Raw genomic sequence first — 55,128 nt, forward strand, 5'->3', positions numbered from 1 at the left:
GGCGTCGGAGATGTGCGCGGCGCTCGACGGCTTCGCGGGCGGGAAGGCCCAGATGGACGTGTCCTTGCCGTTGTAGTAGTCCATGAAGGTCTGCCGGCAGCTCTCGCCGCCGTGGTCCTCCCACCACAGCCACTCCGCGTAGGTGGCGAAGCCCTCGTTGAGCCACATGTCCTGCCAGGACTTCGGGGTGACCGAGTCGCCGTACCACTGGTGGGCGAGTTCGTGCACGAGGGTGCCGGTGTCCGGGGCGCCGGGGAAGACGGGCCGGTTCTGGGTCTCCAGGGCATAGCCGGAGTCGTCGGGGCGGTCGACGATCGCGCCGGTGGAGGAGAAGGGGTACGGGCCGAAGTTGGTCTCTTCCCACCCGATGACGGCGGGGAGCTGCGCGAGCACCTTCTCGCTCGCCTTGGCCTGGGTGGGGTCGACGGCGGTGAGGACCGGCAGCCCGTGCGGGCCGGTGCCGCGGGTGAGGCGGAAGCGGCCGACGGCGACGGTGGCGAGGTAGGTCGCCATGGGCTGGGCGACGTGCCAGTGGAACGTCGTACGGCCGCCCCGGGTGGACTGCTGCGCCAGCTCGCCGTTGGACACGGCCTGCAGGCCCTCGGGAACGGTGACCGTGATGTCGTAGGACGCCTTGTCCCCGGGGTGGTCGTCGCTCGGGAACCAGGCCATGGAGCCGACGGGTTCGCCGAGGCCGAGGGCGCCGTCGGCGGTGGGCAGCCAGCCCTCCTTCGAGCCGTCGGGGTCGGTGAGGGTGTGCGGGACGCCCGAGTAGCGGACGGTGGTGCTGAAGGTCTCGCCCTTGCGGAGGTCGTCGTGCGGGCGGACGGTGAGTTCCTGCCCTGCCCGGTTGAAGCGGGCCTTCCTGCCTTCCACGGTGACCGAGTCGACGTGCAGCCCGGCGAGGTCCAGGTCGAAGGCGGACAGGTCCTGGGTGGCGCGGGCGGTGATGACGGCCGTGCCGGTGAGACGGCGGGTGGCGGGGGTGTAGTCGAGGGCGAGGTCGTAGTGCCCGACGTCGTAGCCGCCGTTGCCGGCCTTCGGGAAGTACGGGTCGTGTACGCCGGATCCGCCGGGGGTGCCGTGGACGCCGCCGTCGCAGGCGGCGGCGGTGAGGGCGAGGAGCACCGCGGCGGCCGGGACGAGGCGTACCGATCTGGGCATGCCAGTGATCCTAAGTGCCGCGGTTTCCGGTGATCGCCGGGTCTGGTCCTCGGGTCCGGGGCCGCCCCTGGGGCGTGACACCATCTCTTGCGTGCTCGACATCGGCTACGCCCTCTCCAACCGGTTCCCGGACCCCCCGCAGACCGACTACCGCCGCGCGGACGTCCACGCGCTGCGGCACGACCTGTTCTGCGGTGACGTGTATCTCGCGGACACCGAGACGGACCGGGAGCTGTCCACAGCCTGGGGATGGGTGCCGGTGCTGGACTTCGCGTGGGCACTGTGCGACATCGTGGAGCGGCTGGACCGGGATCCGATGGGTTCCCGCGCCGCCCGGCCGCAGCGGGCGGAGCTGGACTTCACCGAGTCCACCGACCGGATGCTGTTCGAGCGCCGCTTCGGCTGGGTGGACATCAGCGCCGACTGGGTGCGGGCCGAGGAGTCCCCGCTGACCTTCTCCCACGCCGAACTGCGCCGCGAGGCCCGCGACTTCCTGCACGATCTGATCGCCGACCTGACCGACCTCCACGAGGACCTGGCGGAGAACCCGGCGATCTGGACCCTCCAGGCCCGCTTCCCCAGGACGCCCTGAGCCGGCCCCCTACTCCACCCGGATCCCCATCTCCGCCGCCAGCACCGGTGCCAGATCCAGCAGTTGGGCGGTGCTGATCACCGACCCCGCCAGCCGGTCCAGGCCCCGGACGATCTCCAGCGGCGCGGCCCCGCGCAGATCCACGTCCTTCAGGGTCGCGCTGCCGAAGTCGGCCTCTCTCAGCGCGCAGTCGACGAACTCCACCCGCTCCAGGGTGGCGCCCGCGAAGTCCGGCTCCACCAGCACGCAGGACTCGAAGACGACGTCCTTCAGGCGGGCCTCGCGCAGGTTCAGATAGTCGATCTTGCCGCCGCGGACCACGACCCGCTCCAGGACCGCGCCGTGCAACTGGGCGCCGCCGAGGCGGGCGTCGATCAGCTCGACGTCCCGGAACGTGGACTCGGCGAGATGCGTGCCCACCCCGCGCAGCCCGCTGAGCACCGAGTCCAGCACTCTGGCCCGGCCCAGCGCCGTACCGTCCACCAGGCAGCCCGTCAGCGCGCAGTCCATGAAGCGGGCGCCCACGCCGTCCTGCCCCGTCAGGTCGGCGCCCTGGAACTCCAGCCCGTCATAGTCCCCGTCCGGCGCCAGCCCGTCGCCGGACCACGGCTCCAGCGGCGGCAGCCGCAGCTCCGGCCGGCGCGCGCCCTTCACCCCTGCCCGGCCCGCCGCACGGCCGTCCGTCGCTCTCCTCGCCATGCCCCCCATGCTGCACCCCGCCACTGACAATCCCTCTGACCTGCGCAGACGCGAGTGATGTCACATTCCGGCCGGGCGGAACGTCGTATGCGTGAAACGAGGTGACGAGCCGAGGGGGGAGAGTCCGTCCCATGCACCGCAGCACCGGTCCGCGCTTGACCTCAAGCGGACTTGAGGTCGGAGGGTGGGCGCGATGAGCCGGTCGTCCGCCAGGGGGTTCGCCATGCACGCCGTCCGTCTGTACGCCTTCGGGGCCGCCGAGAACCTGACCTACGAGCAGGTCGAGGACCCGGTCCCCGGTCCGGGCCAGGTGCGGATCGCGGTCGCCGCGGCCGGGGTGCACCTGCTCGACGCCGCGCTGCGGGCCGGCCACCGGGGCCCGCTGCCCGAGCCGCCCGCCCTGCCGACCGTGCCCGGCCGGGAGGTCGCCGGAGTGGTGGACGCGCTCGGCGACGGCGCCGACGAGCTGTGGCTCGGCAGGCGGGTCGTCGCCCACCTCGGCTTCGCGCCCGGAGGGTACGCCGAACGCGCCGTCGTCTCCGTCGACCGGGTCCACGAGATCCCGGCCAACCTGGACTTCGCGGCGGCCGTCGCCATGATCGGCACGGGCCGCACGGCGCTCGGGATCGTGGGGTCCGCCGAGCCCGGACCGGATGACGTGGTGGTCGTACCGGCCGCCGCGGGAGGCATCGGCACCCTGCTCGTGCAGTACGCCCGCAACGCCGGCGCCACCGTGATCGGGCTCGCGGGCGGCCCCGCCAAGACCGCCCTCGTGCGCGCGAACGGCGCCGACCTCGCCGTCGACTACACCGACGGCTCCTGGCCCGGGAAGGTCCGCGCCCACCTCGGGGGCAGGCCGGCCACGCTCGTCTACGACGGCGTCGGCGGCGAGGCGGCCCGGCAGGCCGTCGCCCTGCTCGGACCCGGCGGGCGGCACCTGGTCTTCGGCTGGTCCGCCGAAGGGATCGGCGAGGGCCGGGGGTACGCCGTCGAGGGCGTGTCCGAGTCCGTCCTCGGCCCGGAGATGCTCCGCAGGGCCGGCGGCCTGCGCGCGCTCGAACTGCGCGCGCTCGCCGAGGCCGCCCACGGCCGGCTGCGTCCGGCCGTCACCCGCTTCCCGCTCGCGGAGGCGGCCGCCGCACACCGCGCGCTCGAGAACCGCGGCACGACCGGAAAGGTGGTACTGGAACCGTGACAAACAAGGCGAACAATCCGATAACCGACCGAGGTGCACTACGCCCCGATTCATGGTCTTCTGGCCAGATGAGTACCGGCCGAACGGATGACGCCGGCATCCCCGCAGACGCCGCCGGACACACCCCCGAGGGAACGGATCCGCACCGCTGGTGGGCCCTGGTCGTCATCGCGCTCGCCCAGCTCATGGTCGTCCTCGACGCGACCATCGTGAACATCGCCCTCCCCTCCGCCCAGCACGCCCTGCACATGTCCGACGGCAACCGGCAGTGGGTGATCACCGCCTACACCCTCGCCTTCGGCGGCCTGCTGCTGCTCGGCGGCCGCATCGCCGACCTCGTCGGACGCAAACGCACCTTCGTCTTCGGGCTCGTCGGCTTCGCCGTCGCCTCCGCCCTCGGCGGCGCCGCCACCAGCTCCGGGATGCTCTTCGGCGCCCGCGCCCTCCAGGGCGTCTTCGCCGCCGTCCTCGCGCCGTCCGCGCTCTCCCTGCTCACCACGACCTTCACCGACCCGCGCGAACGCGGCAAGGCCTTCGGCATCTACGGCGCCCTCGCCGGCAGCGGCTCGGCGATCGGCTTCATCGTCGGCGGACTGCTCACCGAGTACCTGAACTGGCGCTGGTGCCTCTACGTCAACGTGCCCATCGCCGTCCTCGCCGTCGTAGGCGCCTTCGCCCTGCTCCACGACCGGCCCGGCCACCGCGAGGCCCGCCTCGACGTCCCCGGCACCGTACTCGGCTGCGGCGGCCTGGTCTCCCTCGTGTACGGCTTCAGCGAGGCCCAGCCACGCGGCTGGAGCGACCCGCTGGTGCTCGCCCTCTTCGCCGCCGGCATCGCCCTGCTCGCCGCGTTCGTGTGGTGGCAGAACCGCGCCCCGGGCCCCCTGCTGCCGCTGCACGTCCTCAAGGACCGCAACCGCGCAGGCTGCTTCCTGACGATGATGCTCGCCACGATCGGCATGTTCGGCCTGTTCCTGTTCATGACCTACTACCTGCAGGTCATCCTCGGCTACTCCCCGGTCAGGACCGGACTCGCCTATCTGCCGCTGACCGCAGCGATCATCACCGGCTCCACCCAGATCTCCGCCCGGCTGCTGCACCACGTGGCCCCGCGCATGCTCATGGCCCCCGGCATGGCCCTCGCCGCGGGCGGGATGCTGCTCCTGACCCGCATGACGGTCCACTCCGCCTACACCACCGAGATCCTGCCCGCCCTGCTCCTGATGGGCCTCGGCATGGGCCTGACCTTCATGCCCGTCTTCGCCACCGCCACCGCCGGCGTCGCCCCACGCGACTCCGGCGTGACCTCCGCGACCGTCAACACCTCCCAGCAGGTGGGCGGTTCCATCGGTACGGCGCTGCTCAACACCATCGCCACCACCAGCAGCACCGCCTACATCACCGCCCACCTGCACAGCCCCGCCCGGAAGGCCACCGTGATCCCGGCGGGCGTGGTGCACGGCTACACGGTCGCGATCGGCTGGGCGGCCGCCGTGATGCTGCTGGCCGGCCTGGTCGCCGCCGTCATGGTGACGGCCAGGGCGCCGAAGCACGGGACGGCCGCGAAACCGCCGGTCGCGGAGTCAGTGGGCTGAGCCCAGCGCCGCCAGCGCCCCGTCCGTCAGCCGGTACACCGTCCACTCGTCCTGCGGACGGGCCCCCAGCGCCTCGTAGAAACCGATCGCGGGCCGGTTCCAGTCCAGCACCGACCACTCCAGCCGGCCGTACCCGCGCTCCACGCAGATCCGCGCCAGCTCGGTCAGCAGCGCCCGCCCGTGCCCGCCACCGCGCGCGGCCGGGCGGACGTACAGGTCCTCCAGGTAGATGCCGTGCACACCGCGCCAGGTGGAGAAGTTCAGGAACCACAGCGCGAACCCGACCGGCTCACCGCTCGCGTCGTCCACCGCCATGTGCGCGAACGCCGCCGGCCGTGCGCCGAACAGCGCCTCGGCGAGCTGCTCCTCGCTCGCCCTCGCCTCCTCCAGCGCCTTCTCGTACTCGGCCAGCTCACGGATCATGGCGTGGATGGCGGGGATGTCGTCTGCGGTCGCGGCACGGATCATGCCGGGAGGCTAACCCGGCCCGCCCCGGCCCGTCAGTGCCGTCCCGCCACCCGGTCCGCCACCCTCGCCAGCCGGGACGACTCCGTGCCCGGCCGGAGCCGTTCCCGCTGGTCGGCCGCGCGATAGGTGGCGTACATGCCGTGCACGCCCAGCCAGCGGAAGGGTTCCGGCTCCCACCTGCGCACCTTGTGGTTCACCCAGGGCAGCTCGGTCAGCTCGGTCCGGCCGCCCTGGCCGGAGTCCCGCTGCACCAGGTCGCGCAGGGTACGGGCGGCCAGATTGGCGGTGGCGACACCGGAGCCGACATAGCCGCCGGCCCAGCCGAGCCCGGTGGAGCGGTCCAGGGTCACCGTGGCGCACCAGTCGCGCGGCACGCCCAGCACGCCCGACCAGGCGTGCGCCACCCTGACGCCGGCCAGGGAGGGGAAGAAACGGGTCAGGATCTCGTGCAGGGCCTCGATCGTCGCCGGCTGCGTGCGGCCGTCGTTGTCGGTACGGGACCCGAAGCGGTACGGCACACCCCGGCCGCCGAGCGCGATCCGGCCGTCGGCGGTGCGCTGCGCGTACATGTAGGCGTGCGCCATGTCGCCGAGGGTCTCCCGGCCCTCCCAGCCGATGGACGCCCACTGCTCCTCGGTCAGCGGCTCGGTGGCGATCATGGAGGAGTTCATGGGCAACCAGGTCCGCCGCTGCCCCTTCAGGGAGGCGGTGAAGCCCTCCGTGCAGCGCAGGACGTAGGGGGCGCGGACGGTGCCGTACGGGGTGACGGCGTGCTTGGGGCGGATCTCGGTCACCGGGGTCGCCTCGTGGATGGTGACGCCGGCGGCCTCCACGGCCGCCGCCAGGCCCTTGACCAGCTTGGCGGGGTGCAGACGGGCGCCGTGCGGGGTCCAGGTGGAGCCGACCGCGTCCGCGACCCGGACCCGCTCGGCGGTCTCCCGGGCGCCGTACAGCTCCCGGTCCTTCTCGCCGTACGACAGCTCGTGCTCGTGGAAGGCCTTCAGCCGGGCCAACTGGGCCGGGGTGGTGGCCACTTCGAGGACACCGCCGCGGTGCACGCCGGCGTCGATGCCCTCGGCCTCGGTGACCGCGACGACCTCGGCGACGGTGTCGTTCATCGCCTTCTGCAGCCGTACCGCGGCCTCGTGGCCGTGCAGCCGGGCGTAGCGGTCGCGGCCCGCGATGCCGTTGTAGAGCCAGCCGCCGTTGCGGCCGGAGGCGCCGTAGCCGCAGAACTTCTGCTCCAGCACGATGATGCGCAGGAAAGGCGCGGCCTTCTTCAGGTAATACGCCGTCCACAGGCCGGTGTAGCCACCGCCGACGATCACGACGTCGGCGGTCGCGTCCCCGGGCAGCGGCTCCCGCACCGCCGGAAGACCGTCGTCCGCGTACCAGAAGGAGATCCCGCCGTTGACGGCGCCGCTTGCCGAGCTGCTCATGGCCGGGACGTTAACCCCTGAGGGCGTCCACTGTCTCCTTCGGATTCCATGCTTTTCCGCGGCCCTTCGTCAGCGGATGACAGGCCAGCCCGATCAGCACGGAGACGAAGTGGCCCAGTTCGGTGAAGGTGCGGCCCTGGGCCAGAGGCAGCCCGAAGACGACGAGGACCACCAGCAGATACACATACCGCCAGGGCGCCGCGATCCGGTAGGTGAGCACGCCGACCACCCCGGCCAGCGCGTAACTCACCCCGATGTCCAGCGTGTTGACCGCCGAATGCGGGGCCATGCCGTCCCGGATCGCCTTCAGCAGGGCGCCCTCGCTGATCAGCGTGGCGAGGACGTGCGCACAGGCGCACACGCAGAGCCAGCGGGCGGTGCCGAGCCAGCGCTCGGCTGGCGCGTGGAACACCGTGTACAGCACGACGTACGGCAGCCAGCGCCCGCTGTCGATCCACATCGCACTGGAGATGAGCACCCGCACCGGATGGTGGGACAACTCGTGGATGTTGGTGGACCGCTGCCGCAGGAAGTGCTGCTCGAACTCCGGTGACATCTGGTGCAGCGCGACAGTCGTGACGAACAGCACCAGGAGCCACACATAGGTGCCCGGGGCACTGCGGATGTACGCCCATACGCCGCCGAGATCCCGGTCAACCCGCATGAGCCGACGCATCGGGAACCTCCGGGCGTGCACCAGCCTTCGGCCGGGGAGGGATGGGGATCCTGCGGAGCAGCGCAGGGAAAGCGGCATCGCCGTCAGGACGATTCACCGGCCGCCTCCGCAGTGGCGCGCTCGCCCTCCAAGCGGTAGACGATCTCCGAGTTGAGGGACCGGCGCGAGGACTTGGCCTGAGCGACCAGCCACGCATGAAGGCCTGCGGGCAGTCTGAGCGTGATACGCACTTCGTGATCCATGTCCGACATGGTAGTGCTAGCTTGGTGTCATGGTGACACCAAAGTCGATGGAGGGAACCGGATACGCCCGGTACACCTATCGGCTGCTTGTGTCGGCCACGGCCCACACCGCACTGATGGCGGAGTGGGACCGCTGCCGATGGGTCTGGAACGAGTGCTTGGCCCAGTCGAAGAAAGCCCGTGCCGAGGGCGTGGAGTGCGGCCCGGCACGGCTGGACAAGATGCTGACCGAGGCTCGTGCCAGAACCCCATGGCTGGCTGAGGGCTCGTCGGTGCCTCAGCAGCAGCTCATCCGGGACTTCGGCAAGTCCCGCGCCAAGGCGCTGAAGGACATCAGGGAACGCCTGCCTCAGCGGCAGCGGGCAGGGATGCCCAAGTGGAAGAAGAAGCGCGAGGCGCTGCCCACGCTGAACTACACAGAGCGCGGATTCCGCTTGAAGGACGATCGGCTGCACTTGGCAGGCGGGATCGAGCTGACTGTGGTGTGGTCGCGGCACCTGCCCGCAGAACCCTCCTCGGTGCGCGTGTACGAAGACTGCGCCGGGCACTGGTACTGCTCGTTCGTAGTCCCGGCCGAGACACAGCCGCTGCCCACCACGGGTGTGGTGCTCGGCGTGGACTGGGGCGTGAAGGAGATAGCCACCACCACCAGTGACGTCCACGACCTGCCCCACGCCGGGCACGGCCGCAAGGCTGCTGGGAAAGTGACCCGGTACGACCGGATGATGGCCCGCCGCAGGCCGAAGAAGGGCCAGGCCGCGTCCAGGGGCTACAGGGAGGCGAAGAGGCAGCGGGCGAAGACCTGCCAGAAGATCGCCCGGCAGCGGCAGGACACCGCCCGTAAGCGGGCCAAGAAGGTCGTTCGGGACCATGACGCCATCGCCGTCGAGGACTTCCGCCCGAAGTTCCTCGCCGGAACGACCATGGCCCGCAAGGCGGCGGACGCCGCCATCGGCGCCACCAAGAGAGCCTTGCTCGAAACGGCCCGCAAGCACGGGCGGAACGTACACCTTGTGCATCCCGCGTTCACCACCATGGACTGCGGACGCTGCGGAGCGAGAACCAAGCACGCACTTCCTCTTTCCGAACGCACATACACCTGCACCGCATGCGGATCCGTGTCCCCCAGGGACAAGAACTCCGCACGCGTGATGCTCGTCCGGGCTGGTCTGAACCCGGTTGGTGTCGAGGGCGTAAGACCTCCCGGAGCGCAGCTCCAGAAGGCGGCCTGAGCCAGAAATCCCTTCCCGCAGGGAGGGGAGCAGTCAAGCATGCCAGTATCGTCCGGTCCGTGATCGACATCCCCGGCGAGCTGGCCGAAGCCCAGGAGAGGTACAACGGCGCGGCGGGGCGGGCGTTCGTCGCGGCCCTGCCGGACCTCGCCGCCGCCTTCCTGGGCCGCTGGCGGCTGCGGCTCGACGGGCCGTCCATGAACGGGGTGAGCGCGCTCGTCCTGCCGGTCGTCCGCGCCGACGGCACGCCCGCCGTCCTCAAGCTGCAGCTGCCGGACGAGGAGAGCGAGGGGGAACCGGTCGCGCTGCGGGTCTGGGACGGCGACGGAGCGGTACGGCTCCTGGACCACGACCCGGCGACCGGCACCATGCTGCTGGAACGCCTGGACGAGACGCGGATGCTGTCCGCCCTGGCCGACACCCGCGAGGCGGTCGTCGTCATCGCGCGGCTCCTGGCCCACCTGACGTCCTTCCCGGCGCCGCCGGGGATGCGCCGGCTCGGTGACATCGCCGGGACCATGCTGGAGCGGACGCCGTGGGCGCTCCCGCGCATACCCGACCCGGCGACCCGCCGCCTGATCGCCGACTGCGCGGCCGCCGTCCGCGAGGTCGCCGGCGAACCCGGCGACCGGCTCCTGCACTGGGACCTGCACTACGAGAACGTGCTGGCCGCCGACCGCGCCGACTGGCTGGCCATCGACCCCAAGCCGCTCGCGGGCGACCCCGCGTTCGAACTGTGGCCGGCGCTGGACAACCGGTTCGAGGCGGCCGAGGTGCGCCGGCGGTTCGACGCGATGACCGAGGTCCTCGGCCTGGACCGGGACCGGGCGCTGGCGTGGACGCTGGGCCGGCTGCTGCAGAACGCCCTGTGGGACGTGAAGGACGGCCGGCCCGTCACGGAACGCGGGCTGGAAATCGCCCGCCGCCTCCGCACCGGATTCTGATCAAGCCCTTACCCCCTTCTCATTGTCCCTGGTCGGCGGCGTCGGCAGCATTCGTCTGTCATGGCGGACCTTCCTCGGTCACAGACCGGTCGGCCGGCCCGCCAACACCACCCATCAGAAGGACACTTCCTTGCTTCCAGGGAGACATCGGGCGGCGTCCGCCGCCCTGCTGTCCACCACGGCACTCCTCGCCACCGGCCTGTCCACCGGCTGGCTCACCGCGACCGCCCAGGCCGCGCCGCCGGCCCACGCGGCCGCCCACATCAAGCACCTGTGCGCCCGCGCCACCGCACCCGGCCGGATGGCGTGCCTCGCCGAGGCCCGCACCGACGTCGTCCAGCACCTGACCGTCGGCCCGGACGCCACCCCGGCCGGCTACGGCCCCTCGGACCTGCAGAACGCCTACAACCTGCCGTCCGCGAGCGCCGGTTCGGGCCGGACCGTCGCCGTCGTCGACGCCATGGACGACCCGAACGCCGAGTCCGACCTCGCCGCATACCGGTCCCAGTACGGCCTGCCCGCCTGCACCACCGCCAACGGCTGCTTCCACAAGGTGAACCAGACCGGCGGCACCGCCTACCCGAGCGCCGACCCGGGCTGGGCCGGGGAGATATCCCTCGACCTGGACATGGTCAGCGCCGTCTGCCCGCAGTGCCACATCACGCTCGTCGAGGCCTCCTCCACCAGCGTGGCCGACCTCGGCGCCGCCGAGAACGAAGCCGTCCGGCTCGGCGCGAAGTACGTCTCCAACTCCTTCGGCGGCCCCGAGGACCCCTCCGAGACCACCGCCGACGTCCAGTACTTCAACCACCCCGGCGTCGCCATCACGGTCAGCGCGGGCGACGGCGGGTACGGCGCGCAGTTCCCGGCCTCCTCCCCCTACGTCACCGCGGTCGGCGGCACCTCCCTCAGCCGCGCGGGCAACACGCGCGGCTGGAGCGAGTCGGTGTGGTCCAACGACCCGACCGACGGCACCGGGTCCGGCTGCTCCGCCGACGAGGCCAAGCCCACCTGGCAGACCGACTCCGGCTGCTCCCGCCGTACCGTCGCGGACGTCTCCGCGGTCGCCGACCCGAACACCGGCGTCGCCGTCTACGACACCTACGGCGCCTCCGGCTGGGACGTCTACGGCGGCACCAGCGCCTCCTCGCCGATCATCGCGGCCACCTACGCCCTCGCCGGCGCCCCGGCCGCGGGCAGCTACCCGTCCTCCTACCCCTACGGCCACGCGTCGGCACTGAACGACGTCACCACGGGCAGCGACGGCACCTGCTCCCCGGGCTACCTGTGCACCGCGGGCACCGGCTACGACGGCCCCACCGGCCTCGGCACCCCCGACGGCACCGCCGCCTTCACCGCCGGTGCGAACACCGTCAACTCGCTTCAGCCCGGCCGGAAGCTGACCTCCGGCCACCGGCTGAGCAGCGCGAACATCACCCTGACCATGGGCAGCGACGGCAACCTGGTCGCCTACCTCAAGACCAGCGGCACCAGCGGCAGCGGCCCGGCTATCTGGTCCAGCCACACCTCCGGGCACTCGGGCGCGTACGCGCTGATGCAGACCGACGGCAACCTCGTCGTCTACACCAGCGGCGGCACCGCCCTGTGGTCCACCCACACCAACGGCCACACCGGCGCGTACCTCCTGGTGCAGGACGACGGCAACCTGGTGGTGTACGGCGCCGGCGGCGGCCCGAGCACCGGCGGCTCGCTGTGGGCGGACGGCACCAACGCGCACTCGGCGACCATCGGCTCCGGACAGAAAATCCCGGGCGGCTGGTGGGCGCAGACCCAGTACACCCGCCTGGCGATGCAGCCCGACGGCAACCTCGTGATGTACCGCAAGCGCGACGGCAAGGCCATCTGGTCCACCGGCACCTCGGGCCACTCCGGCGCCTACGCGTCCATGCAGTCCGACGGCAACCTCGTGGTCTACACGAGCGGCGGCACGGCCCTGTGGTCGACGCACACCAACGGCCACACCGGCGCGTACGCCCTGCTGCAGAGCGACGGCAACTTCGTCGTCTACACGTCCTCCGGCGGCCCGGGCAAGGGCGGCGCCCTGTGGGCCAGCAACACCCGGTCCTACGTGCCCTGACCCGTACACCCCCGAACAGATACCGATGCCCCGGGCGCCCGCCCGGGGCATCGGCGTTCTCGCAGGCCGGCGCAGGCGCGGGCACTACAGGCGGACCACGATCAGCGCGATGTCGTCGTGCCCGCCGCTGCTGACGCCGAGACGGGAGAGCAGCACGTCGGCCAGGTGGTCCGGGCCGAGCCGCGCGTTGCCGGCGAGGGCGGCGGTGAGCCGGTCCAGCCCCGCGTCGATGTCCTCGTCACGGCGTTCGACGAGCCCGTCGGTGTACAGGACAAGCGTGTCGCCGGGCGCGTAGGCGACGGCGCCCTGCGGGCGCGTGACGTGCAGCGGACGGGCACCCAGCGGCGGGTCGGTGGCCTGGTCGAGCAGGACGAACGTGCCGTCGGGATGGACCAGCACGGGCGGCAGGTGACCGGCGCTGCTGTACGTGATGTTCCGGCCGCGCGGAGACACGACCGCCTTGACGGCCGTGGTGGCCAGGGCCCCCTCGACCGAGCGGGCGTACAGGCCCAGCACCTCCATGGCCCTGGCCGGCTCGCACAGGGCGCGTACGGCGGCGGACAGGGCGCTGCGCAGCATGCCCATGGCGGCGGCCGCCTCCAGGCCGTGACCGACCACGTCGCCCACCGCGACCGCGTAGGCGTCGTCGGGCAGGTCCACCACGTCGTACCAGTCGCCGCACACGTTGAGCCCCTTGGCCGCGGGCAGGTAGCGCACGGCGATGTTCGGGTGCTGGGCCAGGTCCGGCGACTGCATCATCGCCTCCTGGAGGGTGACGGCGACCTTCCGTTCCCGGGCGTGGGCCTGCCGCAGCTGCTCGTTCATGATCTGCAGCTCCCGGGCGCGCGCGTACAGCTCGGCCTCCATGGCCTCGCGCTCGTTCAGCGTGTGGCCCCGCCGGGTGCGGGCGGTGTGGGACAGCACGAAGTCGGTGACGTCCTCGACCCGGTGGATGATCCAGGCCACCTCACCGCCGGGCCCGAGCACCGGGGTGTTGACCGGGGACCACCAGCGCTCCTCGAACTCCCCGGGGCGGCCGGGCACGGGGATGTCGTACTTCTGCACCGCCATGGTGTCCGGCTCCTTCGAGCGCAGCACCCGGTGCAGCGAGGCGCTGAGATTCCGCACCCCGTCGGCGTGCGGATCATCCGGATTGTCCGGAAACGCGTCGAAGAGGTAGCGCCCGATCAGGTCCTGGGTCGTGCAGCCGGTCGCCCGGCAGTAGGCCGCGTTCACGTCGAGGATCTCGAGATCGGGGCCCAGGACCAGGTACGGGCTGGGAGTGGCGGCGAACAGCGCGTGGTAGTCGATCGGCGGCGTGGTCACAGACGCTCTCCCGTCCCTCCGGCGGTGCCCCCTCTCCGGTGTCCCACCAAGCGGGACTGATCACCACACGAGACACGCCGGCCCAGCCGCCCACGAAGACGGCCCCGGACGGGAAGTCCGGGGCCGTTGCCTGTGGAGCCCCCTGTCGGATTCGAACCGACGACCTTCGCTTTACAAGAGCGGCGCTCTGACCAGCTGAGCTAAGGAGGCGTGCACCGGGGTGCTCGTGCAGTGTACCCAGGTCCGCGGCGGGGCCCGCCGAGAATTTCCGCGAAGTTCACAGTCGTCCAGGTGCTGACAGATCGCGTGAACGCCAGGTACCGTCCTGACCCAGTTCACTCGTGTGGACTACACCAACCACCTTCCTACAACGGATCGTCCGGCACGTTCCTGCCGGTAGAAGGGGGCCCATTCACCATGGCCACAGTCACGTTCGACAAGGCGACCCGGATCTACCCGGGTTCCACGAAGCCCGCCGTCGACTCGCTCGACATCGCGATCGAGGACGGCGAGTTCCTCGTCCTGGTCGGCCCGTCGGGTTGCGGAAAGTCCACCTCGCTGCGGATGCTCGCGGGCCTGGAGGACGTCAACGCCGGCGCGATCCGCATCGGTGACCGCGACGTCACGCACCTGCCGCCCAAGGACCGGGACATCGCCATGGTGTTCCAGAACTACGCCCTCTACCCGCACATGACGGTCGCCGACAACATGGGCTTCGCGCTCAAGATCGCCGGCGTCAACAAGGCGGAGATCCGGCAGAAGGTCGAGGAGGCCGCGAAGATCCTCGACCTCACCGAGTACCTGGACCGCAAGCCGAAGGCGCTGTCGGGTGGTCAGCGGCAGCGTGTGGCCATGGGCCGCGCGATCGTGCGTGAGCCGCAGGTGTTCCTCATGGACGAGCCGCTGTCCAACCTGGACGCCAAGCTCCGCGTCTCCACCCGTACGCAGATCGCCTCGCTGCAGCGCCGTCTCGGCATCACCACCGTCTACGTCACCCACGACCAGGTCGAGGCCATGACGATGGGCGACCGGGTGGCCGTGCTCAAGGACGGCATCCTGCAGCAGGTCGACTCGCCGCGGAACATGTACGACAGGCCCGCGAACCTCTTCGTCGCCGGCTTCATCGGCTCCCCGGCGATGAACCTGGTCGAGGTCCCGATCACCGACGGCGGCGTGAAGTTCGGCAACAGCGTGGTGCCGGTCAACCGGGACGCGCTGAAGGCCGCCTCCGACAAGGGCGACCGCACGGTCACCGTCGGTGTCCGGCCCGAGCACTTCGACGTGGTCGAGCACAACGGCGGTGCGGCCGCGTCCCTCACGAAGGACAGCGCGGACGCGCCGGCCGGTCTCGCCGTGTCCGTGAACGTCGTCGAGGAGCTGGGCGCCGACGGCTACGTCTACGGCACCGCCGAGGTCGGCGGCGAGGTCAAGGACCTGGTCGTCCGGGTGAACGGCCGCCAGGTCCCGGAGAAGGGCTCCACGCTGCACGTCGTGCCGCGGCCGGGCGAGACCCACGTCTTCTCCACCTCCACCGGTGAGCGGCTGTCCGACTGACCGCGTTCACGCGACTGAGCTGCCGTTTCGCGGCGAGGTTGACGAAAAGGGGCCCCGCGGAGTGCCGCGGGGCCCCTTTCGTGCCGTACACGCAGGGGAAATACCCCGGCACAGCGATCAATTCGGGCGGGGGGCGTCAACCCCTTACCCAGAAATCAGCGCCTCTTCATCCCCCGAAGGGGTGACTAAATGTCGCCAAATCATTACCCCGCGCTACCCTCACACGCGTGAAGCACTCCACCACCCCTCAGACGCGACGCGGCCACCGGGGCGGCCCTGCCCGCCGGATCGGCCGCACTCTCGCCCTCGTCCTGCCCGTCGTCCTGGTGCTCTCCGGGACCCTCGCGGTCACCCGGGTCAACTGGACGGGCAGCCCCTCCAGCTCGGTGCTGGCCGCCTCCGACGTCTCCTCGGCGGAGGTCGCCACCAAGACGGTCTCCCGGGCCCCGCAGGACGTGCTCCGCGACCGCCTGATGAGCGAGTTGCAGGACAAGAACCCGGGCGTCGTCCTGACCCACCTCCAGCAGGCGGTCAACGGACACCCCTCGCTGGCCCGGCACTGCTCCGCCATCGCCCGCGCCCTGGGCCAGGCCGCCGTGCGCATCTACGGCGCCCCCCGCGCCCAGTCCTACGCCCGCCCGGTGTGCGACACGGCGTTCGCCTCGGGCGTGCTCGCGGCGCACAGCTGACGGCCGCCGACGGCGCTCCTTCGGGTAACGGCACCCCAAGGAGCGCGCCGTCGTCGGCCGGGCCTGGTAGGGCGCCGCGTACAGTGCGGTCATGACCCATCCCAACGCCGCGTCGCGTCCCACCCAGGCCGTGATCCTGGCCGGGGGCCAGGGCTCCCGGCTGCGTCCCTACACCGACGACCGGCCCAAGCCGATGGTCGAGATCCCCGGCACGGGCATCCCGATCATCGGCCACCAGCTGGCCTGGCTCGCCGAGGAAGGCGTGACCGACGTGGTGGTCTCCTGCGGCCACCTCGCCGAGGTCCTGCAGAAGTGGCTGGACTCCGCCGACCTGCCCGTCTCCGTCACCACCGTCGTGGAGACCGAGCCCCTCGGCCGCGGCGGCGGCCTCAAGTACGCCGCCGCGCATCTCCCCCGCCCCGACCGGCCGTGGTACGCCACCAACGGCGACATCTGGACCCGTTTCTCCCTGCGGGACATGGCCGACTTCCACACCGAGCGGGATGCCACGGCGACCCTGGCGCTCGCCCGGCCGCGCATTCCCTGGGGCGCGGTGAAGACCGACGGGTTCGGGCACATCACCGACTTCATCGAAGCCCCGCCGTCCACGTTCGAGATCAACGCGGGCGTGTACGTCTTCGCGCCGGAGTTCGCCTCGCTGCTGCCGGAGCGGGGGGACCACGAGCGGACCACGTTCCCCGGACTGGCCCGCGAGCGGAGGCTGTTCGGCTTCCCCATTCCGCAGGGGGCGTACTGGCGGGCCATCGACACCGCGAAGGACCTGACGGAGGCGGCGAAGGAGCTTGCCGCGCTGGGGCGGTAGCGGGGCGGGTGCGCCTTCGCCGCTCGGACGGTCGGGGCCGCGGTCCGGGCAGGAGCCTCAAGGGAACGAAAGGGCCCCGTACCTTCTCGGGTACGGGGCCCTTCGGTGTCCGGGAACCGCCGGCTAGCCGAGCAATCCGCCCACCAGGCCCGGCTGGCCCGAGGACGAGGAGCCGCCGGAGCCGCTCGTGCCGCCCGAGGACGAGCCGCCGCCGGACGTGCCGCCGGTGCTGGTCGGGCCGGCCGTCGTGCTGGGAGCGCCGCCCGTCGGGGAGGACTGACGGGGCGGGACCTGGCCCGTGGTGCCCTGGGTCTGGGTGGGCGTCGTGGTCGTACCGCCGGCGGTGTGCGTGGCGCCCGGGGTCGTCGCCGCGCCGGACGGGCTGGCGCCGGCCGTGGCGCCGCCCGTGGGCGAGGTGGAGGCCGCCGGGCTTTTGCTGTGCCGTGTGCCGGGGTCCTGCGGGAGCGGGGAGCCCGGCAGGTTGTTGCGGGGGGCCTCGCCGGGACCGGGGACGACGACGCGGCTGGAGTCGCGTACGGCGCCGCCGAGCAGCGAGCCGACGAGCAGGGTGACGCCGGCGGTGACGGCCGTGAGGAGCGCGCCGCGGCGCAGGACGTAGCGGCGCAGGTCCCAGATGTCGGCGCGGGGGCCGAGGCGGCGCCAGGCGCCGGCGGCGAGACGCCCGTCCACGGAGTAGACGGGGGCGCCCGCGATGATCAGCGGCGACCAGGCGGCGAGGTAGATGATGTCGGGCGCGTCGTACGCGGGGACCGTCTTCCAGCTGACGGTGACGATCAGGGCCGCGGACAGCAGCGCGCCGACGACCGCGGCCACGCGCTGCCAGCAGCCGAGGATGGTCAGCACGCCGACCACCACCTGGAGGAAGGCGATGACGAGGCCGGAGCCGACCGGGTGGTGCAGGGCGAACTGGCGCAGCGGCTCGGCGACGTCCCAGGGGTGCAGGGTGTTGAGCCACTTGACCATGGAGCCGCGTTTGCCGCCGTCGAAGTAGACGGGGTCGCACAGCTTGCCCATGCCGGCGTAGATGGAGATGAAGCCGAGGAAGATGCGGAGCGGGAGGAGGACGACGCCGAGGTTCATCCGGCGACCGGGGTAGTAGGCGTGCCGGGCCGGGTCGTCCGCGTGGCGGCGGGCGGGGCGCGGGGCGTCGGGGTCGGCGGCGTCCGCGTACGGGTCGTAGCCCTGGGGTTCGTCGTCCAGGTAGGGGGGTTCGTCGTAGGCGCCGCCGGCCGGGCGCATGGAGGGCAGCAGCCGCGTGCCGCCGGTGTCGTGGGGGGCGGTGCGCTGGTGGCCGACGACCGGGGACTCGACCGTCTGTTCCAGCTCGTCGTAGGTGCGGTCGTAGGTGTCGGCGTAGCCGGTGTCCACGCGCGGGATGACCTGGGTGGCGCCGGCCTCGGGCTCCTCGGTGTGGCGGACGCTGCTGCCCCGCACGGCCTGGAGGAGCCGGTGGGCGCCGGTGTCGTCGGGAGCGGACCTGCCGCTCCACACGACGGGGCGGCGGCGGCCGGCGGCGGCGCCCGCCCGGCCCGCCGTGCCCACGACGGGCATCCGGGCGGAGTCCTGGACGGCGCTCGGATACCGGGCGATCCGCGGGGATCGGGTGCGCGTGGCCGACGCGCCCAGCTGCACGCGGAAGCTGGCGTGATTGACGATGACCTGCGCCGGATCGCTCGGCACCTTCACCATGCTCAGCGCGGGAGCGTCGTCGGGTCCGGACTGGAATCCCGACGAGCGTTCCCCCGTGGGTGTGCGGGGTGTTCTGGTGTCCACACTCATCTAACCGAGTGACGTGGAGTTAGGACACTGCTCTGACCGGGCGGATGTGTCCGGACCCCGTCAAAGTCGGCCCCAGCGCCATATGGACGCCGAAAACACCCCGTACGGGTGAGGTGTCGGACGGGTGTTCAGCTCCGCCGGCGGGACGCTTCGTAGAGCACGACGCCCGCCGCGACACCGGCGTTGAGGGACTCCGCGCCGCCCGGCATCGGGATGCGCACCCGGAAGTCGCAGGTCTCGCCGACCAGGCGGGACAGGCCCTTGCCCTCGCTGCCGACCACGATGACGACCGGGCCGTCGAGGGCTTCCAGATCGCCGAGTTCGACCTCGCCGTCGGCGGCGAGCCCGACGACCGTCAGGCCCGCCTTCTTGTACGACTCCAGGGCGCGCGTGAGGTTGGTGGCGCGGGCCACCGGGGTGCGGGCGGCGGTGCCGGCGGAGGTCTTCCAGGCGCCGGCGGTCATGCCGGCCGAGCGGCGCTCGGGCACGACGACGCCGTGGCCCCCGAAGGCGGACACGGAGCGGACGACCGCGCCGAGGTTGCGCGGGTCGGTGACGCCGTCGAGGGCGACGATCAGCGGGTCCTCGCCCTCGTCGGCCGCCGCGTCGAGCAGGTCCTCGGGGTGCGCGTACTCGTACGGCGGGACCTGGAGGACCAGGCCCTGGTGGTTGAGGCCGTTGGTCATGCGGTCCAGCTCGGGGCGCGGCGCCTCCATCAGGTTGATGTTGCCGCGCTCGGCGGCGAGCTGGAGGGCCTCGCGGACCCGCTCGTCGTTGTCGATGAACTGCTGGACGTAGAGCGTGGAGGCGGGGACGCCCTCGCGCAGCGCCTCCACCACCGGGTTGCGGCCGACGACCAGCTCGGACGTCGACTTGCCGCCGCCGCGGCGCTGCTGCGGGCGGCCCCCCTGGGCGCGGCGGGCCTTGGCAGCGGCGGCGCGCTGCTTGACGTGGCCCTTGCGCATCTCGGCGGGCGGGGTCGGGCCCTTGCCCTCGAGGCCCCGGCGCCGCTTGCCGCCGCTGCCGACCTGCGCGCCCTTCTTGCCGGACATGCGGCGGTTGTTCGCGGCCATGACCTACCTGTTCTCTACGGAAATCTGTACGGAAACGAGTGTGCGTGCGTCTGTCGCGTCTATGCAGTGTGCCGCCCGGGGGGCCGGGCGGCACAATCGATCAAGGCTCGGGCTACCGGGCCCCGAGGGTCCAGCGGGGGCCCTGCGGGCCGTCCTCGATCATCAGGCCGGACTGGTTGAGCTGGTCGCGGATGGCGTCGGCGGTGGCCCAGTCCTTGCGGGCGCGGGCGGACTCGCGCTGGTCCAGGACCAGCCTGACCAGGCTGTCGACCACGCCGTGCAGGTCCTCGCCCTGCTCCTGCGCGCCCGCCCAGTGCTCGTCGAGCGGGTCGAGACCGAGGACGCCGAGCATGGCCCGCACCTCGGCCAGGCGGGCCACGGCGGCCTCCTTGTCGTCGGCGGCCAGTGCGCTGTTGCCCTGCCGGACGGTGGTGTGCACGACCGCGAGGGCCTGCGGCACGCCCAGGTCGTCGTCCATCGCCTCGGCGAACGCGGGCGGCACCTCGGCGGCGGGCTCGACGGTCTTGCCGGCCAGCTCGGTGACCCGCTGCACGAAGCCCTCGATCCGCGCGAAGGCCGCCTCCGCCTCGCGCAGGGACTCCTCGCTGTACTCGATCATCGAGCGGTAGTGCGGGGTGCCCAGGTAGTAGCGCAGCACGATGGGGCGCCACTGCTTGACCATCTCGGACACGAGGACGCTGTTGCCGAGCGACTTGGACATCTTGTCGCCGGCCATGGTGACCCAGGCGTTGTGCACCCAGTAGCGGGCGAAGTCGTCGCCGTAGGCCTTGGCCTGGGCGATCTCGTTCTCGTGGTGCGGGAAGATCAGGTCCAGGCCGCCGCCGTGGATGTCGAACGCGGAGCCCAGGTACTTGTGCGCCATCGCCGAGCACTCCAGGTGCCAGCCCGGGCGGCCCTCGCCCCACGGCGTCGGCCAGGTCGGCTCGCCGGGCTTGGCCGCCTTCCACATCGCGAAGTCCCGCGGGTCCCGCTTGCCCGTCTCGCCCTCGCCGGAGGGCTGGAGCAGGTTGTCCAGCTCCTGCCGGGACAGCCCGAGGTACTGCGGGAAGGACCGCACGTCGAAGTACACGTTGCCGTCGGCCGCGTAGGCGTGCCCGCGCTCGATCAGGCGCTGCATCATCTCGACCATCTCGGTGATGTGGCCGGTGGCCCGCGGCTCGTAGGTCGGCGGCAGGCAGCCCAGAGCGGTGTAGCCCTCGTTGAAGGCGCGCTCGTTGGCGTACCCGATCGACCACCACGGGCGGCCCTGCTCGTGGGCCTTCGCGATGATCTTGTCGTCGATGTCGGTGACGTTCCTGACGAACGTCACCTCGTAGCCGCGGTACTCGAACCACCGGCGCATGATGTCGAAGTTCAGCCCCGACCGGATGTGCCCGATGTGCGGTGCCGCCTGCACGGTGGCGCCACACAGGTAGATCGAGACACAGCCCGGCTTGAGCGGGGTGAAGTCACGGATCTGCCGGGCACTGGTGTCGTACAGGCGAATAGTCACCACTCCAGGGTAGTGGGCGCGACAGGGTGCCTCACGCCCCTTCCCCGCAATGTCGGGCTCAGAGCCGCCCGACGACCTTCCGCGGCTTGATGCGGACGACCACCCGCTGGGCGTCCTTGGCGGCCTCGGGGTTGAACTCCGCGTACTTCTTGCCGGTGTACTTCAGGCTCAGTTCGTCGATGAGCTGCGGCCCGCCGTCGGTCGTCATCTCGGCGGTGCCGCGGATCTCGGCGTACTCGTACGGCTGCTCGGGGTTGAGGACGGCGACGGTGACGCGCGGGTCGCGGTCCAGGTTGAGGTACTTGCGGCGGTCGACCGTGGTGGAGAACAGGAGGTCGTCGCCGTCGCGCTTCACCCAGACCGGGGACAGCTGGGGGCTGCCGTCGGGCTGGAGGGTGCCGACGACGATGAACACCTTGCCGTCGAGCACGGACTTGAGCTGGTCGGACAGTACGGCGGACATGGGCACCCTCCGGAGTCCAGGGATCACTGATGGTCGTGAGGGTACCCTCGCACGCCCCCGCCTCACCCGCACCACGACAGCCGCCCCCGCTGTCACCGGCACACCACGACCGTCCAGTTCTGACCGGCACGACGGCGGCTGCCGCCCCGCTCCCACCGGCACCGCGGCGGCTGCCGTCCCGCTCAGCCGCACCACAGCGACCGTCGCCCGCACCGCACAACGGCGGCCGTCCCGCCATCACCAGCACCACGGTGGCCGCCCTACTCAACAGCACCACGCGACCGTCTCCCCCACGCGCCGGGTGATGTGAGCCCGCGGGCGCCGCCGATCTCAGCCCGTACGCACCACGACGACCGTCGCCCGCAACGCACTACGGCGGCCGTCTCGCCGTCACCGGCGCCACGGTGGCCGCCCTGCTCAACCGCACCAGGGCGACCGTCTTCCCCACGCGCCGGGTGATGTGAGCCCGCGGGCGCCGCCGACCTCAGCCCGTACGCACCGGCCGTCCTCAGCCCAAGCGCTCCGGCATCCTCAGCCCGAGCGCGGCGCCGTCCTCAGCCCGCGGGCGCCGCCGGTGTCAGCCCACGCGCCGGGCGATGTGGGTCCGTGCTCGCCAGCCGTCCTCAGCCCAGGCGCCCGGCGACGTGAGCCCGCAGGCGCCGCCGACATCAGCCCGTACACACCAGCCGTCTTCAGTCCAGGCGCCCGGCGACGTGAGCCCGCGGGCGCCGCCGATCTCAGCCCGCACGCCGGGCGATCTCAACCCGCGCACCGAGCGATGTGGGCCCGCGCGCACCAGCCGTCCTCAGCCCGTACGCGCCGGCCCATCTCATCCCGCGCGCCGGGCAACGTGAGCCCGTGCTCGCCAGCCGTCCTCAGCCCGTACGCACCAGCCGTCCTCAGCCCGCACGCACCGGCCGTCCTCAACCCGTACGCACCGGCCGTCCCTCAGCCCGTACGCACCACCAGCGCCGTGGCGATCGCCATCAGGCCCTCCTCGCGGCCCGGGAAGCCGAGGCCGTCCGTCGTGGCGCCGGAGACGGAGACGGGCGCGCCGGCGGCCTCGGAGAGGATCTTCTGGGCCTCCTCCCGGCGCTTGCCGATCTTGGGGCGGGGGCCGACCACCTGGACGGCGATGTTGCCGACGGTGAAGCCGGCCTCGCGGACGATCCGGGCGGCCTCGGTCAGCAGGGTCACCCCGGAGGCGCCGGACCATTCGGGGCGGCCGGTGCCGAAGTGCTGCCCCAGGTCACCGAGCCCGGCGGCGGAGAAGAGGGCGTTGCAGGCGGCGTGGGCGACGACGTCCGCGTCGGAGTGCCCGGCGAGGCCGGGACCCTCGCCCTCCCACTTCAGGCCCGCGCACCACAGCTCACGGCCCTCCTCGAAGGCGTGGATGTCGGTGCCGATGCCGACCTGCGGCAACAGCGGCTCAGAAGCCATCGTTGAGCCTCCTGCGGGCCAGGACCGCCTCGGCGAGGACCAGGTCGAGGGGGCGGGTGACCTTGAAGGCCTCCTCGTGCCCGGGTACGGCCACGACGGTCAGCCCCAGCTGTTCGACCATGCTCGCGTCGTCCGTGACGTTGTCGGTGACCGTCTCGTGGGCGCGGACCAGGGTGGCCCGGTCGAAGCCCTGCGGTGTCTGGACGGCACGCAGGCGGGCGCGCTCCGGGGTGGCGACGACCGGCTCGGGGGCGCCGGCCTCGGCGGCTGGCTCCACCTCCTTGACGGTGTCGGCGAGGGGCAGCGCGGGGACGACCGCGGGGGCGCCGTCGCGCACGGCCTCGATGACCGCGTCGACCGTGTCGACCGGGACCAGCGGGCGGGCCGCGTCGTGGACGAGGACGATGCCGTACTCGGGGGGCAGGGCGTCCAGGCCGAGCTTCACCGATTCCTGGCGGCTGTCCCCGCCGGGCACGACCAGGAAGTCGGTCCTGCCCAGGCTGCCGCTCGGGCCGCTGCCGGGCAGGGCGTGCGCGTCGAGCAGGGACTTGACCTCGGCGGCACCGTCAGGCGGGGCCACGACGATCACCAGGGAGACGTGCCGGGACGCGGCGAGCGCGCGGGCGGCGTGGATCAGCATGGGCGTGCCGTTCAGCGCGCGCAGCGCCTTGGGGGCGCCCGGACCGAGGCGGACGCCCCGGCCGGCGGCGGGAATCACGGCGGCGACGGGGGTCTGCGCGGGCGAAGGGCGCGATTCGTCAGACATCGGTTCCTGTCAGGTTTGTGTGCTCGACCTAGGTGGGTATGGCCTTCAGGAGTGCCGGGCGCGACGCCTTGACCGGACCCTTTCCGTGACCCTGGTCGAGCCATCCGCCCGGGCCCGGCACATCAAGTATCGGGGGGCCGGTCCACTGGTTTCACGAAGAACATCACGAGGAACACCCGTGCGCGGGCACGGACATGCCGCAGCGCCCGGCGACAGGGTCAGTGTCAGCGGGCACCGCGGCATCTCACTGTGTTCGTACTGAGCTTGACGGAGGCGAAGGGTCGCCGCCGTGACGCGTCAGGAGGCGAGCACCTCGTCGAGCAGGGCCTCGGCCTTGTCCTCGTTCGTGTTCTCCGCGAGAGCGAGCTCGCTCACCAGGATCTGGCGGGCCTTGGCGAGCATGCGCTTCTCACCGGCCGAGAGCCCTCGCTCGCGCTCGCGGCGCCACAGGTCACGCACGACCTCCGCGACCTTGATGACATCGCCCGAGGCGAGCTTCTCCAGGTTTGCCTTGTAGCGACGGGACCAGTTCGTGGGCTCCTCGGCGTACGGCGCGCGCAGCACCTCGAAGACCCGGTCCAGCCCGTCCTGACCGACCACATCACGCACGCCCACGAACTCAGCATTGTCCGCTGGCACACGTACCGTCAGGTCACCCTGGGCGACCTTCAGCACCAAGTAGGTCTTGTCCACGCCTTTGATCTGGCGAGTTTCGATGGCCTCGATCAGCGCGGCCCCGTGATGGGGATAGACCACGGTGTCGCCAACCTTGAACGTCATGTGACAGGTACCCCTTCCGTGGCTATCCAGGGTAACACGGATACGCCGTCTTCTGAATGGCGTTTTCGCAGGTCAGGGCATATCTCGGGGCTTGACAACTGCGACAGGAACGTGCTGCGAGGGGCCTGGCGAACCGGGAATTCGCAGGTCGGAGGGGCTCTGCGGGCGAGGTGAAACGCGTACGTTACACACTCCGCGAGCCGTCTCCAAGTGGATGAACATCCCGTTTTGTCCGCTTCCAAGCGTACGACTTCCGCTACTCCGTTCGGTGACGGCAGACGGATCCGGGCCGTTTCCGGAATTGATCAACGGCCACCCGGAGGGCGGAGCGTGATCAATTCCGGCCGCGATCAGCGAGGGCTCACGCATTCCTTCACGGAAATTTTGCGCCCGGTTATGTGAATGCCGGACGAACGCTCGGCAAAGTGACTGGAGGGTCACTTGTGACCGGAGTGACGCAGGGTTCGCGCTACCCCAGCCGGAGGGATGCGGGGCGCTTGGGGAGGGTCGGGTGCGGCGGCCCGGGAACGGCTCGGTAACCTAAGGCCGCTGACAGATCCTTAGGGCGGCTTTATAAGGGGAGCCGCCCGCGCGTTCAAGGAGTTGCCGCCGCCGTGAGCAGCAGCCTTCGACGCGGCGCCCTCGCCGCCTCCGCCATCGTCTTCTCGATCGCCTCGCTCGCCGCCTGTGGCGCCGGCAACAACTCGCAGACCCTGGAGATCAAGCCGGACAACGCCGCGACCACGGTCGGCAACATCAAGGTGCAGAACGCCCTGGTCATCACCCAGCCCGACCTGAAGTCGACGGGCCCGGCGGTGATCTCCGCGACCCTCTTCAACACGGGCAGCACGAACGAGACCCTGCAGTCCGTCTCCATCGCCGGCAGCAGCGACACCGTCAAGCTGACCCCGGCCAAGGGCGGCAGCCTGACCGTCCCGGCGCACGGCTCGCTGATCCTCGGCGGCAAGGGGAACGCCTCCGCCGAGCTGCCGAGCGGACGCGAGTCGGTCCAGGACGGCAACGCCCAGAAGATCACCTTCACGTTCAGCAAGACCGGCGCGGTGAGCCTGCGCGCCTACGTGGTGCCGGCCACCAGCTACTTCGACAAGTGGGGCCCGAGCCAGATCCCCTCCGGCCCGGCGACGGCCTCCCCGGCCCCGGGCGCCACCGCCTCCGGCAGCACCACCAAGCCGGCCAAGCACGGCAAGGGCAAGGCCACCCCGTCGGCGACCGCGAGCGACACCGCGACGGCGGGCGCCGGCGCGACCCCCAGCGACTCCGCGTCCCAGTCGGCCGCCGGCCAGTGAGCGGCCGTACGGCCCGCTGAGCACGCCGTACGCACGAGGGCGGCACCCCACCAGGGGTGCCGCCCTTCGTCGTGGCGCCGTGTCCGGTTTACGGCTCGAACTTGTACCCCAGCCCCCGGACCGTGACCAGGTACCGCGGCGCGCCCGGGTCGGGCTCGATCTTGGCGCGGAGGCGCTTGACGTGGACGTCCAGGGTCTTGGTGTCGCCCACGTAGTCGGCGCCCCAGACGCGGTCGATCAGCTGCATGCGGGTCAGCACGCGGCCGGCGTTGCGCAGGAGCATCTCCAGCAGGTCGAACTCCTTCAGCGGGAGGTCGACCTTGGAGCCGCCGACCGTCACCACGTGGCGGTCGACGTCCATGCGGACCGGGCCGGCCTCCAGCGCGGCCGGGGCGACCTCCTCCGGCTCGCCGCGGCGGCGCAGCACGGCGCGGATGCGGGCGACCAGCTCACGGGAGGAGAAGGGCTTGGTGACGTAGTCGTCGGCCCCTATCTCCAGGCCGACGACCTTGTCGATCTCGCTGTCCTTGGCCGTCACCATGATCACGGGGACGTTGGAGCGGCCGCGCAGCTGGCGGCACACCTCCGTGCCGGGCAGGCCCGGCAGCATCAGGTCGAGGAGGACGAGGTCGGCGCCGTTGCGCTCGAACTCGTCGAGTCCGTCGGGGCCCGTGGCCGCCACGGCGACCTCGAAGCCCTCCTTGCGGAGCATGTACGACAGGGCGTCGGAGAAGGACTCCTCGTCCTCGACGACGAGCACTCGGGTCACGGAAGGACCTCCGGGGCGGGAAGCGGTTCGTACGGGGATGGGTCGGGGGCGCCGCCGGCCTCGTCATCGTCGTCGAGGTCGGGGTGCTGCTGTGCGCGGTCGCGGGCCGCACCCGCCTCCGGCAGCCTGAGGGTGAACGTGGAGCCCTGGCCTTCGGCGCTCCAGACCGTGACCTCCCCGCCGTGCGAGGCGACCACGTGCTTGACGATCGCGAGTCCCAGCCCGGTGCCTCCGGTCTGCCGGGAGCGGGCGGGGTCGACGCGGTAGAAGCGCTCGAAGATGCGCTCCTTGTCCTTGTCGGAGATGCCGATGCCCTGGTCCGTCACGGCGAGCTCGATCATGTCGCCGCCGGGCGCGCCGACCCTGCGGGCGGCGATGCCGACGCGGGTGCGGGCCGGGGAGTAGTTCACGGCGTTCTCCACCAGGTTGCCGAGGGCGGCGGCGAGCTGGCCGCGGTTGCCCCAGACGTGCAGGTCGGCCGTGCCTCCGGCGGCGATGGTGATCTGCTTGGTGCCGGCCTGGTGGCGGCAGCGGTCGATGGCCTCGGCGACCAGCTCGTCCACGCGGACGGGCTCGGCGTCCTCCAGCGGGTCGTCGTTCTGCACCCGGGAGAGGTCGATCAGCTCCTGGACCAGGTTGGTCAGGCGGGTCGCCTCGATCTGCATGCGGCCCGCGAAGCGCTGTACGGCCTCGGGGTCGTCGGAGGCGTCCATGACGGCCTCGGAGAGGAGGGAGAGCGCGCCGACGGGCGTCTTCAGCTCATGGCTGACGTTCGCCACGAAGTCGCGTCGTACGGCCTCGATCCTCCTGGCCTCGGTCAGGTCCTCGACCAGCAGCAGGACCAGGCGGGAGCCGAGCGGGGCCACGCGCGCGGAGACCGCGAGGGCCTCTCCGCGTCCGGTGCCGCGCCGGGGAAGGTCCAGCTCGACCTGCCGTATCTCGCCGTCGCGTCTGGTGTCCCTGGCCATCTGGAGCATGGGCTCCACGGCGAGCTTGCCTCCGCGGACCAGCCCGAGGGCGTAGGCGGCGGAGCTGGCCTTGACGACGGCGTCGGCCTCGTCGAGGACGACGGCCGAGGAACGGAGCACGGACAGCACGGTGTCCACGCCCGGCGGGAGTACGGGGTCGGTGTGCAAGGAAGTCCTGGTCGGTCGCTTCTGGTCGCGTTCGCTCCAACGGAACGCCAGCATGGCGATGACGCCGGTGAGCACCCCGGCGATCGCTGCCGCTGCGGCGACCGCCGCGTTCACGTCCATGCCTCAAGGTTAAGCAGGCCCTATGACATCCCCCCAGCCTCCGAGGTGGGACCTCGGACACTCGTCGCCCAGAGTTCACCTTGGGGCCAGTAATGGTTCATTTGGGGTGGCGGAAACGGACGCGTGCGGGGCAGAACGTGGGAGCGTGGGGACCAAGCACACCTATGAGAGGGAACCCTGATGCGGGACGCGTACCACGAGGAACTGGACTCGATCGGCGACGGTCTGGTGGAGATGGCCCGGCTGGTCGGGTCGGCGATCGGGCGCGCCACCACCGCTATCCTGGACGCCGACCTGAAGCTGGCCGAGAGCGTGATCGAGGCGGACCAGAAGGTCGACGAACTCCAGCACGACCTGGAGGCCCGGGCCATAGCCCTGCTCGCCCGGCAGCAGCCGGTGGCGACCGACCTGCGGATCGTCGTCACCTCGCTGCGCATGTCCGCCGACCTGGAGCGGTCCGGCGACCTCGCCCAGCACGTGGCGAAGCTGGCCCGGCTGCGCTTCCCCGAGCGCGCGGTGCCGCAGGACCTGCACGCCACGATCCTGGAGATGGGCCAGCTCGCCCAGCGCCTGATGGCCAAGGCCGCCGAGGTCATCATCACCAAGGACGTCGACCTCGCGCTGCAGCTGGAGCAGGACGACGACGAGATGGACCTGCTGCACCGCACGCTGTTCCAGCACCTGATCGACGAGCGCTGGAAGCACGGCATCGAGACCGCGGTGGACGTCACCCTGCTGGGCCGCTACTACGAGCGGTACGCCGACCACGCCGTGGCCGTCGCCAAGCGGGTCGTCTACCTGGTCACGGGCGAACACGCGGACGAGCTCCAGTCCGACATCCAGCCGGTGACGGGCGTCGAGGGCGCGTAGGCCCGCAGGGCGCGGGCGGGGGGCCGGGTGCTTGTGACCAGGGGCCGGGCTGCCTGTCGCCGAGGGGGCTGCTGTCGCCGGGGGCGGAGCGCATGCCACCGAGGCGGGACGCCTGTGACTGAGGGGGCTGCTGTCGCCGAGGCTGGGTGACTGCCACCGAGGGGGCGCCCATGGCCGAAGGTGGGGCGCGCCTGCGACCGGGGGCGGGCGCCCGACGCCGAGGCGGGGCCCTGCGACCGAACGCAGGGCGCCCGACGCCGAGGCGGGACCCCTGTGACCGGGCGTGGGGCGCCTTCCCGGCGCGGGGGTTGGGGGTTGGGGCGCGGGGGCGCCTCCGTGCGCCGTTGATGCGCCCAGGGAAACGGGCATGCAATGGGCGAGGGCATCCCTGCCCCAGTGTTTAGGAGGGACCCATGGCCGAATCCCCCGGTACCACGCCCGACCCCACGCGGGAGCGCGAGACCGATCAGCCCGCCGAGACCAGGAGCCTTCCGCTGATAGCCGCCTGCGGCTGCGGCTCGGGCTGCGGGTGCGGGTGCCAGTCGGGTGCCCCCTGCCAGTGCGGCTGAGGGGCGGTACGACGTCGTAGGGCCGGAGTGAACTCGTTCACACCGGCCCTACGCGGATACGCCTCGCCGGCCGTCAGCTCACGGCGTAGGCGTTGTACACCGTGGTCGTCGCGCTGTCGCCGTGGGTGTCCGTGACCGTGGAGCGCAGGCCGACGCGCCCGGAGGCCGGATTGTGGACGGCCATGGTCCACTTGCCGCCGGACAGCTTCGCGGTGGCGGCATGCCAGGTGGTGCCGTTGTCGGTGGTGTACCAGGCCTGCACCGACTTCACCGCGTCGGGCAGCTGCTGCACCGTGCTGTCGTCCGTACCGTTGCGCTGCATGCCGAGGACGACGGACGTGGTGGATCCGGGGGCCGCCTGGTTCCTGCTGTTGAGCGCGCCGGGCGAGAAGCGGGTGATGTAGTCCCGGATCTGCTGGTTCTTGGCGGGGTCCGCGTAGAAGTGCAGGCTGAGGCTGGACGTGGTCGACAGCGAGCCGGACGGCAGGCTGCGGTGGCCGGTCTGGGTGAGCGTGTACCAGCCCGCACCGGGGATCACCGGGTGCGCGTCGATCTCCTGCGAGGGGCTGTAGGTGTGCGAGTACAGCGTCCTGCCCGCGTGGGTCAGCTTGACGGAGCCGGTGGCCAGCACCCCGCCCGCGGTGAGGGTCGGGTCGGCGAACGGGTTGATGGACCCGAAGTACAGCTGCTTGTACCAGGTGTTGGGCAGCCGCCCGCCGGGTCCCCAGACCGCGCGGCCGAGGGTCAGCGAGGTCGTCTTGCCGGCCGCGTAGGTGTGGAACCCGTCGTAGACGAAGTCGTGACCGTGCTGGCTGATGCCCCACTGTCCGGGTGGGAGGTGGGCGCTGAAGGAGTTGGGCAGGTCACGCTGGAACATCAGCGTGTTCGGGCCCCACGAGCAGCTGTCGCCGTCCGACGAGTAGTCGAACGAGAACATCGCCTGTCCGCTGTCGGGGCCCGAACGGGCGGACACCTTCAGGGTGGTGAGCCCGGACTGCTTGAGCGTCGCGGACACCCCGGACGGCACGCCGCCCTTGTGCGTGGCGGACGCCAGCCAGAAGTCCCCGCCGGTGGCCGAGCGGGGCTGGTAGGTGGTGCCGTACGACAGCTCGTACGCCTTGCTGCTGGTCGGGATGACGTACAGGTCGCCGGCTTCCGCGGAAATCCCCATGCTGGCGGGTCCGTTGTCGGCTGCGCAGACGTACGCGCTGACCGTGTGGTCGTACCCGCTGCCCGGACCCGGGCTGAGCGAGACGTTGACCGGGCGGCCCTGGCGGGCGTCGAACGTGCTCTTCGTGGCCCCGGAGACCGTCACGCTGTGCCCCCCGACGGTGGCATCCTCGCCCGTGGCACCGGTGAAGGTCGTGACGAGTTCGTAGCTGCCGTCGGGCAGCGAGGCCGCCTTGTTGCTCTCGATGTAGCGGAAGTCGTTCGTCTTCGTGTTGTAGACGGCCACTTGGGCGTACACCGGCTTGCCACCGCGGTCCAGCGTCGTGACGGTGAGCGAGCCCTTGCCCGCGGCGGACGCGGCCGGGGCTCCGGCCAGCAGAAGCGGTATGAGTACGGTGACGGCACTCGCCACTGTCGTGGTTCGTCGCATCAGACCCCCCTAGGTACGCGACAAAAGCGAGCCACGGTAGCGCACGGCCGACACGCCCTTTCCGCCGGGCCCTCTTCTTGAAGACGCCCAGAGCCGGACCGCACCGGCGACGATCCGGAGCAAGCGGAAGCCCCCGGCCCTGCCGGGAACAGCAGGCCGAGGGCTGACCGGCGTCCGCACCGCCGCTGCACCACCGGCAAAGGCGGTGACAGGCGCAGTGCCTGGTTCAGTGCTTGAAGGAGTCCTTGGTCCCTTCTTTCGCTCCCCGCATCCTGCCCCGCGCTTCGAGGGCGGCGCCCTTCACCGCGAGATCGTCCTTGTGTACCGCGTGGGCCAGCGTTCGCACGGCCTTCCCCACGACCTGTTCGGCCTTCGCCTTGGCCTTCTCTCCAGCGCTCATCTCAGCACCTCCACGCTCACTGACCGAGTGCCCTCGGGGCAGCGGCGGCATGCCCCGCCGTGCGCCGTCGGCCCGGACCCGCGGGGAGGGACCTACCTCGTGGCCGTCACCCGCAGCGGTGCGAGGTCCGGGCTCGGAGCGGACCCGGTGGTGCCGGCGGACAGCGTCCGGGCGGACGTCGTCTGCGGAGCCACGCCCTTGTAGTACGGCGTGTAGGCGTAGTGGGTGCCCACGCCGATGGCCGCACCGATCTTCGGAATGACCGACGCGTCGACCGAACCGGTGCCGCCGAAGACGGCCACGTGGTACATGCTCGCCGACATCCGCATCAGGTACCGCTTGGTGTCGTACGACAGCGAGGTGGTGTCGGTCCACAGCAGCGGACCGTACGTGGTCATCGCCGACGACGCGGAGACACCGCCTCGCCAGCTCCCCACGGAGGCCAGCGCGGCGTTCGACGGCAGCGACCACCACAGGTCGGCGAGCCGCATGGCGTTCGACTGCGGCGTTGCGCCGGCGACCCGGTAGTAGTGGTACGAGCTGGGCCACTTCGGCATCTTGCCGGCCTTGTACGCCCTGGTCAGCGCCGACTCGGCGTCGGTGCCCACCGTGATGATCCTCGTCGTGCCCGGGCTGTACTTGTTGAGGTATCCGTAGACCGACGCGGTCATGGTCGTGCCGTCGGTCAGCACGACGGTCGCGGTTCCGGAACCGCCCATGGAACCGGCGGCGGAGCTCGCCGCGAGGGCGTTGTGGTAGTCGGTGCCCGTCGCCACGAAGATGTACTTCGGCGTGCTGGTGACGGTGTTGGCCACGGCCACCGAGGTGGAGTAGCGCGAGGTGCCGGACAGCCGCTTGGCCACGTATCCGAGCGAGGTCACCTTGGACGCGACCGTGCTGTTGAGGATCGTGCTGCCGCCGACCAGGTAGACGGTCCTGCCCTTCGGCAGCATGCGCTTGAGCTCCGTCTGCACCGCGGAGTCCAGGCCCGTGCCGGACGTCATCAGCACCGGCCCGCGCTTCTTGCCGGCCAGCGATGTCGCAGTGGTGGCGTACGCCGAGTCGGACTTGCTGATGAGCACGGCCGCGCCCGCGTTCTTCAGGCCGGGCGTGCTCGTACCGACCGTGTTCCAGGTCCACTTGGACGCGGCGATGTTCGTGTCGTACGAGTCCGAGCCCCACACGCGGGAGATCGCGTTGTCGCGGAGCGGCTGCCAGGCCACGTTCGTGCCCTGGGCCTGGGGCACCTGCGTCTGCGCACCCGTGCCGATCGTGTGGAGCCATACCTGGGGGCTCTGGCCGTAGACGTCGATGTCGTACGCGATGCGGTCGCCCTGCGGGGACCAGGCGGGACGGTTGTGGTCGGCCGCGTCCGTGGTGAGCTGGGTCAGCCCGGTGCCGTCGGTCCTGACCGTGAAGAGCTGCTTGTGACCGCCGACCGACCGGGTGAAGACCACCGACTGCCCGTCGGCGGAGATGCTCGGCTCGCGCGCGTCGTCGGCCAGCTTGGTGAACGCGCCGGAACGGCCGTCGTAGACCCAGACGGCCGGGGTGCCGGCGGTGGCGCAGCTCGTCCCGGTGCGTACGAAGGCGAGCATGCCGTTGGCGGCGCCGCTCGGCTGGGAGTCGCACCCGTCGACGTCGGTGCCGAAGAGGGCCGTCGGCGTGCGGGTGCCATCGGCCGCGGTCAGCCGCAGTCGGCCACCCGCGCTGAAGACGATGTCGCCGCCGCCGTACCAGAAGGTCGGATCGGCCGGATGCCAGCCGCTGCCCGACGGCATGGCCATGTCGATGCTCTGCGACCCGTCGGACAACGCCGTGGCGATGTGGTCGTCGTACGGGTTCACGAAGACGATCTGACTGCCGTCTGCGGACCAGGCACCCTGGTTTCCGGTCGGATAGAACTGGGACAACCGCGACCCGTCAGGGTTGATGTAGTTCATCGAGCCGCCGACGTCCGTGTACAGCAGCTGCCCGTCGGTCGCGGGCCAGCCGCCGGCGACGGCCGCCGCGGGTCCCGGAAGCGCGGCGAGGAGCCCCGCCCCGAGCGCGGCGGCGCTGATGAGCGCCGCGAGTCCGCGGCGCATGCGCATGTTCAATGTGCCCCCACAAGCAAATGGTTGACCGCCGCGCCCCTCCCCCAAGGTGAACGGACGGCGTCATGCGCATCCACACGGCAGCGACCGAACACTAGTGCCAGGCCCCGGCAACCGGGAAGAGGCAGATGATCAAGACCCCGACAATCCCTCGCCACCCGAGGTCCCGGAGTGACCCCAGCACATTGTTGAGCGGTCTCGGACGGCCCAGGGACGGCCCAGCTTCGGCGCGCCCAGTCGCACCATTCACCTGCGCGGATGGTCCGCAGGTGTCCGCACGCGCCCGCCTTTTTACGACGGCGTTGTCACGCAGTTAGACACTCACGGGTGCCGTGCCCGCCGACATGCCCGTGACGGTGGCTACCGTGGTTCGTACGCGGTTGTCACCTGGATCGCTCCCAGCAACTGAGAGCTACACGTCTTCGCTCCGGCCATGACAGTCCCGGGGTAGAAGCCCCGTGTGGCGCCGGAGGGGTAGTCGACGGTCATCTCCATCCTGCGGGTGGTGTTGCCGGGAAGGTTGCCGAGGACAGCGTCACCGCCAACCCATTGCGCGGTAGACGCCTTGGTCGCCGGGTACCAGGTCATGGTCAAGTGATGCCACGACCCGCCGTTGAACTTCCACCAGACGGTTGGCGCCGCGCCCTTGCGGTTGCTGGGCGCGGCCATCTCGTAGTCGAAGAACACTCCCGACAGCGGCGCCGACTTGGCGTTACGCACGGTGGTGTATGTGACCAGGTTCTGCCCGGCCTTCGTGGAGATCGGTTCACCGGACCCGTTGCCCGAACCGGTGATCTCGCCGAAGGAACAGGTCGGCTTGGCGCTGGCGGACGTTGTGGGCGCGGCCTGAGCTGTGCCAGGCAACATGGCCAGAACACTCATGCCCGTTGCCACAGCCGCGACTCCCCACTTGAAGGGCCCCATGAATCCACTCCTCCTCGCGCCGTGCCGTCACGAGCGCGAGCAGAGCTTACGATCAATCGGAGTCGCGCCGGGAGGCAGCGGGCCCGTTGCCACAGCCGCGACTCCCCGTGACGGCCAGCGGGGGGCGCTGACGGTTGCTGGGGTTGCTGTACTTCGCTGTTGTACCGCAGCTCCCTGCCGCCGTCCCGCTGTCAGCCCTTCCTGCTGGCTTGTGGCCTCTCCGTCACGCGGGGCTGAGGTGCTTGACGACTGCCTCGGCCACAGCTCTGGCACTGCCCGGATTCTGACCCGTAATCAGGCGCCCGTCCTCGACTACATACGTGGCGAACGGCTCGTCGGCCGTGCTGTAGTTGGCGCCGATCTTCTTCAGCTCCTCTTGCAGGTTGTAGGGAACCGCTTGTGCCCTGTTCGCCAGTTCCTCTTCTGGCCAGGAGAACCCGGTGACCCTCTTGCCCTTGACCAAGGGTTCCCCGTTGCTCAGAGTCACGTTGAGCAGGCCGGTGGCGCCGTGGCAGACGGTCGACACGACTCGGCCGGTCTCGTAGAACCTGGCCATCAGGTCTTCCAACTCTTGGCTCTGCGGGAAGTCGAACATGACCCCATGGCCACCGGTGAGGTATATGGCGTCGTAGTCCTCGCTGTTGACCTCTGAGATTTTCTTGGTGTCCTCAAGGAGGTCCATGAACTTTCTGTCCGCGTAGCGCTTTTCAGTCCCTAGCTCCGCTAGCACCTCGTGCGACAAGCTCTCCGGATCGATGGGAACCTTGCCGCCCGATGGGCTTGCGATGTCCATGGTGAATCCGTGCTGCTCGGCGACATCCCAGAAGTGAGTCAGCTCCCCGAGCCAGAGCCCTGTCCGCATGCCGGCCTTCTGATATTCGTCGACGTTGGTGACGATGACTAGGATCTTGTTTTTGGTTGCGGGCATGGTGACTCACCTCCGGCTACTCCCCCTCTTTTCGACCGTAAGCCTGGGGGGTACGGCCGGCAACGCCGCTGTGGCGAACAGCTCTGTAAAGTCGGGAACCCGAGGACGCGTCGGGCAGTCTGTGGCCTGCCCGGTAAAGCACGACGTTGAGGCCGTGATCTTCGAGGCTCGCGGCAAAGTGGCTGCCCAAAATCGCGGAGCCGACCGCCCCAGCCACGACGTACCCCTTCTCTGGCATCAGGTGGCTGATTGCTCTGCGCGGCACGGGCGCCGGCCGGGCTGGAGCGGGGCGGAGACAGGAGCGCAGGCTCGGCCAGGGGCCGGGGCCCGCGCGGGGAGCGGAACGTCGGCTGCCCCCGCGAGATGGATGTGATCCGAGCAGTGCGCAAGGTGACCGGGCTGAGCTTGTGGCACAGCCGGGTCCTGGCGCGGCAAGCGCCCGTCACCCTCCTAAAGGGGCTGTCTGCGTACAGGGCCCAGTCCGCTGTCGCTGTGCTCCAGAGCGCCGGCGCCAGAGCGGAGTGGAGGCAGGAAGCGGAGCCCGGCGAGCGCGCGGCCCCATCGCCCTGACGGCCCAGAGACGGCCCAGAGGCGGCGAAAAGCCCCCTGCAGCGGGGAAACCGCAGGCAGGGGGCTTACTCGTGGGCGATTACTTCTTCTTGCCCTGGTTCTTGACCGCCTCGATCGCCGCCGCGGCCGCCTCGGGGTCGAGGTACTTGCCGCCGGGGGTGGTCGGCTTGAAGTCGGCGTCGAGTTCGTAGTAGAGCGGGATGCCGGTCGGGATGTTCAGGCCCGCGATGTCGGCGTCGGAGATGCCGTCCAGGTGCTTGACCAGGGCGCGCAGCGAGTTGCCGTGGGCGGCGATCAGGACGGTGCGGCCGGTCAGGAGGTCCGGGACGACGGCGTCGAACCAGTACGGCAGCATCCGCTGGACGACGTCCTTCAGGCACTCCGTCCTCGGGCGCAGCTCCGGCGGGAGCGTGGCGTAGCGCGGGTCGTCGAACTGGGAGAACTCCGAGTCCTCGGCGAGCGGCGGCGGCGGGGTGTCGTAGGAGCGGCGCCAGAGCATGAACTGCTCCTCGCCGAACTCGGCCAGCGTGGCCGCCTTGTCCTTGCCCTGGAGGGCGCCGTAGTGGCGCTCGTTCAGGCGCCAGCTGCGGTGGACCGGGATCCAGTGGCGGTCCGCGGCCTCGAGGGCCAGCTGGGCCGTGCGGATCGCGCGCTTCTGGAGGGACGTGTGGACCACGTCCGGGAGAAGGTCGGCGTCCTTCAGGAGCTCGCCACCGCGGACCGCCTCCTTCTCGCCCTTCTCGTTCAGGTTGACGTCCACCCAGCCGGTGAACAGGTTCTTCGCGTTCCACTCGCTCTCGCCGTGGCGGAGGAGGATCAGCTTGTACGGTGCGTCGGCCATGGGTCAGAGCGTAATCCACGCGTTCGGGGCATCGTCCCGGCCGACCGGTGGGTGGACCGCCGGCGGCGTCTGTTAATCGGGTGGCCGGCGAACGATCACGTATGTAAGTTGTGCTTACCGCTTGAGCCGCTTACTGCCCGACCTGCTTACGGCGCCCGGACCGGGTGTCCGCCGATCCATGGGGGGTCTTGTCATGTCCGCCGTCGTCCGCCTGAGACGTGCCGCCCGGGAGACCGTCTCCGGACTCCCCCGCGAGTTCTGGTGGCTGTGGACCAGCACCCTGATCAACCGGCTCGGCGCCTTCGTGGCCACCTTCATGGCCCTCTACCTCACGCTCGACCGCGGCTACTCGGCGTCGTACGCCGGTCTCGTCGCCTCGCTGCACGGGCTCGGCGGCGTCGTCTCCTCCCTCGCCGGCGGTGTGATGGCCGACCGGCTGGGACGGCGGCCCACGCTGCTCGTCGCCCAGTCCGCCACCGCCGCGTCGGTCGCGCTCCTCGGGTTCATGACCGACCCGGTGGCCATCGCCGCCGTCGCCTTCCTGGTCGGCATGGCCTCCAACGCCTCCCGGCCCGCCGTGCAGGCGATGATGGCCGACATCGTCCGGCCCGAGGACCGGGTCCGCGCCTTCTCCCTCAACTACTGGGCCATCAACCTCGGTTTCGCCGTCTCCTCCATGGCCGCCGGGTTCATCGCCGAGTTCAGCTATCTCGCCGGGTTCCTGATCGAGGCGGGGATGACCGCCGTCTGCGCGGTCGTCGTCTTCCTCAGGCTGCCCGAGTCCCGGCCCACGGCCACGGCCCGGCAGGCGGAGGCCCGCATCGGGCTCGGCACCGTGCTGCGCGACGGGCGGTACATGGCCGTCGTCGGGCTGTCCTTCCTGGTCGCGCTGGTCTTCCAGCAGGGGTCGGTCGGGCTTCCCGTGGCCATGGGCCGGGCCGGGTTCTCGCCCGCCGACTACGGCCTCGCCATCGCCGTCAACGGCATCCTGATCGTCGTCCTGCAGATCCCGGTCACCCGGTTCATCGAGCACCGCGACCCGCGCACCCTGCTGGTCGTCTCGTCACTGCTCGCCGGGTACGGCTTCGGGCTCACCGCGTTCGCCGGCTCGGTCGGCGTCTTCATGGTCACCGTCTGCGTGTGGACCCTCGCCGAGATCGTCAACGCCCCGACCCAGACCGGCCTCGTCGTCCGGCTCTCCCCGGTCCACGGACGCGGCCGCTACCAGGGCGTGTACACGCTCTCCTGGTCCGTCGCCGCGCTGGTCGCCCCGCTGATGTCCGGCGCCGTCATCGACCGCTGGGGCGCGCGGTGGCTGTGGGGCATGTGCGCGCTGATCGGGACCATCGCCGGGCTGGGGTACGGGCTGCTCATGCGAGGCCTGGCGAAGGAGACCCCGGCCGCGGCGAGCCGGCGGACGGCCGCCGAGGGCGCCGCCGGCGTCGATGGCACAGAGACCGAGGTCAGCCCGGCGTGAGGGACGGGGCGGGGCGGGGGCGAGGGCCTGATGCGCTCATGCGGGGATGGGGGGCAGGCGTCGGCTTGCGGGAGGGGGGGCTGGGGTGCGGGGCTGTGGGCGGGAGTGTTGAGAGTGCGGGCTCGTGCAGGTCAGGGGTTGGGGCATACGGACGGGGACGCGTGAGCAGTCGGGGGCTGCGGGCCCGGACGCGCGAGCGGGCTGCAGGCCTGGGCGCCCGAAGCGCTGGGAGGCGGGCAGAGATCCCCCCTCACCGCCCAGTCCCCAGCCCCCACCCCAGACACAGCCCCGCCCCCCACCGGAATCCCGGCAGGGGGCGGGGATGGTGGGATCAGAACGCGAGGTTGATGCCGATCTGGTGGGGCTGGCTGAGGGCGCCCAGGACCTCGCCCTGGACGGCGCCGAGCTGGGACAGGGCGTCGGCGGTGCTCAGGGTCGTGGAGTCGGCGGTGATGCCGGCCTGGGGGGCCAGGCCGCCGGAGACGGCGTCGAGCTCGGCGTCGGCGATCTCGGTGGTCTGGATCTGGTGAGCGGCGTTCATGAGGAAACTGCCCTTCGCATGGATGGTCCACAGGGTCCAAGGGGAAGCGGCCCGCCGGGGACTGAGGTGGGGGCCGCGACCGCAGGCACGCACCGTCCTTTCCGGACACCTGGCGCGATCCCGGCGGTGCGAGCGATCAAACCACGGAGCGTGCCGGGCATCCACCCAACCAGCGCTCCCACCGGCCCAGTTGGCGCCGCCGGATGACGCATCCGTGCACGTACGGTCACGCGTTGGGGCCAGATCCTCCACACCCCGCGCCGCACAGGCGGCCGACAGCTCTTGCCACCGTCGCGCCGACCGGGACAACTCCCCACCAACCGAACCCGCCCACCCCGGGGTTGCGTACGCACTGTGCAGATTCCGTTCACGGGGCGATCGGCGCGGCAGCGGGCGTCGGCGGGCAGTGGTCCAGGTCACACACCGGCCCCGTCACATCCGTCCGCAGCGGTCCGTCAGGGAGGTGTAGCCATCGGAAAGCACCAGGGAAAGCACACAAGGAGCACACCATGGACGCTCGGCTGAACCTCTTCGGCAACCCGGTCGCCGGCAAGTTCCTCAGGTACATCAACTCGGCGGGCAAGGCCGTCTCGGACTCCTCCCTGCCGGCCGCGACGCAGGAGCTGGTGAAGATCCGGGCCAGCCAGATCAACGGCTGCGGGTTCTGCACCGACATGCACACCAAGGACGCGGCCGCCGCCGGGGAGACGGCCCAGCGGTTGCACCTGGTCGCCGCCTGGCGGGAGGCCAAGGTGTTCAGCGACGCCGAGCGGGCCGCGCTGGAGCTGACGGAGCAGGGCACCCGGATCGCCGACGCGGCCGGCGGCGTCCCGGACGAGGTGTGGGCGAACGCCGCCAAGCACTACGACGAGGATCAGCTCGCCGCGCTGGTCGCGCTGATCGCCCTGATCAACGCCTACAACCGCCTCAACGTGATCGTCCAGCAGCCCGCCGGCGACTACCAGCCCGGCATGTTCGACTGAGACGGAAGAGGCCTCAGGGATCTCAGGGGCCTCATCGGCCTCAGGGGTGCATCCGCGCTCCCTTCAGTGTCTTGTCCACCCCGCCCCGCGGGCCGTACACCGCGAGGCCCACCAGGTCCAGCTCCGCGGTCGGTACGGCCCGCACGGCCGCGCGGTTGGCGCCGTCGTGGCCCGTGGCGAACAGGTCGGCCGTGAACACCGCCCGGGGCAGGCCGCGGCGCAGCGCCCGCTCGTGGGCCGCCTTCAGGGTCTCCTTGGAGCCCTCCAGGACCAGCACCGGCTGGCGGAACATGGGCAGGTAGCCGACGCCGTCCGCGTCCTCGTACGGCTCGCCGATCACCTCGGGGACCTGGGTGCCGAGGCCGCTGACCAGGAACGCGGTGACGTTGAGCCGCTGCCAGGGTTCCAGGTCCTCGCGCAGCAGCACGGCGATCTTCGTGTCGAAACGGATGGGTTCAGCGCTCATGGAATGAGACTGCCGGGCGTCGTACGGCCCGGTCTTGTACGTTCTTTGCGTGGCCGCCCGGCAGGAAGTCAGCGCGTGGCGCCCCCGTGTTCCGGGCGTCACCGAGGTCTTCCACGCCCGCTTCACCGAGTACGCCTATCCGATGCACGTCCACGACGCCTGGACGCTGCTGATCGTGGACGACGGCGCCGTACGGTACGACCTGGACCGGCACGAGCACGGCACGCCGCACGACACCGTCACGCTGCTGCCGCCGCACGTGCCGCACAACGGCTCCCCGGCCACCCCGGACGGCTTCCGCAAGCGGGTCGTGTACCTGGACGGCAGCCGGCTCGGCGACGATCTGATCGGGCCCGCCGTCGACACACCGGATCTGCCGGACCCGGTGCTGCGGCGGCGCGTGGGGCAGCTGCACGCGGCGCTGGCCCGGTCCGGGGACGAGCTGGAGGCGGAGAGCCGGCTGACGCTGGTCGGGGAGCGGCTGCGGGACCATCTGCGGCGCCGCACGGATCCGCCCCGGCACCGTCCGGACCCGGTTCTCGGCCGGCGGCTGCGGGAGCTGCTGGACGCCCGGGTGGTCGAGGGCGTGTCGCTCCAGGAGGCGGCGCGGGTGCTGCACGCCCACCCCGCCCATCTGGTGCGGGCGTTCAGCGGCGCCTACGGCATCGCCCCGCACCAGTACCTGATGTCCCGCAGGGTCGGGCGCGCCCGGCGTCTGCTGCTGGACGGGCTGGCGCCGGGCGAGGTGGCCGCGGCCGCCGGGTTCTACGACCAGGCCCATCTCACCCGGCACTTCAAGAGGCTGGTCGGGGTGACGCCGGGCCGCTATCGCGTCAGTTCCCGCTGAGCCTCGTACAGGTTGCGCGGGCGTACGGCGTCCGTGGTGCCGTACAGCTCCAGCCGGGAGTGCAGGTCGCCGGTGAAGTCGGGGACGTCGGTCTGGTCGAACTCGGTGACGGTGTTGAGGCCGACGGTGGCGGAGCGGGGCGCCAGGCCGTCGATCTTCATCAGGCCGGCGCGGCCGTTGGTGACCCTGATGTTCCAGTGGGCGAAGCGGGCGCCGAAGAGGGGGCCGGCGCTTGCGTCCCCGCCGTGCCGGCCGTTGTTGTTCACGGTGATGTCGGTGCGGACGTTCGCGAAGGGCAGGCCGCGGTGGCTGTCGAAGGTGCCCATCTCCATCCGGCCGCGCGACCAGACGTTGTGCGAGGACAGTCCCTCGACGTTGATGCCGTGCAGCTGGGTGCCGGGCGGGGCGGGGACGGTGCGCTGCTCGATGGTGAAGTCCTCGACCAGGTTGTCGTGGGAGCCCTCGCGGCAGAAGTACGGGTGGTGCGAGCCCCGGCCGGCCACCCGGGTGCGGCGCAGGGTGCAGGCGGAGGCGGCGACCAGGCCGAAGCCGTTGTCGACGTCGGTCACCGTGACGTCGTCCACCCAGCAGTCGTAGGCGCACTGCAGGACGACCCCGTTGTAGCCCTTGTCGAGCAGGTGCGGGGACTGCGGGGTGAGCACCGCCCGCAGGGTGAGGCCCTCGACGCCCGATCCGGTCAGTTCGGGGACGTGGGTGGTGAACTGCGGTTTCCACTCGGGCCGGACGTCGAGCGGGAGGGGGCGTTCGAGGGTGACCTTCCGGCCCTGGACGCGGGTGATGCGGACCGGCCACTCGTAGGGGACGTAGGACAGGAGCTTCGTCTTGTCGTCCCAGGTGTACGCCGCCGGGCCGGGGCCGCCGCCCGCCATGTGCTGCAGGAGGGTGTGGGCCGGGTCGTCGGCGAGCCGGAGGAGGACGAGCCGGCCGGGGTGCAATCCCTCGGGATCGGCGACGGTGACCGTCCACGAGCCCCGGGTGGCCGGTTCCACCGCCGTCAGCGCCGTCCACTCGTCCCGCCGGTTGCCGGTCCAGCCCTCGAAGGGCCAGGTCCGGGACCGGATCGCGGCCACCAGCGAGTCCCAGCGGGCCCTGGGCGCCAGCCAGATCAGGCCGCCCGCCCAGGACCAGGACGACTTGTCGCCGCCGTAGCGGGAGCCGTAGACGCCGATCAGCTCGGTGAGGTTCCTGGTCGCGTACAGGGTGGTGCGGCCGCTGCCGGCGCCGCGCAGGACGACGCCCGAGTCGGCGATGCGGATCAGGTCGTCGATGCGGAAGGTGCCGGGCGGGAGGGTGACCGTGCCCCCGCCGGCCCTTCCGGCGGCGGCGAGGGCACGGTTGATCGCGGGCGCGGAGTCGGTGGTGCCGTCGGGGACGGCGCCGTACTCGGTGGCGTCGGCGAAGTGGCGGGGGCGGGGCAGGCCGAGGGCTCCGCCGCGGCAGCCGGCGCGGCCGACGTAGGGGATCTGCGGGTGGGTGAAGGGCGTGCGGCTGAACTCACCCCAGATCTCAGGGACTTGGGGCCGGTCGGCGGCCGCCGCCCGGGCCGTGGCGGTCGCGCCGAGCGCCACGGCCGTGGCCGCGGTCAGCAGGGTCCGTCTCGTGAGGTGTGTGCCGCTCATGTCCACCCGCCCCTTCGTATTCATGAATATGAACGACGTTCAGGAATGCGTTGGCCGTGAGCATGCCACTCCGCACGAGGAGTGGGAAGGGGTCGTGCGGTACGTCAGTCGGTCGGGCGCCCGATCAGGTGCTTGAACGCGTCCAGGTTGCGCGTCGACTCCCCGCGGGACACCCGCCAGGCGTACTCCTTGCGGATGGAGGAGGCGAAGCCCAGTTCCAGGAGCGTGTTGAAGGCGCCGTCGGCCGCTTCGAGGACCTGCCCGAGGAGGCGGTCGATCTCGTCGGGGGTGACGGAGGCGAGCGGCAGGCGCGCGGTGACGTAGACGTCGCCGAGGCGGTCGACGGCGTAACTGACGCCGTACAGCTTGAGGTTGCGCTCCAGGAGCCAGCGGTGGACGCCCGCCTCGTTCTCGTCGGGGTGCCGGATGACGAACGCGTTCAGCGACAGGGAGTGGCGGCCGACGAGGAGGGAGACCGTCGTGGACAGCTTGCGGGTGCCCGGGAGCTTGACCACGTAGTTTCCGGGCTCGGGGCTCTCCCATTCCAGCTCGGCGTCCTTCAGGACGCCTTCCAGGACCTGTCCGGCCTTCTCGACATCACCCATGGTGGGAGCGTACGCGACGGCGGTGCGCCTGAGTCGCGGCCGTGTAGACGTCCGCGGTCTCGGCGGCGGCCCGGTCCCAGCCGAAGCACTGCGCGTGCCGGGCGGCGGCGCGGCCCATCCGGGCGGCCAGGTCCGGCTCGTCGGCGAAACGGCGCAGCACGCGCGCGTAGTCGGCGGGATCGTGGCCGCGGACCAGGAACCCGGTGTCGCCGTCGCGCACCGCCACCGGCAGGCCGCCGACCGAGGCGGCGAGCACCGGCGTGCCGGTGGCCTGCGCCTCTATCGCCACCAGCCCGAAGGACTCGCTGTAGGAGGGCATGACCAGCACGGAGGCGGCCCGGAACCAGTCCGCGAGCTGCTCCTGGCCGACCGGCGGGCGGAACCGCACGACGTCGGCGATGCCGAGCCGGGCGGCGAGCTTCTGCAGCCCCTCCGGCCTGGCGAGCCCGCTGCCGCTCGGGCCCCCGACGACGGGGACGAGGATGCGGGAGCGGAGCTGCGGACGCTCGTCCAGCAGGACCGCCACCGCACGCAGCAGGATGTCCGGGGCCTTCAGGGGCTGTATGCGGCCCGCGAAGAGCGGGATCAGGGCGTCCTGGGGCAGGCCGAGGCGGGCGCGGGCCGCGGCGCGGCCGTCGGCGGGGCGGAAGCGGTCGAGGTTGACGCCCGGGTGGACGACGGCGACCTTCGCGGGGTCGGCGGCGTAGTGCCGCACCAGCTCGCCGGCCTCCTCGTCCGTGTTGGCGATGAGCCGGTCGGCGGCGGCCACGACCTGGGTCTCGCCGATGACGCGGGCGGCGGGCTCGGGGGTGTCGCCGTCGGCCAGGTTGGCGTTCTTGACCTTGGCCATGGTGTGCATGGCGTGCACCAGCGGCACGCCCCAGCGCTGGGCGGCGAGCCAGCCGACGTGGCCGGAGAGCCAGTAGTGGGAGTGGACGAGGTCGTAGTAGCCGGGGCGGTGGCCGGCCCAGGCCTGCATCACGCCGTGCGTGAAGGCGCACAGCTGGGCCGGCAGGTCCTCCTTGGCCAGGCCCTCGTAGGGGCCGGCGTCGACGTGCCGGACCAGCACACCGGGGGCCAGGTCGACGGCGGGGGGCAGTCCGCCGGCCGTGGCACGGGTGAAGATCTCCACCTCGATGCCGTGCGCGGCCAGCCGCTGGGCCAGCTCCACGATGTAGACGTTCATGCCGCCGGCGTCACCGGTGCCGGGCTGGTGGAGCGGGGAGGTGTGCACGGAGAGCATGGCGACTCTGCGGGGCCTGCGGTGCAGCCGGAGCCGTGGCGCGGCCGACGGGGAGCGTCGCCCGAGCCTGCTGACGTACTGGCTCACGTGGCGGTCCTCTCCTTGCTGCGGGCATGCCGGACGGAGGACCGACCTCGCCCTCCGCACAGGTGCAACAGTCCCGGGGGGCCGGGCCATTTCCCGATCACGGCGCTTTACCCAATCATTACCCTCGGTCGAGCAACCGTTCGACGCGCCGGGCCGCCTACCCTCGTACGTATGACAGCCCGCGCCTCCCGCCGGCCCGTGGGAACCATCACGCGCGGGACGACCAACCCCAACCGGCTCCGCCGCATGGACCGCTGGATCGCGGCGACCCACGGCGCCGAACTGCGCCGCGCCCCGGCGCCCCTGGCCGTCGACCTCGGCTACGGCGCCGCCCCCTGGACCGCCGTGGAACTGCTCGGGCGGCTGCGGACGGCCGCGCCCCGCACCCGCGTGACCGGCATCGAGATCGAACCGGCACGGGTCGCGGCGGCCAAGGCGTACGAACGGGAGGGGCTGACCTTCCGGCACGGCGGCTTCGAGGTGCCCGTGCCGGGGCGACCGGTGCTCATCCGGGCCGCCAACGTGCTGCGCCAGTACGACGAGGCCGAGGTCGCCGACGTGTGGGCGCGGCTGTGCGCGCGGCTCGCCCCGGCCGGCGACGGCTCGCGCGGCGGGCTGCTGGTCGAGGGCACCTGCGACGAGATCGGCCGGCGGCACGTGTGGGTCGCGCTCGGCCCGGAGGGGCCGCGGACCGTCACCTTCGCCACCCGGCTCGGCTCGCTCCAGCGGCCCTCGGACCTCGCCGAGCGGCTGCCGAAGGCGCTGATCCACCGCAACGTCCCCGGCGAGCCGGTGCACGCCTTCCTGCGGGACTTCGACCGCGCCTGGGCCGCCGCCGCGCCCTTCGCCTCCTACGGCGCCCGCCAGCGCTGGCTGCGCGCGGTGCGGGACCTGACGGCCGACTGGCCGGTGGCGGACTCCCCCGCCCGCTGGCGGCAGGGCGAAGTGACCGTGGCCTGGCAGGCGTTGGCGCCCCGGAGCTGAATCACCCGTCCGGGGAAGGCGGGACGGAACGAACCTCGCGCGCCGTTCGTCACATCGACGGGGAGATCGTCGGACCGGGGCGGCCACCAGGGGGAGGAGCACATCCGACCCCTGTCGTTTTGCGGCGCAACGTGACACCATCCCCACGGAGTCGTGAAGTTACTGACGGTAAATCAGCTTTGGGGGCATGTGCGATGGGCTGGGGCAAGCGCAGCATCCTCTCGGCCGCCGTGACGGTGGTCTGCGCCGTGACCGTGCTGGGAGTGCCCGGCACGGCCTTCGCCGCCCCGGCGCCCCGCCCGAGCACCTCGCCGACTCCCCCGCCGGGCAAGGACCTCGAGAAGGTCCGCGAGGAGCTCGACCGGCTCTACCACGACGCGGCCGTCGCCACCGACGCCTACAACGCGGCCGAGGAGAAGGCCGAGCAGCAGTCCGCCCGGATCGACGCGCTGACGCAGAAGATCCAGCAGGGGCAGCGGCGGCTCGCCGGGCTCAAGGACCGCGCGGGCGCGGCCGCCCGCGAGCAGTACCGCACCGGGGGCATCCCGCCCACCGCCCAGTTCCTGCTCAGCGACGACCCCGGGCAGGTCCTGGACGGTGCCGGACTGGTCCTGCAGGGCCAGCGGGCCACGAAGACGCTGATGGGCGAACTGGCCGGCACGCAGAAGCAGTTGCGGTCGTACGCCGCCGACGCCGCCGACCGGTGGCGGAAACTGGACGCCGAACGCCGGGCCAAGGCCGCCGCGAAGAAGCGGATCCAGCGGCAGATCGCCGCCGCCGAGAAGCTCGAGTCCCAGCTGGAGAAGAAGGACCGGGAGCGGCTCGCCGAGCTGGAGAAGCAGGCCGCGCTGAAGGCGCAGACGCGCTGGCTGGACACCGGCATCCTCCAGCGGATCCACGGCAAGGCCTCCGCGCAGGGCGAGAAGGCCGTCGCGTTCGCCACCGCCCAGCTCGGCAAGCCGTACGTCTGGGGCGCCGAGGGCCCGAAGGCCTACGACTGCTCCGGCCTGACCTCCCAGGCCTGGGCGGCGGCCGGCCGGCCCATCCCGCGCACCTCGCAGGAGCAGTGGAAGCAGCTCAAGCACATCGACATCACGGACATGCGCCCCGGCGACCTCGTCATCTACTTCGACGACGCCAGCCATGTCGCCCTCTACATCGGCGACGGCACGATCATCCAGGCCCCGCGCCCGGGACGGGACGTGACGATCGCGGGCGCCGGCTCGATGCCGATCCTGGGTGTCGTACGGCCGGACGCGTAGGCCCCGCGGCCGGGCGCCGGGCAAGCCGCGTGACGTACGCCATGTGACCCGCCCCACCGCCAAACCCCGGCCAAACCCCGGCCGGACGTGAGCTTCGTCATTCCCGCCCCTCCGGCGGCCTGTCCAACTGCGGTACGGAACGCGGCATATGACAACGGCCTGCGCGCGAGCGACGCGGCTCACACCATTCCATCGGGGCGCGACCACCCGCTATGGTCCCCGTCGGTGGCATCGAGACCCTCGGCGCCGCCCGTGCCCTCGGGGGGAGGGAAGGAACCCAAGACGATGCCCGTACCCGTACCGCGGCAGAGAGCGATCCCGGCCGTGGAGAGTGGTCAGGCTGAGGCCGCCTCCGCAGTCGGCGGCCCCCTCAAGGAAGAGGCCCACCGCGACGCCGCGCCCACGAGTGGCGGCGGCGCCACTCTCACCCTGCTGCTGATCGAGGACGATCCGGCCGGCTCGCCGATCGTCCCCGACCTGCTGGACTCGGCCGGCAAGCCGATCCGTGTGCGCACCGCCCGCAACCTCACCGAGGCCGAGCGGCTGCTCACCGACGACGTCCACTGCATCCTGCTCGACCTGGCGCTCCCGGCGCCGGGCCGCGGCGACAGCGACGACGAGCTGGCCGTGCTCAGGCACGTGCTCCGGCTCGCGCCCCGGCACGCCGTGCTCGCCCTGACCGCCTCCGGCGACGCCGAGCGCGGCGCCGAGGCCGTACGCGTCGGCGCCCAGGACTACCTCTTCAGGGACGAGCTGGACGGCCGGCTGCTCAGCCGCGCCATCCGGTACGCGGTGGAGCGCAAGCGCTCCGACACCGCCGAGCGGCGGCTGGCGGAGGGCCGGCTGCGCGCCCAGGAGAACCGCCGGCTGGAGCGCGGCCTGCTGCCCACGCCCCTGCTGGAGGGCTCCTCGCTGCGCTTCGCCGCCCGCTACCGCCCCGGCCGCTCCCGGGCGCTGCTCGGCGGCGACTTCTACGACGCCGTGCGCACCCCCGACGGCACCGTGCACGCCATGATCGGCGACGTCTGCGGCCACGGCCCGGACGAGGCCGCGCTCGGCGTGGAGCTGCGCATCGCCTGGCGGGCGCTGACCCTGGCCGGCCTGTGCGGCGACGAACTGCTCGGCACGCTGCAGCAGGTGCTGGAGCACGAGCGGGCCGACGAGGAGATCTTCGCGACCCTGTGCACGGTGGACATCGCGCCCGACGGCCGCCGCGCGGGCCTGTGCCTGGCCGGACACCCGGCGCCGCTGCTCGCCCGCCCCGGCCGGCAGGCCTGCCTGCTGCCCTACGACAACAACGGCCCCGCCCTCGGGCTGCTGCCCGGCGCCCGCTGGCCGCGGATGCAGGTGGAGCTGGGTTCGGAGTGGAGCCTGATGCTCTACACCGACGGTCTGATCGAGGGCCGGGTCGGCGAGGGCGGGGAGCGGCTGGGTCAGGACGGCATGGTCGCGATGATCCGCCGGCAGCTGGCCGAGGGGCTGCGGGGCGAGGAGCTGCTGCGGGCCGCCGTCAGCGAGGTGCGCGAGCTCAACGGGGGCGAGCTGACGGACGACGTGGCCGTGGTGCTGCTGGACCGCGCGCCGTGAGCGGGGTCTCGCCGTAGGGCGTCGCCCGCCGGGCGGCGCAACGGCGGAGAGTCCCTAGCGGCCGCCGTTGTACGGCCCGTAGGGACCGTCGCTGCTGCTGCCGCGCCCGCGGCGGCGGAACCCCTTGCCGCCGGACACCTGCTGGAGCGCCGGGCGGACGTCCACGAAGAAGACGATCGTGGCGACCAGGCCCGCGAGCTGCAGGAACAGCATCGGGACGAAGAGGTTCACGGCGACCGCGATGCCCAGGATGATCAGCCAGAAGCCCTTGTTCTGCTTGTCCGCGGCGCGGTACGCGTCCTCGCGGAAGACGGCCGCCATCACGAACGCCACGATGGCGAGCGCCAGCATGGCGGTGAAGATCAGCCACATCACTCCGCCGACTGCCGTCATCAGCACAATGCCCACCACCCGAGTCGAGTCCGTACAGCCACCGTACCCGTACAACGGGCCGGACACCCCGAAGGTGCCCGGCCCGTTGTGACCTCGCCGTCGCCGGTCACTTCTCCGACGGCGTCGTCTTCTTCGCGGGGGTCGCCTTGCGCGCGGCCGGAGCCTTCTTCGCCGCCGGCTTCGTGTCGGCCTCGGCCTCGGCCGGCTTCGGCTCGTGCTTGATCTCGCCCGGCTCGGGCTTGCCCTCGACGGCGACCGCGATGTCCTCGATCTCCTCGGCGGCCTCGCCGCGCCAGTGCTTCACGGCCTGCTCGCCCTGCTCGGCGACCTTCTCGTAGGCCTCACGGGCCTTGACGGCGTACTCGGCCGCGACGCCGACGCCGCGCAGCGCGAGGTCCTGGGCCTGCTCGCCGAGCTTCTTCAGGTCGACGTCGAGGGTGCCGAGGAACTCGTTGACCTTGCTCTGCAGGGTCTCCTGTGCCTCCTTGGCCCGGGCGGCGGCCTTCTCCTGCACGGCCTTGGGGTCGGTGTTGCGCACGGCCTCGATGCGGGCCGGCGCCTCGGCGCGCAGCTGCTCGACCAGGGCGGGCACCTTCCTGGCCTGCTTCAGGGCGAGGTCGGCGGTGCCGGCGGCGAAGTAGAGCGGAGTCGGGTCGCTGAGGGTCTTGCGCAGGTCGTCGGTGATGGCCATGGTGATCAGGTCCTCCCGGATTCGCGTTCGGCTGAGGTGGTGTGGTCCGCGGTGGTACGGCCGGCGCCCTGGTCCGGTTATCCGGCCGTACGCCGCGGGTCCGCGTCGGCACCGTGTCCGCCGGCCGCGCCGGAGTCCACGCCCGTGTCCTGGGCCGGGTAGCCGGCCTCCTCGCCCGCGACGGGCTCGCCGACCCCGAATCCGTTCTCTTTCCGGAAGGACTCGTAGATCTGGAGCAGCACCTGCTTCTGCCGCTCGTTCAGCGAGGGATCGGCGAGGATGACGGCGCGCGTCTCCACCTCGTCCCGGTCCCGCTCGGCGTCGAGGATCCCGGCGCGGACGTACAGCGTCTCGGCGGAGATGCGCAGGGCCTTGGCGACCTGCTGGAGCACCTCCGCGCTCGGCTTGCGCAGCCCGCGCTCGATCTGGCTCAGGTAGGGATTGGACACACCGGCGGCGTCGGCGAGCTGCCGCAGCGACAGCTGGGCGTTTCGCCGCTGCTCGCGCAGGTACTCGCCGAGATTGCCGACGTTCAGTGATGCCATGCCTCCACCTTGCCCCACCCCCGCTAACAATTGCAAGCATCCGCTTGCAAAAGTCTGTCGCAGTGTCCGGACTCCGCGGCCCGACCCCGGCGGTCAGGACGGCTGGACTTCGTCGAAGAGGGCGAGGGCTTCGGCCGGGTCCGGGCTGACGAGGCGTTCCAGGCCGGCCGTCGTGATCTCGGCCCACCGGCCGGCCCGCGCCCACATCCGTTCCTCGAAGGCGCGGACGGCCTCGTCCAGGTCTCCGGGAGCGGCGGCGACGGACTCGGCGAGTTCGGCGCCTTCCAGCAACGCGAGGTTCGCGCCCGCGCCCAAGGGGGGCATCAAGTGGGCGGCGTCGCCCAGGAGCGTCACCCCGGGGACGTGGGTCCAGGTGTGGGACACGGGCAGGACGTACAGGGGGCGGTGGACGAAGGCGGTGCCGTGGCGCAGGAGGTCCAGGACGGGAGCGGCCCAGCCGTCGAACAGGGCCAGCAGGCTGGAGCGCACGGCATCGGCGTCGGACAGGTCCAGGCCGGCGTGCCAGTCCAGCGGCGCACGGAACTGGACGTGCACCTTGACGTGGCCGCCGCTGTTGCGCTGGGCGACCAGGGAACGGTTCGCGCCGTACACGGCCACGCAACCGTCGCCGATCAGCTCGGCGAGGCCGGGATGGCGGGTGTCGACGTCGTCGAGGGAGGTCTCGAGCGAGGTGACGCCGGTGTAGTGCGGCGCCACCGGCGAGAGCGCCGGGCGGGTCCGGGACCACGCGCCGTCCGCGCCGACCACGAGGTCGTACGCCTCCTGCCGCCCGTCCGCGAACCGGACCAGCGCGCCGCCCCCGGTCTCCGGCACCACCTGCGTCACGCTCCGGCCCCACTGGACGTCGAGTCCGCCGAGCAGCAGGTCACGCAGTTGCCCGCGGTCGATCTCGGGATTGGCCCGGTCGTCCGGACCCGGCCGCCAGTCGCGCAGGACGGTCCCGTCCGTGTCCAGGATGCGCATGGCCTGCCCCTCGGGACGGGACAGCGCCCGGAACCCCGCCAGCAGCCCCGCCTTGTCCAGCGCGAGCTGGCCCATCCCTTCGTGCAGGTCCAGCGTGCCGCCCGGGGGGCGGGCGTCGGGGGCGGGATCCCGTTCGAGGACGGCGACGGGGTGGCCGTGGCGGTGCAGGACACGGGCGAAGGCGAGGCCGCCGGGGCCAGCCCCGACCACGGCGATACGATGTCTCATGCCGATACACTGTATTTCGCCAATACGCTGTATCGCAACGGAAACGGTGCAACCCATGACTGTCTGGGACCGGCCCGAGCCACCGGCTCGCCCCGTGCCGCTCGACCGGGAGCGGATCGTCGCCGCCGCCGTGGCGCTGGCCGACGAGGGCGGACTGGAAGCGGTGTCGCTGCGCAAGGTCGCCGCCCGGCTGAACGCCGGCCCGATGCGGCTGTACGGCCACATCTCCACCAAGCAGGAACTGTTCGACCTCATGGTGGACGAGGTCCAGGCCGAGATCCTCCCCGAGGAGCGGCCCGGTGACTGGCGGGAGTCACTGCGCCTCCTCGCCCACCGCACCCGGCAGGCCGCTCTGCGCCACGAATGGCTGGCCGACCTGCTCGGCGGCCGCCCGGCCCTGGGCCCGAACGGCCTCGCCGTGACGGAGGCCAAGCTGGCCGCCCTCGACGGCCTTGCCGACGTCGACACCGTCATGCGTGCCGTGGAGACCGTCAGCGCCTACGTCATCGGCGCGGTCAGGCGTGAGATCGCGGGCCTGCGGGCCGAGCGCGCCACGGGCCTGTCCGAGCGCGACTGGCAGCGCGCCTCCGGCCCGCACGTGGCCAGGATGCTGGCCACCGGCCGCTTCCCGGCGCTGGCCAAGGCCGTGCACGACGGCACGGACGTGGACGCCGGGACGTCCTTCGCGACGGGCCTGGACTGGGTCCTGGACGCCGTGGCCACCAGACTCACCCGGCCCCCGGCGTGACGCCCGGCTCGTGACACCACCCGGGAAGCGGAGCCGTCGGTCGCGGCCCGCCATGGTTCGCCTCACCGGAGACGGGGCAATCCCTCACCCATGCGCCCCGACGACTGGCACCTCACCGAAGACGTCGACGACTTCCTCGCCCGCGCGGGGGACTTCCTGCGCTCACGGCCCGGTGCGCACGTCATGGCGCTGACCTGGGCGGAGAGGGTGCGCAGGCGAGGGGCGGAGGCGTTGTGCGCCCGTAAACCCGTCTTCGGCGTGCTGGAGCCGGCGGGCGAGGTGCAGGCCGCCTGCTACCGGCTCCCGCCGCGAGGGCTGGGCCTGACCCCGCTCACCCCCGAGCAGGCCGACGCCCTCGCCGCCCGGCTGGCCGGCCTCGGGCACCGGCTGCCCTCCGTCGGCGCGGACCACGCCGGCGCCACCGCGTTCGCCGAGGCCTGGCGGCGGCACACCGGCGCGACGGCGAGCCCGCGCGGCCCGCGGCTGCGGCTGTACCGGCTCGGCACGCTGACCCCGCCAGAGCCGATGCCTGCCGGGCGGGCCCGGATCCTGGGCGAGGAGGACCTCGAAGAAGCCGCCTTCTGGTGCGGCGCGTTCGCCGAGGCCGTCGGGGAGGACGTGTCCGTCGACGCCGGCACGTGGGCCGGCACCCGCTTCGCCGACAAGCGCTACACGCTCTGGGAGACCCCGGACGGCGTCCCCGTCTCGGTGGCGGGCATGAACCCGCTGATCGGCGGCCAGATCCAGGTGGACGTCGTCTACACCCCGGCCCACCTGCGCGGCCGCGGCTACGCGGAGGCCGTGACGGCGGAGGTGAGCCGGGCGGCGCTGGCCGCGGGCGCACGGGACGTCGTGCTGTTCGCCGATCTGTCCAACCCCGCCAGCAACGCCCTCTACCAGCGCCTCGGCTATCGCACGCTCGCCGACTGGGCGGTGTACGACTTCACCTGACGGCAGTGCCGACCGGTCGGGCGCGAGCACGGCGCCGGATGCGCGCGTGGGAGACCGCCCGGGAAAACGTCAGAATCGGAGAAGCGCCGGCCGCACCGGCCCGGTTACGGTGACCGCCATGGACGACGCCATCGCACCGCACGCCGCCGACCGACACGACCTGATCCGGGTGCACGGCGCCCGGGAGAACAACCTCAAGGACGTCAGCGTCGAGATCCCCAAGCGCCGGCTGACCGTGTTCACCGGTGTGTCCGGCTCGGGCAAGAGCTCCCTGGTGTTCGACACCATCGCCGCGGAGTCGCAGCGGCTGATCAACGAGACGTACAGCGCGTTCGTGCAGGGGTTCATGCCGACGCTGAACCGGCCCGAGGTCGACGTGCTCGACGGGCTGACGACCGCGATCATCGTGGACCAGCAGCGGATGGGCGCCGATCCCCGCTCCACCGTCGGCACCGCCACCGACGCCAACGCGATGCTGCGCATCCTGTTCAGCCGGCTCGGCAGGCCCCACATCGGCTCACCGAAGGCGTTCTCCTTCAACGTGGCCTCGATCAGCGGCGCCGGCGCGGTCACCGTGGAGCGCGGCGGTCAGCAGATCAAGGAGCGGCGCAGCTTCAGCATCACCGGCGGCATGTGCCCGCGCTGCGAGGGCCGCGGCACGGTCACCGACCTCGACCTCACCCAGCTCTACGACGACTCCCTCTCCCTCAACGAGGGGGCGCTGATGATCCCCGGCTACAAGACGGGCGGCTGGAACTACCGGCTCTACACGGAGTCCGGCCTCTACGACCCGGACAAGCCGATCCGGAAGTTCACCAAGCGGGAGCTGCAGGACTTCCTGTACAAGGAACCGACCCGGATGAAGATCGCGGGCATCAACATGACCTACGAGGGTCTGATCCCGCGGATCCAGAAGTCGATGCTCGCCAAGGACAAGGAGGGCATGCAGCCGCACATCCGGGCGTTCGTGGACCGTGCGGTCACCTTCACCGTCTGCCCCGACTGCGAGGGCACCCGGCTCACCGCGGCGGCCCGGTCCTCCAAGATCGAGGGCGTCAGCATCGCGGACGCGTGCGCGATGCAGATCAGCGATCTCGCCGAGTGGGTGCGGTCGCTGTCCGAGCCGGCGGTCGCGCCGCTCCTGGCGTCCCTGCGGCACACCCTCGACTCGTTCGTCGAGATCGGCCTCGGCTATCTCTCCCTGGACCGCCCGGCGGGCACCCTGTCGGGCGGCGAGGCGCAGCGCGTGAAGATGATCCGCCACCTCGGCTCGTCCCTCACCGATGTCACGTACGTCTTCGACGAGCCGACGATCGGCCTGCACCCGCACGACATCCAGCGGATGAACGAGCTGCTGCTGCGGCTGCGCGACAAGGGCAACACCGTGCTGGTCGTGGAGCACAAGCCGGAGGCGATCGCGATCGCCGACCACGTCGTCGACCTCGGTCCGGGCGCCGGTACGGCGGGCGGCACCGTCTGCTTCGAGGGCACCGTGGAGGGGCTGCGGGCCAGTGGCACCCTGACGGGGCGTCACCTCGACGACCGGGCCGCGGTCAAGGACACGGTCCGCAAGCCGACGGGCGCCCTGGAGATCCGCGGCGCGAGCACGCACAACCTGCGAAGCGTCGACGTCGACATCCCGCTGGGCGTGCTCTGCGTGGTCACCGGTGTGGCCGGCTCCGGCAAGAGCTCGCTGGTGCACGGCTCGATGCCGGCCGGCGCGGACGTCGTGTCGATCGACCAGACCCCGATCCGCGGCTCGCGGCGCAGCAACCCGGCGACGTACACCGGTCTGCTGGAGCCCGTCCGCAAGGCGTTCGCCAAGGCCAACGGGGTCAAGCCGGCGCTGTTCAGCGCGAACTCCGAGGGCGCCTGCCCGAACTGCAACGGCGCCGGGGTCGTCTACACCGACCTGGCGATGATGGCGGGGGTCGCGACGACCTGCGAGGAGTGCGAGGGCAAGCGGTTCCAGGCCTCGGTGCTGGAGTACACGCTGGGCGGGCGGGACATCGCCGAGGTGCTGGGGATGCCGGTGACCGAGGCGGAGGAGTTCTTCGCCGCCGGCGAGGCACGGGTCCCGGCGGCCCACAGGATCCTGGAGCGCATGTCCGACGTCGGCCTCGGCTACCTCACCCTGGGCCAGCCGCTCACCACGCTCTCCGGCG

52 protein-coding genes and 1 tRNA gene (2 of these 53 cut by a window edge) are annotated in these 55,128 nt (G+C 71.7%); 21 read left to right on the plus strand and 32 right to left on the minus strand.

Translation table 11 applies throughout. From position 1 onward, the window contains the following. On the minus strand, positions 1–1,164 hold the 5' portion of the coding sequence (locus ACGFZN_RS12725) for a M1 family metallopeptidase (protein WP_393858458.1). Its footprint begins 222 nt before the window's first position; the window shows 1,164 of its 1,386 coding nt (coding positions 1–1,164); it begins with the start codon at positions 1,162–1,164; the stop codon falls past the left edge of the window. Between the two features lie 91 nt (positions 1,165–1,255). Between ACGFZN_RS12725 and ACGFZN_RS12730 the strand changes: the two genes are divergently transcribed. Then, complete coding sequence (locus ACGFZN_RS12730; RefSeq protein WP_393858459.1) at positions 1,256–1,756, plus strand: hypothetical protein; 501 nt, start codon at positions 1,256–1,258, stop codon at positions 1,754–1,756. Between the two features lie 9 nt (positions 1,757–1,765). On the opposite strand, the gene ACGFZN_RS12735 is transcribed toward ACGFZN_RS12730, so the two are convergent. Then, positions 1,766–2,455 carry a pentapeptide repeat-containing protein gene (locus tag ACGFZN_RS12735; protein ID WP_393858460.1) on the minus strand — a complete coding sequence of 230 codons (690 nt, stop codon included), beginning with the start codon at positions 2,453–2,455 and terminating at the stop codon, positions 1,766–1,768. A 223-nt stretch (positions 2,456–2,678) separates the two neighbouring features. Between ACGFZN_RS12735 and ACGFZN_RS12740 the strand changes: the two genes are divergently transcribed. Together ACGFZN_RS12740 and ACGFZN_RS12745 are read left to right on the plus strand one after the other, a co-directional pair. Then, positions 2,679–3,650 carry a zinc-binding dehydrogenase gene (locus ACGFZN_RS12740; protein ID WP_393858580.1) on the plus strand — a complete coding sequence of 324 codons (972 nt, stop codon included), beginning with the start codon at positions 2,679–2,681 and terminating at the stop codon, positions 3,648–3,650. Between the two features lie 68 nt (positions 3,651–3,718). After that, a complete protein-coding gene (locus ACGFZN_RS12745; RefSeq protein WP_393858461.1) occupies positions 3,719–5,245 on the plus strand; it encodes an MFS transporter in 1,527 nt (508 codons plus the stop codon). On the opposite strand, the gene ACGFZN_RS12750 is transcribed toward ACGFZN_RS12745, so the two are convergent. From ACGFZN_RS12750 to ACGFZN_RS12765, 4 genes are all read right to left on the minus strand, one after another. After that, positions 5,234–5,713 (minus strand): GNAT family N-acetyltransferase, encoded by a 480-nt coding sequence (locus ACGFZN_RS12750; RefSeq protein ID WP_393858462.1) that lies wholly within the window; start codon positions 5,711–5,713, stop codon positions 5,234–5,236. The genes ACGFZN_RS12745 and ACGFZN_RS12750 overlap by 12 nt on opposite strands. 32 nt (positions 5,714–5,745) lie before the next feature. Beyond that, the gene (locus ACGFZN_RS12755; RefSeq protein ID WP_393858463.1) at positions 5,746–7,152 is read right to left on the minus strand and encodes an NAD(P)/FAD-dependent oxidoreductase; all 1,407 of its coding nucleotides are present in this window, start codon (positions 7,150–7,152) and stop codon (positions 5,746–5,748) included. A gap of 10 nt (positions 7,153–7,162) precedes the next feature. Next, positions 7,163–7,816 carry a rhomboid-like protein gene (locus ACGFZN_RS12760; protein ID WP_393858464.1) on the minus strand — a complete coding sequence of 218 codons (654 nt, stop codon included), beginning with the start codon at positions 7,814–7,816 and terminating at the stop codon, positions 7,163–7,165. 95 nt (positions 7,817–7,911) lie between these two features. Next, a complete protein-coding gene (locus ACGFZN_RS12765) occupies positions 7,912–8,070 on the minus strand; it encodes an Arc family DNA-binding protein (protein WP_393858465.1) in 159 nt (52 codons plus the stop codon). Between the two features lie 29 nt (positions 8,071–8,099). Here ACGFZN_RS12765 and ACGFZN_RS12770 point away from each other — a divergent pair, with 29 nt between their 5' ends. The 3 genes from ACGFZN_RS12770 to ACGFZN_RS12780 all read left to right on the plus strand — a co-directional run bounded on the left by ACGFZN_RS12770 (position 8,100) and on the right by ACGFZN_RS12780 (position 12,344). After that, on the plus strand, positions 8,100–9,302 hold the full coding sequence (locus tag ACGFZN_RS12770; protein ID WP_393858466.1) for an RNA-guided endonuclease InsQ/TnpB family protein: 1,203 nt from the start codon (positions 8,100–8,102) through the stop codon (positions 9,300–9,302). Between the two features lie 47 nt (positions 9,303–9,349). After that, positions 9,350–10,246 (plus strand): aminoglycoside phosphotransferase family protein, encoded by an 897-nt coding sequence (locus ACGFZN_RS12775; protein WP_393858581.1) that lies wholly within the window; start codon positions 9,350–9,352, stop codon positions 10,244–10,246. A gap of 130 nt (positions 10,247–10,376) precedes the next feature. Further along, positions 10,377–12,344, plus strand: a complete 1,968-nt coding sequence (locus ACGFZN_RS12780) for a hypothetical protein (protein WP_393858467.1) — start codon at positions 10,377–10,379, stop codon at positions 12,342–12,344. A gap of 84 nt (positions 12,345–12,428) precedes the next feature. Here the strand turns inward: ACGFZN_RS12780 and ACGFZN_RS12785 are convergent, their stop codons facing one another. Next, entirely contained in the window at positions 12,429–13,670 is a 1,242-nt protein-coding gene (locus ACGFZN_RS12785; RefSeq protein ID WP_393858468.1) for a SpoIIE family protein phosphatase, read from the minus strand. A 133-nt stretch (positions 13,671–13,803) separates the two neighbouring features. Next, positions 13,804–13,880 (minus strand) — tRNA-Thr (locus ACGFZN_RS12790). A gap of 207 nt (positions 13,881–14,087) precedes the next feature. Between ACGFZN_RS12790 and ACGFZN_RS12795 the strand changes: the two genes are divergently transcribed. The 3 genes from ACGFZN_RS12795 to ACGFZN_RS12805 all read left to right on the plus strand — a co-directional run bounded on the left by ACGFZN_RS12795 (position 14,088) and on the right by ACGFZN_RS12805 (position 16,736). Continuing rightward, entirely contained in the window at positions 14,088–15,224 is a 1,137-nt protein-coding gene (locus ACGFZN_RS12795) for an ABC transporter ATP-binding protein (protein ID WP_393858469.1), read from the plus strand. Positions 15,225–15,451: 227 nt separating this feature from the next. Next, a complete protein-coding gene (locus ACGFZN_RS12800) occupies positions 15,452–15,913 on the plus strand; it encodes a hypothetical protein (protein WP_393858470.1) in 462 nt (153 codons plus the stop codon). Positions 15,914–16,004: 91 nt separating this feature from the next. Then, entirely contained in the window at positions 16,005–16,736 is a 732-nt protein-coding gene (locus tag ACGFZN_RS12805; protein WP_393858471.1) for an NDP-sugar synthase, read from the plus strand. Positions 16,737–16,859: 123 nt separating this feature from the next. On the opposite strand, the gene ACGFZN_RS12810 is transcribed toward ACGFZN_RS12805, so the two are convergent. From ACGFZN_RS12810 to ACGFZN_RS12840, 7 genes are all read right to left on the minus strand, one after another. Then, complete coding sequence (locus tag ACGFZN_RS12810; RefSeq protein WP_393858472.1) at positions 16,860–18,536, minus strand: DoxX family protein; 1,677 nt, start codon at positions 18,534–18,536, stop codon at positions 16,860–16,862. Positions 18,537–18,664: 128 nt separating this feature from the next. Continuing rightward, positions 18,665–19,609: a 23S rRNA (guanosine(2251)-2'-O)-methyltransferase RlmB gene (rlmB, locus tag ACGFZN_RS12815; RefSeq protein WP_393858473.1), complete on the minus strand. Its 945-nt coding sequence runs from the start codon at positions 19,607–19,609 to the stop codon at positions 18,665–18,667. Between the two features lie 112 nt (positions 19,610–19,721). Beyond that, positions 19,722–21,122 carry a cysteine--tRNA ligase gene (gene cysS, locus ACGFZN_RS12820; protein WP_393858474.1) on the minus strand — a complete coding sequence of 467 codons (1,401 nt, stop codon included), beginning with the start codon at positions 21,120–21,122 and terminating at the stop codon, positions 19,722–19,724. A 58-nt stretch (positions 21,123–21,180) separates the two neighbouring features. Beyond that, positions 21,181–21,585 carry a PPOX class F420-dependent oxidoreductase gene (locus tag ACGFZN_RS12825; protein WP_393858475.1) on the minus strand — a complete coding sequence of 135 codons (405 nt, stop codon included), beginning with the start codon at positions 21,583–21,585 and terminating at the stop codon, positions 21,181–21,183. 948 nt (positions 21,586–22,533) lie between these two features. Next, a complete protein-coding gene (gene ispF / locus ACGFZN_RS12830) occupies positions 22,534–23,025 on the minus strand; it encodes a 2-C-methyl-D-erythritol 2,4-cyclodiphosphate synthase (protein WP_361983531.1) in 492 nt (163 codons plus the stop codon). Continuing rightward, a complete protein-coding gene (gene ispD, locus ACGFZN_RS12835) occupies positions 23,015–23,791 on the minus strand; it encodes a 2-C-methyl-D-erythritol 4-phosphate cytidylyltransferase (RefSeq protein ID WP_393858476.1) in 777 nt (258 codons plus the stop codon). Before ispD ends, ispF begins: the two co-directional genes overlap by 11 nt. A gap of 297 nt (positions 23,792–24,088) precedes the next feature. After that, a complete protein-coding gene (locus ACGFZN_RS12840) occupies positions 24,089–24,571 on the minus strand; it encodes a CarD family transcriptional regulator (protein ID WP_003953493.1) in 483 nt (160 codons plus the stop codon). A 614-nt stretch (positions 24,572–25,185) separates the two neighbouring features. Here ACGFZN_RS12840 and ACGFZN_RS12845 point away from each other — a divergent pair. Then, positions 25,186–25,878 (plus strand): DUF461 domain-containing protein, encoded by a 693-nt coding sequence (locus ACGFZN_RS12845; RefSeq protein ID WP_393858477.1) that lies wholly within the window; start codon positions 25,186–25,188, stop codon positions 25,876–25,878. 88 nt (positions 25,879–25,966) lie between these two features. On the opposite strand, the gene ACGFZN_RS12850 is transcribed toward ACGFZN_RS12845, so the two are convergent. Continuing rightward, a complete protein-coding gene (locus tag ACGFZN_RS12850; protein WP_030734890.1) occupies positions 25,967–26,647 on the minus strand; it encodes a response regulator transcription factor in 681 nt (226 codons plus the stop codon). After that, positions 26,644–27,903: a sensor histidine kinase gene (locus ACGFZN_RS12855; protein WP_393858478.1), complete on the minus strand. Its 1,260-nt coding sequence runs from the start codon at positions 27,901–27,903 to the stop codon at positions 26,644–26,646. The genes ACGFZN_RS12850 and ACGFZN_RS12855 overlap by 4 nt, the downstream gene beginning before the upstream one ends. A gap of 180 nt (positions 27,904–28,083) precedes the next feature. On the opposite strand from ACGFZN_RS12855, the gene phoU reads away from it, so the two are divergent. Then, a complete protein-coding gene (gene phoU, locus ACGFZN_RS12860; RefSeq protein ID WP_393858479.1) occupies positions 28,084–28,773 on the plus strand; it encodes a phosphate signaling complex protein PhoU in 690 nt (229 codons plus the stop codon). 642 nt (positions 28,774–29,415) lie between these two features. On the opposite strand, the gene ACGFZN_RS12865 is transcribed toward phoU, so the two are convergent. The 5 genes from ACGFZN_RS12865 to ACGFZN_RS12885 form a co-directional block, all read right to left on the minus strand. After that, positions 29,416–30,942 (minus strand): hypothetical protein, encoded by a 1,527-nt coding sequence (locus tag ACGFZN_RS12865; RefSeq protein WP_393858480.1) that lies wholly within the window; start codon positions 30,940–30,942, stop codon positions 29,416–29,418. Between the two features lie 226 nt (positions 30,943–31,168). After that, on the minus strand, positions 31,169–31,342 hold the full coding sequence (locus tag ACGFZN_RS12870; protein WP_393858481.1) for a hypothetical protein: 174 nt from the start codon (positions 31,340–31,342) through the stop codon (positions 31,169–31,171). A 92-nt stretch (positions 31,343–31,434) separates the two neighbouring features. Next, entirely contained in the window at positions 31,435–33,429 is a 1,995-nt protein-coding gene (locus ACGFZN_RS12875) for a cell wall-binding repeat-containing protein (protein ID WP_393858482.1), read from the minus strand. Positions 33,430–33,798: 369 nt separating this feature from the next. Beyond that, positions 33,799–34,362 carry a hypothetical protein gene (locus tag ACGFZN_RS12880; protein ID WP_393858483.1) on the minus strand — a complete coding sequence of 188 codons (564 nt, stop codon included), beginning with the start codon at positions 34,360–34,362 and terminating at the stop codon, positions 33,799–33,801. A gap of 223 nt (positions 34,363–34,585) precedes the next feature. Continuing rightward, a complete protein-coding gene (locus ACGFZN_RS12885; RefSeq protein ID WP_393858484.1) occupies positions 34,586–35,290 on the minus strand; it encodes a type 1 glutamine amidotransferase domain-containing protein in 705 nt (234 codons plus the stop codon). 363 nt (positions 35,291–35,653) lie between these two features. Between ACGFZN_RS12885 and ACGFZN_RS12890 the strand changes: the two genes are divergently transcribed. Further along, positions 35,654–35,860 carry a ribosomal protein L7/L12 gene (locus ACGFZN_RS12890; protein ID WP_393858485.1) on the plus strand — a complete coding sequence of 69 codons (207 nt, stop codon included), beginning with the start codon at positions 35,654–35,656 and terminating at the stop codon, positions 35,858–35,860. A 79-nt stretch (positions 35,861–35,939) separates the two neighbouring features. On the opposite strand, the gene ACGFZN_RS12895 is transcribed toward ACGFZN_RS12890, so the two are convergent. Then, complete coding sequence (locus ACGFZN_RS12895) at positions 35,940–36,701, minus strand: phosphoglyceromutase (protein ID WP_393858486.1); 762 nt, start codon at positions 36,699–36,701, stop codon at positions 35,940–35,942. A 193-nt stretch (positions 36,702–36,894) separates the two neighbouring features. Here ACGFZN_RS12895 and ACGFZN_RS12900 point away from each other — a divergent pair, with 193 nt between their 5' ends. Further along, on the plus strand, positions 36,895–38,178 hold the full coding sequence (locus ACGFZN_RS12900; protein ID WP_393858487.1) for an MDR family MFS transporter: 1,284 nt from the start codon (positions 36,895–36,897) through the stop codon (positions 38,176–38,178). A gap of 331 nt (positions 38,179–38,509) precedes the next feature. On the opposite strand, the gene ACGFZN_RS12905 is transcribed toward ACGFZN_RS12900, so the two are convergent. Further along, positions 38,510–38,719 carry a hypothetical protein gene (locus ACGFZN_RS12905; RefSeq protein ID WP_393858488.1) on the minus strand — a complete coding sequence of 70 codons (210 nt, stop codon included), beginning with the start codon at positions 38,717–38,719 and terminating at the stop codon, positions 38,510–38,512. A gap of 509 nt (positions 38,720–39,228) precedes the next feature. Between ACGFZN_RS12905 and ACGFZN_RS12910 the strand changes: the two genes are divergently transcribed. Then, complete coding sequence (locus ACGFZN_RS12910; protein WP_393858489.1) at positions 39,229–39,702, plus strand: carboxymuconolactone decarboxylase family protein; 474 nt, start codon at positions 39,229–39,231, stop codon at positions 39,700–39,702. Between the two features lie 40 nt (positions 39,703–39,742). Here ACGFZN_RS12910 and ACGFZN_RS12915 read toward each other — a convergent pair whose 3' ends face one another. Next, positions 39,743–40,168, minus strand: coding sequence for a DUF2000 family protein (locus tag ACGFZN_RS12915; RefSeq protein ID WP_393858490.1), 426 nt, complete (start codon positions 40,166–40,168; stop codon positions 39,743–39,745). Between the two features lie 49 nt (positions 40,169–40,217). On the opposite strand from ACGFZN_RS12915, the gene ACGFZN_RS12920 reads away from it, so the two are divergent. After that, entirely contained in the window at positions 40,218–41,015 is a 798-nt protein-coding gene (locus ACGFZN_RS12920) for an AraC family transcriptional regulator (RefSeq protein ID WP_393858491.1), read from the plus strand. Here the strand turns inward: ACGFZN_RS12920 and ACGFZN_RS12925 are convergent. From ACGFZN_RS12925 to mshA, 3 genes are all read right to left on the minus strand, one after another. Beyond that, entirely contained in the window at positions 40,994–42,655 is a 1,662-nt protein-coding gene (locus ACGFZN_RS12925; protein WP_393858492.1) for a glycosyl hydrolase family 28-related protein, read from the minus strand. The two genes, ACGFZN_RS12920 and ACGFZN_RS12925, sit on opposite strands and share 22 nt — an antisense overlap. Before the next feature lie 104 nt (positions 42,656–42,759). Beyond that, on the minus strand, positions 42,760–43,260 hold the full coding sequence (locus tag ACGFZN_RS12930; protein WP_393858493.1) for a YbjN domain-containing protein: 501 nt from the start codon (positions 43,258–43,260) through the stop codon (positions 42,760–42,762). Then, positions 43,253–44,590, minus strand: coding sequence for a D-inositol-3-phosphate glycosyltransferase (mshA, locus tag ACGFZN_RS12935; RefSeq protein WP_393858494.1), 1,338 nt, complete (start codon positions 44,588–44,590; stop codon positions 43,253–43,255). The genes ACGFZN_RS12930 and mshA overlap by 8 nt, the downstream gene beginning before the upstream one ends. 171 nt (positions 44,591–44,761) lie before the next feature. On the opposite strand from mshA, the gene ACGFZN_RS12940 reads away from it, so the two are divergent. From ACGFZN_RS12940 to ACGFZN_RS12950, 3 genes are all read left to right on the plus strand, one after another. After that, a complete protein-coding gene (locus ACGFZN_RS12940) occupies positions 44,762–45,574 on the plus strand; it encodes a class I SAM-dependent methyltransferase (protein WP_393858495.1) in 813 nt (270 codons plus the stop codon). A gap of 194 nt (positions 45,575–45,768) precedes the next feature. Beyond that, positions 45,769–46,836, plus strand: a complete 1,068-nt coding sequence (locus ACGFZN_RS12945; protein ID WP_393858496.1) for an NlpC/P60 family protein — start codon at positions 45,769–45,771, stop codon at positions 46,834–46,836. Between the two features lie 285 nt (positions 46,837–47,121). Continuing rightward, complete coding sequence (locus ACGFZN_RS12950; RefSeq protein ID WP_393858497.1) at positions 47,122–48,423, plus strand: PP2C family protein-serine/threonine phosphatase; 1,302 nt, start codon at positions 47,122–47,124, stop codon at positions 48,421–48,423. A 54-nt stretch (positions 48,424–48,477) separates the two neighbouring features. On the opposite strand, the gene ACGFZN_RS12955 is transcribed toward ACGFZN_RS12950, so the two are convergent. The 4 genes from ACGFZN_RS12955 to ACGFZN_RS12970 form a co-directional block, all read right to left on the minus strand. Next, a complete protein-coding gene (locus ACGFZN_RS12955) occupies positions 48,478–48,816 on the minus strand; it encodes a DUF2516 family protein (RefSeq protein WP_393858582.1) in 339 nt (112 codons plus the stop codon). Positions 48,817–48,922: 106 nt separating this feature from the next. Next, on the minus strand, positions 48,923–49,507 hold the full coding sequence (locus ACGFZN_RS12960) for a hypothetical protein (RefSeq protein WP_393858498.1): 585 nt from the start codon (positions 49,505–49,507) through the stop codon (positions 48,923–48,925). A gap of 77 nt (positions 49,508–49,584) precedes the next feature. Beyond that, positions 49,585–50,052: a helix-turn-helix domain-containing protein gene (locus tag ACGFZN_RS12965; RefSeq protein WP_393858499.1), complete on the minus strand. Its 468-nt coding sequence runs from the start codon at positions 50,050–50,052 to the stop codon at positions 49,585–49,587. A 93-nt stretch (positions 50,053–50,145) separates the two neighbouring features. After that, positions 50,146–51,264 (minus strand): FAD-dependent oxidoreductase, encoded by a 1,119-nt coding sequence (locus ACGFZN_RS12970; protein WP_393858500.1) that lies wholly within the window; start codon positions 51,262–51,264, stop codon positions 50,146–50,148. Between the two features lie 55 nt (positions 51,265–51,319). On the opposite strand from ACGFZN_RS12970, the gene ACGFZN_RS12975 reads away from it, so the two are divergent. The 3 genes from ACGFZN_RS12975 to ACGFZN_RS12985 form a co-directional block, all read left to right on the plus strand. Continuing rightward, on the plus strand, positions 51,320–52,012 hold the full coding sequence (locus ACGFZN_RS12975) for a TetR/AcrR family transcriptional regulator (protein ID WP_393858501.1): 693 nt from the start codon (positions 51,320–51,322) through the stop codon (positions 52,010–52,012). Between the two features lie 90 nt (positions 52,013–52,102). Then, a complete protein-coding gene (locus tag ACGFZN_RS12980) occupies positions 52,103–52,963 on the plus strand; it encodes a GNAT family N-acetyltransferase (RefSeq protein ID WP_393858502.1) in 861 nt (286 codons plus the stop codon). 118 nt (positions 52,964–53,081) lie between these two features. Further along, positions 53,082–55,128, plus strand: the 5' portion of a protein-coding gene (locus tag ACGFZN_RS12985; protein ID WP_393858503.1) for an ATP-binding cassette domain-containing protein. It continues 323 nt past the right edge of the window; 2,047 of the gene's 2,370 nt are visible here — the first part of the coding sequence; the start codon lies at positions 53,082–53,084; the stop codon falls past the right edge of the window.

The sequence above is a fragment of the Streptomyces sp. NPDC048192 genome, assembly GCF_043202415.1.
Taxonomy (GTDB): domain Bacteria; phylum Actinomycetota; class Actinomycetes; order Streptomycetales; family Streptomycetaceae; genus Streptomyces.

Bases quoted from the DNA above. Each gene is read 5' to 3' on its own strand.
- ACGFZN_RS12840 (WP_003953493.1), bottom strand. From the start codon at position 24,571: ATGACGTTCAAGGTTGGCGACACCGTGGTCTATCCCCATCACGGGGCC.
- ACGFZN_RS12875 (WP_393858482.1), bottom strand. From the start codon at position 33,429: ATGCGCCGCGGACTCGCGGCGCTCATCAGCGCCGCCGCGCTCGGGGCG.
- ACGFZN_RS12905 (WP_393858488.1), bottom strand. From the start codon at position 38,719: ATGAACGCCGCTCACCAGATCCAGACCACCGAGATCGCCGACGCCGAG.
- ACGFZN_RS12950 (WP_393858497.1), top strand. From the start codon at position 47,122: ATGCCCGTACCCGTACCGCGGCAGAGAGCGATCCCGGCCGTGGAGAGT.
- ispF (WP_361983531.1), bottom strand. From the start codon at position 23,025: ATGGCTTCTGAGCCGCTGTTGCCGCAGGTCGGCATCGGCACCGACATC.
- ACGFZN_RS12855 (WP_393858478.1), bottom strand. From the start codon at position 27,903: ATGGACGTGAACGCGGCGGTCGCCGCAGCGGCAGCGATCGCCGGGGTG.
- ACGFZN_RS12890 (WP_393858485.1), top strand. From the start codon at position 35,654: ATGGATGTGATCCGAGCAGTGCGCAAGGTGACCGGGCTGAGCTTGTGG.
- ACGFZN_RS12740 (WP_393858580.1), top strand. From the start codon at position 2,679: ATGCACGCCGTCCGTCTGTACGCCTTCGGGGCCGCCGAGAACCTGACC.
- ACGFZN_RS12945 (WP_393858496.1), top strand. From the start codon at position 45,769: ATGGGCTGGGGCAAGCGCAGCATCCTCTCGGCCGCCGTGACGGTGGTC.
- ACGFZN_RS12885 (WP_393858484.1), bottom strand. From the start codon at position 35,290: ATGCCCGCAACCAAAAACAAGATCCTAGTCATCGTCACCAACGTCGAC.
- ACGFZN_RS12940 (WP_393858495.1), top strand. From the start codon at position 44,762: ATGACAGCCCGCGCCTCCCGCCGGCCCGTGGGAACCATCACGCGCGGG.
- ACGFZN_RS12895 (WP_393858486.1), bottom strand. From the start codon at position 36,701: ATGGCCGACGCACCGTACAAGCTGATCCTCCTCCGCCACGGCGAGAGC.
- ACGFZN_RS12765 (WP_393858465.1), bottom strand. From the start codon at position 8,070: ATGGATCACGAAGTGCGTATCACGCTCAGACTGCCCGCAGGCCTTCAT.
- ACGFZN_RS12750 (WP_393858462.1), bottom strand. From the start codon at position 5,713: ATGATCCGTGCCGCGACCGCAGACGACATCCCCGCCATCCACGCCATG.
- ACGFZN_RS12735 (WP_393858460.1), bottom strand. From the start codon at position 2,455: ATGGCGAGGAGAGCGACGGACGGCCGTGCGGCGGGCCGGGCAGGGGTG.
- ACGFZN_RS12980 (WP_393858502.1), top strand. From the start codon at position 52,103: ATGCGCCCCGACGACTGGCACCTCACCGAAGACGTCGACGACTTCCTC.
- ACGFZN_RS12955 (WP_393858582.1), bottom strand. From the start codon at position 48,816: ATGACGGCAGTCGGCGGAGTGATGTGGCTGATCTTCACCGCCATGCTG.
- ACGFZN_RS12915 (WP_393858490.1), bottom strand. From the start codon at position 40,168: ATGAGCGCTGAACCCATCCGTTTCGACACGAAGATCGCCGTGCTGCTG.
- ACGFZN_RS12810 (WP_393858472.1), bottom strand. From the start codon at position 18,536: ATGAGTGTGGACACCAGAACACCCCGCACACCCACGGGGGAACGCTCG.
- ACGFZN_RS12960 (WP_393858498.1), bottom strand. From the start codon at position 49,507: ATGGCCATCACCGACGACCTGCGCAAGACCCTCAGCGACCCGACTCCG.
- ACGFZN_RS12910 (WP_393858489.1), top strand. From the start codon at position 39,229: ATGGACGCTCGGCTGAACCTCTTCGGCAACCCGGTCGCCGGCAAGTTC.
- ACGFZN_RS12770 (WP_393858466.1), top strand. From the start codon at position 8,100: ATGGTGACACCAAAGTCGATGGAGGGAACCGGATACGCCCGGTACACC.
- ACGFZN_RS12930 (WP_393858493.1), bottom strand. From the start codon at position 43,260: ATGGGTGATGTCGAGAAGGCCGGACAGGTCCTGGAAGGCGTCCTGAAG.
- ACGFZN_RS12975 (WP_393858501.1), top strand. From the start codon at position 51,320: ATGACTGTCTGGGACCGGCCCGAGCCACCGGCTCGCCCCGTGCCGCTC.
- ACGFZN_RS12925 (WP_393858492.1), bottom strand. From the start codon at position 42,655: ATGAGCGGCACACACCTCACGAGACGGACCCTGCTGACCGCGGCCACG.
- ACGFZN_RS12865 (WP_393858480.1), bottom strand. From the start codon at position 30,942: ATGCGACGAACCACGACAGTGGCGAGTGCCGTCACCGTACTCATACCG.
- rlmB (WP_393858473.1), bottom strand. From the start codon at position 19,609: ATGGCCGCGAACAACCGCCGCATGTCCGGCAAGAAGGGCGCGCAGGTC.
- ACGFZN_RS12755 (WP_393858463.1), bottom strand. From the start codon at position 7,152: ATGAGCAGCTCGGCAAGCGGCGCCGTCAACGGCGGGATCTCCTTCTGG.
- ispD (WP_393858476.1), bottom strand. From the start codon at position 23,791: ATGTCTGACGAATCGCGCCCTTCGCCCGCGCAGACCCCCGTCGCCGCC.
- phoU (WP_393858479.1), top strand. From the start codon at position 28,084: ATGCGGGACGCGTACCACGAGGAACTGGACTCGATCGGCGACGGTCTG.
- ACGFZN_RS12760 (WP_393858464.1), bottom strand. From the start codon at position 7,816: ATGCGGGTTGACCGGGATCTCGGCGGCGTATGGGCGTACATCCGCAGT.
- ACGFZN_RS12880 (WP_393858483.1), bottom strand. From the start codon at position 34,362: ATGGGGCCCTTCAAGTGGGGAGTCGCGGCTGTGGCAACGGGCATGAGT.
- ACGFZN_RS12805 (WP_393858471.1), top strand. From the start codon at position 16,005: ATGACCCATCCCAACGCCGCGTCGCGTCCCACCCAGGCCGTGATCCTG.
- ACGFZN_RS12825 (WP_393858475.1), bottom strand. From the start codon at position 21,585: ATGTCCGCCGTACTGTCCGACCAGCTCAAGTCCGTGCTCGACGGCAAG.
- ACGFZN_RS12970 (WP_393858500.1), bottom strand. From the start codon at position 51,264: ATGAGACATCGTATCGCCGTGGTCGGGGCTGGCCCCGGCGGCCTCGCC.
- ACGFZN_RS12900 (WP_393858487.1), top strand. From the start codon at position 36,895: ATGTCCGCCGTCGTCCGCCTGAGACGTGCCGCCCGGGAGACCGTCTCC.
- ACGFZN_RS12965 (WP_393858499.1), bottom strand. From the start codon at position 50,052: ATGGCATCACTGAACGTCGGCAATCTCGGCGAGTACCTGCGCGAGCAG.
- ACGFZN_RS12870 (WP_393858481.1), bottom strand. From the start codon at position 31,342: ATGAGCGCTGGAGAGAAGGCCAAGGCGAAGGCCGAACAGGTCGTGGGG.
- ACGFZN_RS12795 (WP_393858469.1), top strand. From the start codon at position 14,088: ATGGCCACAGTCACGTTCGACAAGGCGACCCGGATCTACCCGGGTTCC.
- ACGFZN_RS12745 (WP_393858461.1), top strand. From the start codon at position 3,719: ATGAGTACCGGCCGAACGGATGACGCCGGCATCCCCGCAGACGCCGCC.